52 protein-coding genes and 2 riboswitches (2 of these 54 running past the window's edge) are annotated in these 57,671 nt (G+C 37.7%); of the genes, 13 read left to right on the plus strand and 39 right to left on the minus strand.

Annotated features, from left to right (window positions below):
• The 4 genes from MUN88_RS02485 to MUN88_RS02500 form a co-directional block, all read right to left on the minus strand.
• A protein-coding gene (locus MUN88_RS02485; protein ID WP_244720449.1) for an NCS2 family permease crosses the window boundary here: on the minus strand, nt 1-57 show its beginning. It extends 1,245 nt beyond the left edge of the window; 57 of the gene's 1,302 nt are visible here — the first part of the coding sequence; it begins with the start codon at nt 55-57; the stop codon falls past the left edge of the window.
• A gap of 103 nt (nt 58-160) precedes the next feature.
• A riboswitch (purine riboswitch) is annotated at nt 161-263 on the minus strand.
• A 327-nt stretch (nt 264-590) separates the two neighbouring features.
• Nucleotides 591-923, minus strand: coding sequence for a hypothetical protein (locus MUN88_RS02490; protein WP_244720451.1), 333 nt, complete (start codon nt 921-923; stop codon nt 591-593).
• 65 nt (nt 924-988) lie between these two features.
• Nucleotides 989-1,495: a DNA/RNA helicase domain-containing protein gene (locus tag MUN88_RS02495; RefSeq protein WP_244724294.1), complete on the minus strand. Its 507-nt coding sequence runs from the start codon at nt 1,493-1,495 to the stop codon at nt 989-991.
• A complete protein-coding gene (locus tag MUN88_RS02500; RefSeq protein WP_244720454.1) occupies nt 1,471-2,109 on the minus strand; it encodes a hypothetical protein in 639 nt (212 codons plus the stop codon). Before MUN88_RS02500 ends, MUN88_RS02495 begins: the two co-directional genes overlap by 25 nt.
• Nucleotides 2,110-2,318: 209 nt before the next feature.
• Here MUN88_RS02500 and MUN88_RS02505 point away from each other — a divergent pair, with 209 nt between their 5' ends.
• The 4 genes from MUN88_RS02505 to MUN88_RS02520 all read left to right on the plus strand — a co-directional run bounded on the left by MUN88_RS02505 (nt 2,319) and on the right by MUN88_RS02520 (nt 7,649).
• The gene (locus tag MUN88_RS02505) at nt 2,319-4,382 is read left to right on the plus strand and encodes an ATP-dependent nuclease (RefSeq protein WP_244720457.1); all 2,064 of its coding nucleotides are present in this window, start codon (nt 2,319-2,321) and stop codon (nt 4,380-4,382) included.
• 1 nt (nt 4,383) lies between these two features.
• Complete coding sequence (locus tag MUN88_RS02510) at nt 4,384-6,138, plus strand: UvrD-helicase domain-containing protein (RefSeq protein ID WP_244720460.1); 1,755 nt, start codon at nt 4,384-4,386, stop codon at nt 6,136-6,138.
• A gap of 410 nt (nt 6,139-6,548) precedes the next feature.
• Nucleotides 6,549-7,388, plus strand: a complete 840-nt coding sequence (locus MUN88_RS02515; RefSeq protein WP_244720462.1) for a hypothetical protein — start codon at nt 6,549-6,551, stop codon at nt 7,386-7,388.
• 111 nt (nt 7,389-7,499) lie between these two features.
• A complete protein-coding gene (locus tag MUN88_RS02520; protein ID WP_244720464.1) occupies nt 7,500-7,649 on the plus strand; it encodes a hypothetical protein in 150 nt (49 codons plus the stop codon).
• Between the two features lie 79 nt (nt 7,650-7,728).
• Here MUN88_RS02520 and guaA read toward each other — a convergent pair whose 3' ends face one another.
• The 6 genes from guaA to MUN88_RS02550 form a co-directional block, all read right to left on the minus strand.
• Complete coding sequence (gene guaA, locus MUN88_RS02525) at nt 7,729-9,249, minus strand: glutamine-hydrolyzing GMP synthase (RefSeq protein ID WP_305852503.1); 1,521 nt, start codon at nt 9,247-9,249, stop codon at nt 7,729-7,731.
• A gap of 184 nt (nt 9,250-9,433) precedes the next feature.
• A riboswitch (purine riboswitch) is annotated at nt 9,434-9,536 on the minus strand.
• 85 nt (nt 9,537-9,621) lie between these two features.
• Nucleotides 9,622-11,835 carry a DUF4129 domain-containing transglutaminase family protein gene (locus MUN88_RS02530; protein ID WP_244720468.1) on the minus strand — a complete coding sequence of 738 codons (2,214 nt, stop codon included), beginning with the start codon at nt 11,833-11,835 and terminating at the stop codon, nt 9,622-9,624.
• Entirely contained in the window at nt 11,832-13,103 is a 1,272-nt protein-coding gene (locus MUN88_RS02535; RefSeq protein ID WP_244720470.1) for a DUF58 domain-containing protein, read from the minus strand. Before MUN88_RS02535 ends, MUN88_RS02530 begins: the two co-directional genes overlap by 4 nt.
• The gene (locus tag MUN88_RS02540; protein WP_244720472.1) at nt 13,100-14,050 is read right to left on the minus strand and encodes an AAA family ATPase; all 951 of its coding nucleotides are present in this window, start codon (nt 14,048-14,050) and stop codon (nt 13,100-13,102) included. Before MUN88_RS02540 ends, MUN88_RS02535 begins: the two co-directional genes overlap by 4 nt.
• Nucleotides 14,051-14,921: 871 nt before the next feature.
• Nucleotides 14,922-16,289 (minus strand): TrkH family potassium uptake protein, encoded by a 1,368-nt coding sequence (locus MUN88_RS02545; protein WP_244720475.1) that lies wholly within the window; start codon nt 16,287-16,289, stop codon nt 14,922-14,924.
• A 50-nt stretch (nt 16,290-16,339) separates the two neighbouring features.
• On the minus strand, nt 16,340-17,710 hold the full coding sequence (locus MUN88_RS02550) for a TrkH family potassium uptake protein (RefSeq protein WP_244720478.1): 1,371 nt from the start codon (nt 17,708-17,710) through the stop codon (nt 16,340-16,342).
• A gap of 189 nt (nt 17,711-17,899) precedes the next feature.
• Between MUN88_RS02550 and MUN88_RS02555 the strand changes: the two genes are divergently transcribed.
• Nucleotides 17,900-18,556 carry a DUF4396 domain-containing protein gene (locus tag MUN88_RS02555; protein ID WP_244720481.1) on the plus strand — a complete coding sequence of 219 codons (657 nt, stop codon included), beginning with the start codon at nt 17,900-17,902 and terminating at the stop codon, nt 18,554-18,556.
• Between the two features lie 976 nt (nt 18,557-19,532).
• Here the strand turns inward: MUN88_RS02555 and MUN88_RS02560 are convergent.
• The 6 genes from MUN88_RS02560 to MUN88_RS02585 form a co-directional block, all read right to left on the minus strand.
• Nucleotides 19,533-20,585 carry an ABC transporter ATP-binding protein gene (locus MUN88_RS02560; protein ID WP_244720483.1) on the minus strand — a complete coding sequence of 351 codons (1,053 nt, stop codon included), beginning with the start codon at nt 20,583-20,585 and terminating at the stop codon, nt 19,533-19,535.
• Nucleotides 20,586-20,605: 20 nt separating this feature from the next.
• Entirely contained in the window at nt 20,606-21,427 is an 822-nt protein-coding gene (locus tag MUN88_RS02565) for a carbohydrate ABC transporter permease (protein ID WP_244720486.1), read from the minus strand.
• Between the two features lie 12 nt (nt 21,428-21,439).
• The gene (locus MUN88_RS02570) at nt 21,440-22,402 is read right to left on the minus strand and encodes a carbohydrate ABC transporter permease (protein WP_244720489.1); all 963 of its coding nucleotides are present in this window, start codon (nt 22,400-22,402) and stop codon (nt 21,440-21,442) included.
• A 90-nt stretch (nt 22,403-22,492) separates the two neighbouring features.
• A complete protein-coding gene (locus MUN88_RS02575; protein WP_244720492.1) occupies nt 22,493-23,824 on the minus strand; it encodes an ABC transporter substrate-binding protein in 1,332 nt (443 codons plus the stop codon).
• Nucleotides 23,825-23,839: 15 nt separating this feature from the next.
• The gene (locus tag MUN88_RS02580) at nt 23,840-24,661 is read right to left on the minus strand and encodes a metallophosphoesterase family protein (protein ID WP_244720495.1); all 822 of its coding nucleotides are present in this window, start codon (nt 24,659-24,661) and stop codon (nt 23,840-23,842) included.
• A 20-nt stretch (nt 24,662-24,681) separates the two neighbouring features.
• Entirely contained in the window at nt 24,682-25,473 is a 792-nt protein-coding gene (locus tag MUN88_RS02585) for a tyrosine-protein phosphatase (protein ID WP_244720498.1), read from the minus strand.
• A 313-nt stretch (nt 25,474-25,786) separates the two neighbouring features.
• Here MUN88_RS02585 and MUN88_RS02590 point away from each other — a divergent pair, with 313 nt between their 5' ends.
• A complete protein-coding gene (locus tag MUN88_RS02590; RefSeq protein ID WP_244720502.1) occupies nt 25,787-26,431 on the plus strand; it encodes a GntR family transcriptional regulator in 645 nt (214 codons plus the stop codon).
• 625 nt (nt 26,432-27,056) lie between these two features.
• On the opposite strand, the gene MUN88_RS02595 is transcribed toward MUN88_RS02590, so the two are convergent.
• The 7 genes from MUN88_RS02595 to MUN88_RS02625 form a co-directional block, all read right to left on the minus strand.
• Nucleotides 27,057-27,734, minus strand: a complete 678-nt coding sequence (locus MUN88_RS02595) for a uracil-DNA glycosylase (RefSeq protein ID WP_244720505.1) — start codon at nt 27,732-27,734, stop codon at nt 27,057-27,059.
• Nucleotides 27,735-27,736: 2 nt separating this feature from the next.
• Nucleotides 27,737-28,615, minus strand: a complete 879-nt coding sequence (gene rbsK / locus MUN88_RS02600) for a ribokinase (RefSeq protein WP_244720507.1) — start codon at nt 28,613-28,615, stop codon at nt 27,737-27,739.
• A 2-nt stretch (nt 28,616-28,617) separates the two neighbouring features.
• Entirely contained in the window at nt 28,618-29,559 is a 942-nt protein-coding gene (locus tag MUN88_RS02605) for a nucleoside hydrolase (protein ID WP_244720509.1), read from the minus strand.
• Nucleotides 29,560-29,994: 435 nt separating this feature from the next.
• Nucleotides 29,995-31,965 carry a hypothetical protein gene (locus MUN88_RS02610; protein ID WP_244720511.1) on the minus strand — a complete coding sequence of 657 codons (1,971 nt, stop codon included), beginning with the start codon at nt 31,963-31,965 and terminating at the stop codon, nt 29,995-29,997.
• A 19-nt stretch (nt 31,966-31,984) separates the two neighbouring features.
• A complete protein-coding gene (locus MUN88_RS02615; protein WP_244720514.1) occupies nt 31,985-33,334 on the minus strand; it encodes an ATP-grasp domain-containing protein in 1,350 nt (449 codons plus the stop codon).
• A 444-nt stretch (nt 33,335-33,778) separates the two neighbouring features.
• Nucleotides 33,779-34,630, minus strand: a complete 852-nt coding sequence (ablB, locus tag MUN88_RS02620; protein WP_244720517.1) for a putative beta-lysine N-acetyltransferase — start codon at nt 34,628-34,630, stop codon at nt 33,779-33,781.
• Nucleotides 34,631-34,869: 239 nt separating this feature from the next.
• Nucleotides 34,870-35,193, minus strand: coding sequence for a winged helix-turn-helix transcriptional regulator (locus tag MUN88_RS02625; RefSeq protein WP_244720519.1), 324 nt, complete (start codon nt 35,191-35,193; stop codon nt 34,870-34,872).
• Between the two features lie 137 nt (nt 35,194-35,330).
• On the opposite strand from MUN88_RS02625, the gene MUN88_RS02630 reads away from it, so the two are divergent.
• Nucleotides 35,331-35,861, plus strand: coding sequence for a YceI family protein (locus MUN88_RS02630; protein ID WP_244720521.1), 531 nt, complete (start codon nt 35,331-35,333; stop codon nt 35,859-35,861).
• Nucleotides 35,862-36,320: 459 nt separating this feature from the next.
• On the opposite strand, the gene MUN88_RS02635 is transcribed toward MUN88_RS02630, so the two are convergent.
• Nucleotides 36,321-37,277: a LacI family DNA-binding transcriptional regulator gene (locus MUN88_RS02635; RefSeq protein WP_244720523.1), complete on the minus strand. Its 957-nt coding sequence runs from the start codon at nt 37,275-37,277 to the stop codon at nt 36,321-36,323.
• Between the two features lie 93 nt (nt 37,278-37,370).
• Between MUN88_RS02635 and MUN88_RS02640 the strand changes: the two genes are divergently transcribed.
• Nucleotides 37,371-37,523 (plus strand): hypothetical protein, encoded by a 153-nt coding sequence (locus MUN88_RS02640; protein ID WP_244720525.1) that lies wholly within the window; start codon nt 37,371-37,373, stop codon nt 37,521-37,523.
• Nucleotides 37,524-37,722: 199 nt separating this feature from the next.
• Here the strand turns inward: MUN88_RS02640 and MUN88_RS02645 are convergent, their stop codons facing one another.
• The 3 genes from MUN88_RS02645 to MUN88_RS02655 all read right to left on the minus strand — a co-directional run bounded on the left by MUN88_RS02645 (nt 37,723) and on the right by MUN88_RS02655 (nt 39,614).
• Nucleotides 37,723-38,478, minus strand: coding sequence for a DUF817 domain-containing protein (locus tag MUN88_RS02645; RefSeq protein ID WP_244720527.1), 756 nt, complete (start codon nt 38,476-38,478; stop codon nt 37,723-37,725).
• A 2-nt stretch (nt 38,479-38,480) separates the two neighbouring features.
• Nucleotides 38,481-38,840 carry a nuclear transport factor 2 family protein gene (locus tag MUN88_RS02650; protein WP_244720529.1) on the minus strand — a complete coding sequence of 120 codons (360 nt, stop codon included), beginning with the start codon at nt 38,838-38,840 and terminating at the stop codon, nt 38,481-38,483.
• Nucleotides 38,841-38,939: 99 nt separating this feature from the next.
• Nucleotides 38,940-39,614, minus strand: coding sequence for a DUF421 domain-containing protein (locus tag MUN88_RS02655; RefSeq protein WP_244720531.1), 675 nt, complete (start codon nt 39,612-39,614; stop codon nt 38,940-38,942).
• 133 nt (nt 39,615-39,747) lie between these two features.
• On the opposite strand from MUN88_RS02655, the gene MUN88_RS02660 reads away from it, so the two are divergent.
• Nucleotides 39,748-41,301, plus strand: coding sequence for a BCCT family transporter (locus MUN88_RS02660; RefSeq protein ID WP_244720534.1), 1,554 nt, complete (start codon nt 39,748-39,750; stop codon nt 41,299-41,301).
• Nucleotides 41,302-41,341: 40 nt separating this feature from the next.
• On the opposite strand, the gene MUN88_RS02665 is transcribed toward MUN88_RS02660, so the two are convergent.
• The 11 genes from MUN88_RS02665 to MUN88_RS02715 all read right to left on the minus strand — a co-directional run bounded on the left by MUN88_RS02665 (nt 41,342) and on the right by MUN88_RS02715 (nt 53,692).
• Nucleotides 41,342-43,399, minus strand: a complete 2,058-nt coding sequence (locus MUN88_RS02665; protein ID WP_244720536.1) for a CocE/NonD family hydrolase — start codon at nt 43,397-43,399, stop codon at nt 41,342-41,344.
• Nucleotides 43,400-43,506: 107 nt separating this feature from the next.
• Nucleotides 43,507-44,154 (minus strand): ABC transporter permease, encoded by a 648-nt coding sequence (locus MUN88_RS02670; protein ID WP_244720539.1) that lies wholly within the window; start codon nt 44,152-44,154, stop codon nt 43,507-43,509.
• A 14-nt stretch (nt 44,155-44,168) separates the two neighbouring features.
• Nucleotides 44,169-45,080, minus strand: a complete 912-nt coding sequence (locus MUN88_RS02675) for an ABC transporter substrate-binding protein (RefSeq protein ID WP_244720542.1) — start codon at nt 45,078-45,080, stop codon at nt 44,169-44,171.
• 14 nt (nt 45,081-45,094) lie between these two features.
• Nucleotides 45,095-45,736: an ABC transporter permease gene (locus MUN88_RS02680; protein ID WP_244720545.1), complete on the minus strand. Its 642-nt coding sequence runs from the start codon at nt 45,734-45,736 to the stop codon at nt 45,095-45,097.
• Nucleotides 45,736-46,854: an ABC transporter ATP-binding protein gene (locus tag MUN88_RS02685; protein ID WP_244720547.1), complete on the minus strand. Its 1,119-nt coding sequence runs from the start codon at nt 46,852-46,854 to the stop codon at nt 45,736-45,738. Before MUN88_RS02685 ends, MUN88_RS02680 begins: the two co-directional genes overlap by 1 nt.
• Nucleotides 46,855-46,928: 74 nt before the next feature.
• Complete coding sequence (locus MUN88_RS02690; protein WP_244720549.1) at nt 46,929-47,636, minus strand: TetR/AcrR family transcriptional regulator; 708 nt, start codon at nt 47,634-47,636, stop codon at nt 46,929-46,931.
• Nucleotides 47,637-47,748: 112 nt separating this feature from the next.
• Nucleotides 47,749-49,188: a HAMP domain-containing sensor histidine kinase gene (locus tag MUN88_RS02695; protein WP_244720551.1), complete on the minus strand. Its 1,440-nt coding sequence runs from the start codon at nt 49,186-49,188 to the stop codon at nt 47,749-47,751.
• The gene (locus tag MUN88_RS02700) at nt 49,172-49,852 is read right to left on the minus strand and encodes a response regulator transcription factor (protein ID WP_244720553.1); all 681 of its coding nucleotides are present in this window, start codon (nt 49,850-49,852) and stop codon (nt 49,172-49,174) included. Before MUN88_RS02700 ends, MUN88_RS02695 begins: the two co-directional genes overlap by 17 nt.
• 132 nt (nt 49,853-49,984) lie before the next feature.
• Nucleotides 49,985-52,228 carry a carbohydrate-binding domain-containing protein gene (locus tag MUN88_RS02705; protein ID WP_244720555.1) on the minus strand — a complete coding sequence of 748 codons (2,244 nt, stop codon included), beginning with the start codon at nt 52,226-52,228 and terminating at the stop codon, nt 49,985-49,987.
• A 15-nt stretch (nt 52,229-52,243) separates the two neighbouring features.
• Nucleotides 52,244-52,972, minus strand: coding sequence for a DUF4956 domain-containing protein (locus tag MUN88_RS02710; RefSeq protein WP_244720557.1), 729 nt, complete (start codon nt 52,970-52,972; stop codon nt 52,244-52,246).
• Nucleotides 52,973-52,990: 18 nt separating this feature from the next.
• Nucleotides 52,991-53,692 (minus strand): polyphosphate polymerase domain-containing protein, encoded by a 702-nt coding sequence (locus MUN88_RS02715; RefSeq protein ID WP_244720558.1) that lies wholly within the window; start codon nt 53,690-53,692, stop codon nt 52,991-52,993.
• 297 nt (nt 53,693-53,989) lie between these two features.
• Here MUN88_RS02715 and MUN88_RS02720 point away from each other — a divergent pair, with 297 nt between their 5' ends.
• Together MUN88_RS02720 and MUN88_RS02725 are read left to right on the plus strand one after the other, a co-directional pair.
• Nucleotides 53,990-54,250, plus strand: coding sequence for a CD3324 family protein (locus MUN88_RS02720; protein ID WP_244720560.1), 261 nt, complete (start codon nt 53,990-53,992; stop codon nt 54,248-54,250).
• Nucleotides 54,251-54,341: 91 nt separating this feature from the next.
• A complete protein-coding gene (locus MUN88_RS02725; protein WP_244720563.1) occupies nt 54,342-54,980 on the plus strand; it encodes a FusB/FusC family EF-G-binding protein in 639 nt (212 codons plus the stop codon).
• Between the two features lie 28 nt (nt 54,981-55,008).
• On the opposite strand, the gene MUN88_RS02730 is transcribed toward MUN88_RS02725, so the two are convergent.
• The gene (locus MUN88_RS02730; protein ID WP_244720565.1) at nt 55,009-55,662 is read right to left on the minus strand and encodes a reverse transcriptase-like protein; all 654 of its coding nucleotides are present in this window, start codon (nt 55,660-55,662) and stop codon (nt 55,009-55,011) included.
• Between the two features lie 75 nt (nt 55,663-55,737).
• Between MUN88_RS02730 and MUN88_RS02735 the strand changes: the two genes are divergently transcribed.
• On the plus strand, nt 55,738-56,364 hold the full coding sequence (locus MUN88_RS02735; RefSeq protein WP_369809935.1) for a LysE family transporter: 627 nt from the start codon (nt 55,738-55,740) through the stop codon (nt 56,362-56,364).
• Nucleotides 56,365-56,410: 46 nt separating this feature from the next.
• Nucleotides 56,411-57,671, plus strand: partial view of an amino acid permease gene (locus tag MUN88_RS02740; protein ID WP_244720571.1) — the 5' portion only. The gene runs 62 nt beyond the window's last position; 1,261 of the gene's 1,323 nt are visible here — the first part of the coding sequence; the start codon lies at nt 56,411-56,413; its stop codon lies beyond the right edge, outside the window.

A 57,671-nucleotide genomic window follows, 5' to 3' on the forward strand; every position in this document is an offset into this window, starting at 1 on the left:
AACCGACTCTGTACGATAATTTGTACCTAAACGGTCAAATTCAAAAAACTTTTTCATCTTATTTATCTCCCCTTTTCATCGGTCGTAAAAAAGAACACTCTTAGTATGTCAAGAGTGTTCGATACAATTCGGAGAAGTCACCTTTCTTGAAAATGGGTCCAGTAACTTACAACCTCCTCGTAGTCAGAGCAATTTGCGGTGCTCTGGTAGAAACTCTTGGGCCATATTCCCAATATTATACGACGGATGTTTTGTTCTTTTAAGAATAAGTTCATTTATATATTACTAGCCCATCTTCAAATAGTCAAGATGAAAGACGAATATTACCAAAATATATTATTGTATTGTTCGTATTTAGATATTATTCCCATTCAGTACTTCGCCAATACAATATAGTGCAATATCGTTGATATCATGGTTTTTTAGAAAATATCAACAACGATAAAAACATTAAATTTGATATAAAGTGTGCCACGACTGTGCCACAGATTTTAATAAATCGAAAAGCTGGAATGAGAAATCATTTCGGCTTTATTGATTATACTCTAACATTTTATTAGACTTCTTAATTGATTTTGACAACATCAATATTATATTTTGTTTAAAACAGAGGATATTTTAATAAAAATATCAGGATTTCCAACAACCATAACAATTAATTTTTCTCTAACTCTTGTAATATTTTGATAGAACATTTTTGTAGAGTGATAGTAACTTCTGTTAGTACCAACTAGTCTATAATTATTCCCTCTTTGGTCATAAAAAAAATTATTGTCTAATAATACAGCAACATTGTCAAATTCCTGACCTATAACATCATGTGCTACATGGTTAGCTATCGGCGTATTATCGAATGGATCCGAATTATAAATGGAAGTAGTGTATCCTAAAGTCACAAAATTTCTCTCTTTTATTTCTTCCATAAATAAATTAGCACAATCATAGTCTTCAAAATATTTAATTTCAATTTTTTATCAGAATTTCCAATTCATTCCTTATCACTTAAAGATAGTGGCAACGTAAGAATCTTTAAAATAAATTGAGCCAAATCAATATTACTTCGAATTTTTGATTTCAATTTAAATTTCTCACCTTGATTTTGACCTTGCTCTATATGGAAAGTGATTTTTTCACATATTTTCTCATTAGCTTCACTTTTATGAAGTGTCTGTTCTCCATCAGCAAAAAATACAAGCTTGACATCAGATCTACCTGAATATTCAATAAAATCATTTAGTTGATGTAATTTTAACCTTTGGCTTTCATCTATAAGAATGTATTTAATCTTTTTATCAGTATCAATTTTCTTATATTGCTTAATGGGGGATATGTTAAAACCTTTTTCAATCAATTTTCGATGCCCATCATTTAATTTTCCTGTATGTATAATTAAAACTTGTTCTCTGTCGATTAATTCTTTAGCAATATCGTACATTAATAATGATTTGCCTGTTCCTGGCTTCCCTTGTACTAAAAAATTTTTCTTTGAGGAGATAAAATTTCTTTTTTTATATTTTCCTGATGGCTAGTGAGAAGATAAGAATTATTAAGAAATCTTTCAGTATCATTAAAAGGGGATACTAAATAATTTTTTATATTAAAACAATCATCGTAATTTAAATGTTTCATATCTAAAAAGCTTTGTTGTTCTAATATAGCAATAAACTCACCAATATCACATTCTGAAAAAGACAAATCACCATTGGTGCCAACTATTCCTCTTATAAATTTTTCTGTATCCGAACAGTAAGAAAAATAATACGTTTTCTGAGGGAGAAATTTAAGAAAATATCTATTTCTTTCTAGTTGTTGCTTAAGTTCACTAGTTGTTGCTTTTTCTTTATATTCAATGTTTATATTAAAGTTTGTGCCCAAACGTAGTAAGTCAAATTCTTTTCCTATTTGAGGAATACTATATCCAAAACGAAAGTTATCACTACAATAGGATAATTTATAGGTATCCTCTGATAAGTTCATTTCTAAAAAATCAATGAAGCTTATATATGTTTTTATTTCATTTACTGATTTAAACTCTAAGCCCAGACTTTCTAAAAAAACTTTATCAATCTCAGTTTCTTTGATAAGTTTTCTCAAACTCAAAAAATCCATTAAAGTATCTTCTCCTTTTTCAAATTATTCTATACTATAAAAAGATGGTGGAATCTAAGTCGATATTTGAAATGTGCTTACAATAGAAAAATATAAATTAAAAAATTTGATTCCAATCTATTTAATTGAATGTCCCTATATATTATATGATAATAGGTCAAAAGAAGGAAGTGATTAGTAACTATATTTTCAGAAAATGGAGGAATCAAATGTATATTTCTAATGTTACAATAAAAAATTTTAGGAGCTTCGATTATACTAGTATTGATTTTCATGAAGGTATTAATGTATTAATTGGCCATAATAACTCAGGTAAGTCTAACTTACTACGTGCTTTAGCTATAATATTTGATAACTCAGTCAGAAAGCAACTTTCAGTAGATGACTTTAACAACTCATTGACAATAGAAGAATTAAAAGCGTCTCCTAAAATAGTAATTTCAGTTTCCCTTACACAGTCAAATAATGAAGATTTGATGGGTGATGAATTAGTAACTGTAAGTAATTGGTTGACAAAGCTTCAAGAACCATATGAAGCAAAAATACAATATGAATTCTTTCTGCCTATCGGTGAAGAAGAAAAATATGTTGCTGCTGTGAAAAATGCAAGTTCTAGAAATGAAATTTGGGATATAATTAAAAATCAATTTATTAGATTATATATTAATAAAACCTGGGTCGGTAACCCAGAAAATCAAATTAGTGTAGATAATGATAGTTTAAGTAAATTTGATTTTCAGTTTTTAGATGCAATACGGGATGTAGAACGAGATATGTTTAGCGGAAAAAATACATTACTAAAAAACGTAATAGATTTTTTTATAGACTATGATATAAAATCTGACAAAAGTATTACAGAAGGAGAACAAAAACAGAAACTCAGAGAAAGAAAGGATAATTTTTCTACTGATTCTCATATTTTAATTAAAAATATTCAACAAAGATTAGAAAGTGGAAATAAAGAAATTCTATCTTATACAGATGGAATTGGAGCATCTTACGATAAATCAGAACCAGATTTTGAAGGCAATATTACTGAAAGTGAAATCTATACCGTATTACAATTAATAGTTAAACAAGAAACGGGAATGACAATACCTATAACTCATAATGGACTTGGATATAATAATTTAATTTTTATGTCTTTATTGCTGGCAAAAATGCAGGTGGATTCTGACGGAAAATATTTGGGTAATAATGCGAAGGTATTCCCTATACTAGCTATTGAAGAGCCAGAAGCACATTTACATCCCACTATGCAGAATGAATTCATTAAATTCTTAAAAAATAATATAGATAATAAAAAAGTAAAACAAATATTTATAACATCTCATTCAACCCATATCTCATCTGCTACAGAACTTGACGATATTATTTGCTTATACACAAATGATGGAAAAAGAAATGTGAGTTATCCTGGGCAAGTGTTTACGGAAGCTAAAAGCAAAAAATATGTGCAGCGTTTCTTAGATGCTACTAAATCAAATATGTTATTTGCTGAAAAAATCATATTTGTTGAAGGAATAGCCGAACAATTATTATTACATGTATTTGCAGAATACCTAGGAATTCCTTTAGAGAAATATCATGTCGCAGTAATCAGTGTAGGCGGAAAATATTTTGAACATTTTTTACATCTATTTGATAGTAATAATGATGGTACCATTAATCGTAGAATAGCTTGTATTACTGATTTAGATCCAATGAGAAAAGAGAAACAAAGTGATGAAGACAAACAAAAAAATAGCTTTAAAGCTTGTTATCCCTTTGAATATGAGGCTAACTTAAAAGAATTTCACTATTCGAGGAATACTTCAATGGATCAATATTTAAATGATAAACACAGTAATATAAAAGCCTTTATTCAACCTGAAAAGTATGGGAAAACATTAGAGTATCAGATTGTACTTGATAATCCATCATTAGAATTATTAATTACAGACTCTATCTCTAATAAAATAGAATTAAATGATTTAATGGAATTATATAAAGATGATAAGCCTTTAACTGAATTATTAAATCGTTTATCTGATTCTAAAGAAAATACTCGAATAAAATCTTCTTTACAAAATGCAAACGAAAGATGGACAGAAGATAATAAAAAGAAAGCATTGATCGCTTCTCGATATTTAAATTCTATCGGTAAAGGGGAAAATGCATTAGAGCTTGCTGCAACATTAAAAGATAATTTAGAACTAAAGGGAAAAGATGAATATAAAAATTTTGTAGTACCAGATTATATAAACAAAGCTATTCAATGGGTGTGTGAATAATATGATTATCAATGCTCAGACAAAACTAGATATAAATCAAGGGTTTAAAGTAGAAGCAGGACCTGGTGCTGGAAAAACCGAATTTTTAGTAAACCATATCAAACATGTAATACAGATATCTGAAAAACTGAATCGTACCAGGAAAATTGCTTGTATCACCTACACTAATACAGCTGTTGAAACAGTTCTGAAAAGACTTGGAAAGAGTGTGTCAAATAGAGTAGATGTATCTACAATACACAGTTTTTTATATAAGAACGTAGTTAAACCATATTGTTACTTTCTACCAAAAGAATACGAAGTTAATATCCAAAAATTCAAAGGACATAATGATCCAATCGTAATTAATGCTTATATGCGAAAATGGTTAGAAAACACTGATTTAAAAGGGCTGAAAAATCCTAATACTAAAAATCAGATTTTGAGAATGCCCGATCAAAGTAAGGCTCTACAAAATTGGCTACTATCTATGAAAACCTTTTATGAAAGTAATAATATTGAATTCCACTGTGATCATAATAAGGCTAAAACAACAGATCCGAATAGTGAAAACATAACAAGAATTAGAAATTCAAACCTAAATATTCTACAAGAAGAATTATTAAACTATAAAAAAATATACTGGAAAAATGGACATATTGATCATGAAGATATTTTGTTCTTTTCATATATTTTAATAAAAAAGTACCCGTTTATCCTTACCATTTTACGAGCTAAGTATCCTTATTTTTTCATAGATGAGTTTCAAGATACCAGTCAAGTACAAGCTTTTATTATAGATGAAATTAAAAAGGAAAAATGTATAGTTGGTGTAATTGGTGATAAAGCTCAATCAATCTATGGATTTCAAGGAGCACAAGTGTCCCTATTTGAAAATTTTAAGGTTGACCAACTCAATTCCCATACTATCCTTGAAAACCATAGAAGTACGTACCAAATAGTTACTTTTTTAAATAATATAAGAAAGGATATCAATCAAAAACACTGTAATGAAGAAGAAAATATTCCTGTTTCAATTTTGGTTGGAGAACGGAACAAAGTTTTTCTAGAAGCAACTAGTATTTGCAATAATGAACTAATAACTTCTCTTTCCAGGGATAATATAATTTCCAATGCAATGAAAAATAGTATAGAGGGAAATAATCTTGATAAAAAATTGCTAGAAAAATTTAAGGAAATTGATAGTAGCAAGCAAAGAAAGAATTTTATATTCCCATTAATTCAAGCTGTTGAGTTAGCTGTAAACACTAAGTATAAAGAAGCACTAAAGAAAATAGAATGGCTTTACAGAGAGAATGAGAATCCTAAAAAACATGCACTCTATACCCTATCAAATATAATAAATAATTATAGTCAATTTAAGCAAGGGGCATTAATGGATTTCTATAACGCTTTGAGTGATGTATTAGATGTAAAACTCCCTGGATTCAGAAAGGGGAAAATTAAAGATTTTTATGAAAATACCATGTATCATGATTTGGCTATATGTGTGAACATTGTAGACGATATAAGTAGTCATATTACAATTCACAAAGCTAAAGGTGATGAATTTGAGAATGTCTTGATAATAGGAAATAAAGATACTGTAAATCTACTCAAACAACCTGATTTAGAGAATAATGAAGAACAAAGAATCTTTTATGTTGCCATGAGTAGAGCAGAAAAAAGATTATTTATACACTTCGACCATCTTAGTGATATAGATGAAAAATCTATTAAAAAGCTTCACGATGTAGATATTATGAGATTACAATGAAGAAGTTTTATAGCCTTACTAGATTTAGGAATATAAGGTCAAAAAAACATCTTTAATTGGTGATGCTCACAGTTAATACGTAAATTCTGACAAGATATTAACTAAAAATTTTTGAGTTACTTGAAAGATATATTAGCCAACAGAGTTTTTTCTATTAACAAAAAGTAACAACTTGATTTGAATTTAGTAACGAAAATTCTCTAAAGATATATTGCTCATGATTACCAAACGAAAAATAACTAAGAAGTACACTTAAAAGTATTAGATTATCATTGTTCGCGGAGAGACTTACAACATCTCATTTCATTAGAATCTTCATCATTATTTATATATTCTTAAGAAGATAAGTAATAAACCTTTTCTATTAACTGAAGTGTTTTAGACAAAAGCCAAGTATTGGGAGGAGTAACATGTCAGAAAGAGCTTTAAGTTTAGAATTAAATAAAAATATTCACGCTAAAAAAGCAAGTGAGCTTTCTAGGAATGGTATATTAAAGAACAAACGAGCTTTTCAATGTAGTGATACAAATTGTAGAATTGATCTCACATGCACAAACTGGAATAAAAGTGGAAAGAAATACTTTTTCACTCCCTCATCTAAAGAAGAATTGCATATCTTAGGGTGTACTGCAATTTCAACTAATGAAGCAAGCGAACAGTACAAAAAAGAAGCAGATGGAGCCAAAAGCACAATTAAGAAAAATGGTTTAATAAAAATGACTGAATCTATAAATAAAAATACAACCGACATCAAAGCAAAAACAGAGGATTTATCTGCAAATGATAACTTTATAAACACCAACTCTAGTACAACTAATAAAATAAGGTCTGAATCGAGACAATTATATTCAATTCCAAGTTTTGTCGAATTATATAAAGATACTGCTATTAATAATGAATCTCAATTCATATTAATTGATAAATCAAAAATTTCATTAAATGAGTTATTTGTAAAATCAAAATCCACTCATTTTACTAATAATAAAATAAGAATATTCTTTGGAAATGCTTTGATAAAAACTGCTTCGTTTGGGGAGAACATGCTTCAAATCGAATTCCTTAACAGTAAACTACCGAAAATTTATTCAAATATAAATAAGCTTTCAGCAAGGCCCCTTACTTCGAAAGTCCTTTCATACCTTGACAAAAACAAATATGCTTTTGTCTACTATCGTGGAAAGTTAATTGGCAATGGTACTAAATTCAATTCCTATAATGATAAGGTATATAAGGATATTTTTATAAAGTAGATTTTCTACATTTAAGCGATACACACTGATTCTAGCATTCATAAATTAAGGATTGAATCTTGCCAGATATTATGGTATATAACCTTAAATTATAAATAAGGGATACATGAATTGACAGAGGAAGAATGTATTAAATATTTTCCTGTATTACAAGCAGGGATTTTAATGATTTTAGATGATATGTTAGAAATGCTTCAAAGAGAAAAAGACGAAAAAAACTATAGAGATGAACTGGCTAGCATTTTGAGAGAAATTAAGTAGAGAATTATTGTTTGCAAAATATTAGCAATATAGAATATTAAGAGCTTAGAACCCTAAAATAAGGATTCCAAGCTCTTTTTTATTCCCACTCAATCGTTGCAGGCGGCTTACTTGTCACATCATACAGCACACGATTAATATGGTCTACTTCGTTTACTAATCGTACTGAGATTTTCTCTAATACATCCCACGGAATACGTGCCCAGTCAGATGTCATCCCATCGATCGATGTTACGGCACGGATACCGATCGCATAATCATACGTACGGGCATCACCCATAACACCTACACTACGAATGTCCGGTAATACCGTGAAATATTGCCAAATATCACGATCTAATCCTGCTTTTTTAATTTCTTCACGGAGGATCGCATCTGATTCACGAACAATCTCGACTTTTTCCGGTGTAATTTCACCGAGCACTCGAATACCTAGTCCGGGACCAGGGAATGGCTGACGCCAAACGATTTCATCTGGAACACCTAATTCTGTACCTAATGCACGTACTTCATCTTTGAACAACGTGTTTAACGGTTCAATTAATTCAAACTGCATATCTTCCGGTAACCCACCAACATTATGGTGTGATTTGATTGTTTGAGCTGTTTCTGTTCCACTTTCCACGATATCCGTATAAAGCGTACCTTGCGCTAAGAAATCCATATTTTCCAATTTCGCTGCTTCATCATCGAACACATAAATAAATTCGTTACCGATAATTTTACGCTTTTGTTCCGGATCAGAAACACCTTTTAATTTAGAAAGAAAACGATCCTGTGCGTCTACTCTGATAATGTTCATATGAAAATCATCTCGGAACGTATGCATCACGGTATCTCCTTCATTCTTACGCAGTAAACCATGATCTACAAAGATACACGTTAACTGGTCACCAATTGCTTTATGAATTAAAGCAGCTACTACAGAAGAGTCGACTCCACCGCTCAATGCACATAATACATTACGGTCGCCTACTTTGTCTCTGATCTTGTCAACTTCCATGTCAATGAAATTCGCCATTGTCCAGTCACCTGTACATTGACAAGCTTGGAATACGAATGTTTTTAACAGGTCATTTCCATATTCTGTATTACGCACTTCCGGGTGGAACTGCACGCCATATAATTGCTTTTCTTTATTACTCATCGCAGCTACTGGTGTGGAAGAACTGGTTGCTTCAATATCAAAATCTTTCGGTGCTTCAATAATTTTATCGCTATGGCTCATCCATACGACTTGCTCCATTGGCGTACCTTCAAATAAAAGAGATCCTTCTTTTACATGAATATCTGCTTTACCGTATTCTCGCTGGTTCGCACGTTCCACTACACCACCAAAATGATGTGTCATTAATTGCATACCATAGCAAATACCTAATACAGGAATACCAAGATCGAAAATTCGCTCATCACAACGGAAGCTATTTTCTCCATATACACTGTGAGGGCCACCAGACAAAATAATCCCTTTTGGATTTATATCTTTGATCTCTTCTATCGTTAATCGATGAGAATGTAACTCACTGTAGACTCCAAATTCACGAATACGTCGTGTGATTAACTGGTTATACTGACTACCAAAATCTAAAACCAAAATCATCTCATTGTTTACTTCCAAGTTGTCCACTCCTTCTATTATCAGTTCAACTCACCACACAGAAAGCGTGCGAAAGGAACTCGATTAGTGCCGAGCCTTAAGTCGATTACTTTCGTTTCATCCTATCGTTACCATTTTATAGAAATAAAAATCTGCCTTTCATCAAAAATCAGAAAGGCAGAAATCCCGACAAGACCTCCGCCTTCATAGTCCTGAACATTCACGGTGTTCTGGTAGAAACATTCGAGCCTTATTCTCGAACCTATATGAAGGTGAATGATGCATGGAAATGCTGCATCGATTTCTATGCGCACAGCTAGTACGTCAGTGGCACGCTTTAATTTTTATCTATTCTATCAATCGATATTAGCCTGGTCAAGCGAATATTTGATCACTCAACTCATCAAATAGTTCCTGTAACCGTTTTTCATCCTTGTCTATGGACGTTTGGTTACGATATAAATATTCTTCATAAGCAGTAGTAAGTGTTGACATTGCGGTAGTACCGAAGTGTTCATCTACTTCACTTGCATACTGTCTCAATGTTTGACCCGTTTTCCGTTTCAACCCTTGTTTACCAAGGATCTCTAATAGATATACATAGGCAGCTTCTACTTCCGACTTCTCTCTTAACCTTCTCCACTTACGCAGAATATACCAATTTCTTATTTCGTACCGCTTCAGATAAGCTAATACTGTTGCTGCTATGATGATTACCGCTGCTATGATCCATATATATAGCATATTGCCATCTGCATTATCCTGTCCAGCTGCAGCAGTTTCACTACTTCCATCATCTTCTGTTAACTGCTGTTTTTGCTCTTGTTCTTCTGCAGCCTCTTCTTGCTCTGTCTCTTCTGTTTCTGCTTGCTCTTCCTCTGCATTACCTACATCTACATCACTGGTTACCTCTTGATAGAAATCAGTCGGATTATTAAATCCACTGGTAGGCTCAAAAGGAACCCAGCCTGTACCTGGAAAATAAACTTCGACCCAGGAATGGGCATTATTGTTCGTCACTTCATACGTCGTATATCCTTCAGGAAGGTTTCGTTGGTCCATAATCTCTGAACCACCTGTGAAACCTTTTACCCATCTGGCCGGAATGTCTAACGAACGTAATAACACGACCATTGAGGTAGAGAAATTATCACAATAGCCAATTTGTGTCTCAAATAAAAATTGATCGACATAATCTTCCCCACGTTCTGGAACAGATACGTCTTCAATCTGATATCGATAGCCATTCGCGGCGAAATACCCTTCAATTGCCCGCGCTTTTTCATATCGGGTTTCTACTCCCTCGGTAATATCGCTGGCCAGCTCTCGCACTCTGTCAGGTAAACTATTCGGCAACTGCAAATACTGGTCACGGATAGAAGCTGGATCATCTGTTGGTAAATCTTTTAACTGATTTACGGAAAAAGATGGTGCCTCATACTGAACGGAATAAGCTTGCGCAATATTCTCTTCTGCTGATTCTGATTTTATCAAACCAGACTGTGCATCCATATAAAATTGACTTTGGCGGGAAGCAGCTATCATTTGAATACCATATGGATAGACTGCTTTCGTCAGCGCATTGCTATCCACTGGTTGTACTTGCCCCTGATACGCTGTTGTCTCCACCTGATCCACAAAAAACGTATTATTTCCAATCATACCATTGGTCAGCGGTTGATAATTTAATTCTTCGGAGCGCTCCCAGCCCTTACCGGTATAGACATCCTTCGTTTCGATACGCCAATAGATATCATCATGAGCAATCGCTTGAAATACAGGTGTATCGTCCTGCACAAATGATCCACCTAAGCGTGAATCATCTTCCCCATAACCCACTTTTTGGACGGCACCATTACTAAAACCAACATGACCAGCAGTACTTTCGATAAAAGGTACTGGATCTGGCCATTGCGGATCAGGTTTTGGTGAATAAATCCCCAATACGGTTGCCAGACCAACAATCAGCATAATCGGCAGCATCCATCCTACTACTTGTTGCTTGTAGTTACGCTTATCTACTTGTTTCATCAGATGGACATAACGACTTAGACCAAATACGATAAAAGAAATCACAAATGTTCGCACAATAGCAAGACGTGCATCATACACCGTGAATGTATCGAGGACAGCTAAATAGAAAAAGGTCAAGACAACAAATAAGAAAAATTTATTCGCAACTGTAAACCAATAATGAAGCAAATAACTCATCAGCCATAACACGATGAGAAACAGCATACTTCTGAAAAAGGAAGACATTGCGGCCAAATTATTTTCAAAGATAATCTCTAGATTGAATTGCCATTCCAGTTGCATGAACTGGACCCATTCCGAGGATAGCAAACGAGCATCAACAAACAAATAATCGAGTACAAATAACATCGAAAGAAGTTTCACCGCAAACCGGGCAATTTTATTTTCAGTAAAAAAAGAAACCGCAAAACAAATCGCTGTAAAGATAACGAACAAGTAAGAATTACCTGTATCTGTTATTTGCTCTAATGGCCTTAGCCACTCCCAAAACAACAGAAACCCTGCACATAACAGGATAAACGTAGAGACTGTTTCCAACGAAATCTGTTTTTTCATCTGGATGGATGCACCTCCCAGTGATCTTGTCTTAGTTGTTGTTCACTGACAACTTGAACTGCAATTTGTTTTGCCCGGAGAAGCTGGACGTATTTCGTTTCTGTTGTACGCAGGTCTTTCTCTGAGATGATATAACAAACAAAAATTCGGTAATCCTGATTTCTCCAGTGCGCAAAACGTTCAATTAATAATTCGTCTAACTCATGTATAACAAACAAAACGATACTGCCTTTCGCAATTTCACTTAGTGGTGCAGAGATTTGTTCTGCTAAGGAAATTTCTTTTTCTTGCTCCACTGTTGTAAGGTAATGCTGAATGGCAGGAAACTCAAATTGTAATTGTTGATGTGAAAAGAACCTTTCTTGTTTACCAAAGGTATAGAAGGAGATATTTTGCCCCTTTTTCCGAAGCGCCTCCAGAACTGAAGCCGTCCATTCTATGGCTGCTTCAAATCGCAATGGCTGTTGATCTGAAAAACCGCCAATATCCAGCACGACGGCGATATTGGAATCTTTTTCTTGCTCAAATTCTTTCGTCATTACGGTATTTTTACGTGCAGTCGTCTTCCAATCAATCCACGAAAAACGATCACCAGGAATATATTCTCGAACACCGGACACGATATTTGTAATTTTATCGTCATGTACCGTAGAAGATGCCGCTCCTTCCTCTAAGCTCATAGACGTGTGACGCCATTTCATATCCTGAACAGCTGGATAGACAATTAACTCATCTATTACGTCAAAACGATGATCAGCTTCGACAAATCCAAATGGATCCCCAATTTTTAACATAATGGTCTGCAAGCGATGCATCCCTCTAGGCAAATGATCCAACGTATACGTAATCACGACATTCTTTTTAAAACCTGGGTAAACCACTTGCTTCCCCATACGCTTTCGATGCAGCAATGCCGGATTACTTAAGTCGCGATATTTCTTTTTGCCGGGATCCTGGAAAGCTAAGCTATCTGGTAAGGGATCTTCTATTACAAGAAAGAAAATAGGAAATCGAAAGCTTCTCTTGATGGTGATGGTAACATCGACCATTCCACCCGTTTCGGTATAGCGTGCCGACAATTGTCTTGCCACCTTCCAGTTATGAACGGGATAAAAAGGAATGATGATCATATAAATGACAATCGGAAGCATACTGTAGAAGAGAAACCAACTGACGAAGCCTCCTTGAAACATGGCAAAAACAAATAAAACGCCTAATAACAGTACTAATTGTAACGATTTTACGATCTTCCGGAAGACAAACTTCATCCATGCAGTTCCTTTCGTACCGGTACATCAATCTCTTCCAGAATTTGATGAATCAGCTTCATTTGCGTAATTCCTTCGTATTTCGCTTCCGGTCTTAAAATCACTCGGTGTGCCAATACAAATGGTGCCAGGAAGACAACATCATCAGGGATGACATAATCACGATTCTGAATATACGCGTATGCCTTGGCAGCTTTCATTAATGCTATCGAACCACGAGGACTAACACCTAATTGGACATATGGACTGCTCCGAGTAGCAGATACCAGCTTGACAATATAATGCTTCACAGTCTGATCCATATATAGACCTTCTGCCTGTTCTTGTATTTTCAACAATTGTGCTTTATCAATAACCGGCGAAATCGTCTCTATAGGGTGAACCCGATCGGTTCTGTTTAACATCTCTAATTCATCATTTTCATTAGGATATCCCATGTTCAGCTTGATTAAGAAACGGTCCAGCTGTGCCTCAGGCAACGGATAGGTCCCTTCATAATCTACTGGATTTTGTGTTGCCATTACGAAGAAAGGCTTTTCTAATGATTTCGTCATTCCATCTACAGTCACGTTCATTTCTTCCATTGCTTCTAGTAGTGCGGACTGTGTCTTTGGTGACGTTCTATTAATCTCATCCGCTAAAATGATATCCCCAAAGATGGGCCCACTTCGGAATTCAAATACCATATCTTTTGGATTATATATAGAAACACCTGTTACATCAGAGGGTAATAAATCAGGAGTAAACTGGATACGCTTAAACTGACAATCTAGTGATTTGGAGAGTGCACGCACCATCATTGTTTTACCGACGCCTGGCACATCCTCCAATAATACATGCCCATCAGCTAATAGTGCAACAAGACTTAGGGTGACTTCTCGTTCTTTTCCTATCAGTACTTTTTCGATATTTTCCAAAATCTGCGCTACTTCTTTCTGATATTCCATCTTTTCCGCCTCCGTTCTACTCAATGACTGCAATTTAACAATAGTACTTAACTATTACTATACTATACTAGCAGGGTACAATCCTACTGATTAATCTAACTAATGAATGAAAATTTTGGGATTTTGTCAAAAAAGCGTGTTTGGCATGAAACACGTTCTGCTTTCTAGTGACAGCGAAGTGATGAATGAAGCCGATCGCGTTAACTTCCTATAATGCGGATTATGTAAAGTGGATCTGTATGACAATGCGGTCATTTTGAAATGTTTTATGTGCGTAGCAAAGCTCCGGAAATATGCTCCGCGTCCTGTGGGCACGGCTTCAGCTAACTTTGGAAAGAAAATTCTTTTCTTTCCAAAGTGGATCTTCAGCTCGCGCTGATTCCACGGGAGTCTCCGCATATTTCCTACGCTTAAGAAAGTGCTACAACGTATGGAACAGTTAAAAGCAGTGGTTCTAGGCATTCAATCAAATGCTATTATTTATGGACAATTAGGGATGCCGATCAAAATCCTAGCTCTTACAAAAGTTGTAGAGTACCTATCCTAGCGTAGGCCAACCACGTAGACTCCCGCGGGACATGCAGGTGCTGAAGATCCACTACGTTTTTGCCTGCGTCTTCAAGTATCGCTTCGAAGTGAGCTTCCTCGGCACAAGGCAGCAAAGGAGAAGTTCAAGTAGTAGCCTAGCTTCAGCCGTGCCCCACAGGACGCGAAGTGATTGGCTGGAGCGGTCTCCTAGCACATGAACAATTTCAAAATTGCCACTAAGCTAGTGAACATAATCCGCATTATAAGAACCCATTTGCAATTTACCCTGATTTACACACTCTCTGCTTGCAATAGAAAAACCTCAAGCAACTGCTGCTTGAGGTTAGCCGATGATAATTCGTTCTGTTGGGTAGTGGAATCTGTCTTTTGTATCGTCTCCGCGGATAATGAACAGGAATGTAAAAATCCCGATTCTTCCGATAAACATTAGACACATGATCAGACATTTGCCGAAGATCGATAAGTCTGGTGTAATTCCCATCGATAGACCTGTCGTACCGAAAGCAGATGCAACTTCAAAAATGATCTCCATTAAAGAAAAAGGTTCTGTTTTGTTTAATAGTACAACCGATCCGGCACATAACATTAGGGACGTCGCAATAACGATAAAGGAACGCAACATGTCCTCCTGATGAATTTCACGATCAAATACTTTAATACTGGAATTCCCTTTTGCGTAATTCCAAATCGTCAAAAGCATAATCGCGAAGGTGGTCGTTCGAATCCCGCCACCAACACTGCTTGGCGACGCACCAATAAACATTAACACACTCATAAAAAACAAGGTCTCTGTCGAGAATTGTGTAACATCCATGGTTGCTAATCCACCACTTCGACTTGTCACCGATTGGAAGAGGCTGTAGAAAAAGGTTTCATGCCATGATTTGTCCACAAAAAAGGCATCCCGCTCTAATAAATAAATACAAATCGCACCAATGACAACGAGCCAAAAGAAGGTCACTGTGGTGATTTTGGTAAAAAGTGAGAATTTATGTCTGTCGTTTAAAGCTTTGGAACGGCCTTTTAATACTTCCTGTACTTCTACCAGTACCGGAAACCCAATGGCGCCGAGAATAATTAGAATCATATTGATAAATTGCACAAAATAATCATCAGCATATGGGATCAAGGAAGCCCCTGTAATATCAAGTCCACCATTAGTCGTAGCACTTACAGATGCAAAAATACCATGTCTGATCGCTTCTCCGACACCATCAAAATAACTGAGAAAATGAATCGATAAGATAGCCGCACCAACTACTTCAATTAATAAGATTAATTTAAATATGGCTAATAACAGTTTCACTAGTCCTGCAAGCGTCTTACTATTTTGATCAACCATAATCATTTTCCGGCTTCTTAAACCAATTTTCCTACCTAAAATAACCCATATAAAGGTCCCCATCGTCATAATACCAATTCCGCCAAGGTGTAAAATGACGGTGATAGCAATCTGACCAGCCGGGTTAAAGGTATCCGGTATGGAAACAACTGTCAGACCCGTAACACTGATCGCTGTAACAGCTGTAAACATCGCATCAATAAAAGGTAGATCGATCCCAGGATTATGAAAAAAAGGTAAGCTCACAATGATCGTTGAAATAACTACCGCCAGTAGGTAATACGTCACAATATGATGGATGGCGGACCATTGTTTGGTTTTCTTTTTAATTGTATCTCTAATTCCCATTCTTTGTACTCCTTACCCTTTTCGAAACTAGAGGATAGTTTACCATAATTCTAACCGATTATCATCTTTTCTTTTGGATAATGATAGCGATCTTTCACATCCTGTCCTCTTAAAAGGAAAAGGAATGAAAAAATACCGATGCGGCCGATAAACATTAAGACAATAATGATCAATTTTCCAGCGATAGATAAGTCAGGGGTAATGCCCATCGATAAGCCCGTTGTTCCAAATGCTGAGAATGCCTCAAATACGAGAGCCATATTGTTTAAAGGTTCAATCCAAATCAACAGGGTAATGGCTCCCCCACATAACATTAAGGCCGTGGTAGCGACGATAAATGAGCGTGAAACATCATCTGGATCAACTTCCCGTCTAAATACCTTGATCGTGTCATGCCCTTTCGCATAATGAAAAATTGCCAGCATCATAATTGCAAATGTTGTCGTCCTGATTCCGCCACCTACACTGCTTGGAGAGGCACCAATGAACATAAGCGCACAAAGTAAAAGTAAGGTGGGTGTACTAAATTCCGACACATCCATTGTAGCTAAACCGCCATTCCGTGTTGTAACTGATTGGAAGAGGCTGTAAAACAATGATTCATGCCACGCTTTCCCCTGCAAAAAGTGGTGATATTCAAACATATAAATACCAAGAGCCCCTACGATAATAAGAATAAAAAAAGTAATGGTTGTTACTTTTGTATACAACGAAAATTGATACTTCCATTCCAAATTTTTGTATCTGCCCCATAGTAATTCCTGCACCTCTAATAACACAGGAAAACCGATTGCACCCAAAATCAGCAACAGCATATTAATGAATTGTACATAATAGTCGTCCGCAAACGGGACTAACGAAGCACCTGTTATATCAAACCCCGCATTGGTCGTAGCACTAATCGATGCAAAAAAACCTTGCATAAATGCCTCCTGCCACGAATCGAAGTAACTTAAGAAATAAATGGCAAGTACAATACCACCAATAAATTCTATAACCAATACTGTCCGAAGAATCCGGACCATTAATTTCACAAGTCCTGCTAACGTGTTGCGGTTCTGATCAATCTGGATTAATTGTCTCGTACGAAAACCTACTTTTTTTCCGAGTAATATGTAGACAAAGGTTCCTAGCGTCATAATTCCAATTCCACCGAACTGGAGAACAAATGCTAATGCAATATACCCTGCATAATTAAAAGTATCAGCTGTAGAAAAAACCGTTAAGCCCGTAACACTAATCGCACTGACCGCTGTAAAAAAACTATCCAGCCATGATACGTGCATCCCTTCTTGATGAAAAAAAGGCATGCGTAGCAGAACGGTGGAAAAAATTGCCGCAGATAAGTAAAATAACACAATTAGTTGTATCCCTGATAGGTTTCCCAGTTTCTCATAAAGGGGTTTTATTTTAGCAAACACCTTATTCCCTTCTTTCTTTATTCATAGCTACAAAGGTCATTATAGCAAAAAATAACCAGAAAGCTCTATTATACGAAAAAATCATCAATATTTTTATCAATTCTTTCAACAGACCTCCAATAGGACATGTTTTATTAAAATAGCATCGGGAAAATAATTATAGTAGTGAAAAATGGACGAGGTGATGACATGCTTACGATTATTTCATGGATTGCGCTTAGTGTCGGCATCGCAAGTGCGCTTATTATACTGATCGATATTATTCGACACCCGCAAATGATGACAATTATGAACGTCGTTTGGCCAATAAATGGCTGGTTCTTTGGACCATTTGCCATATGGAGTTATTATAAATGGGGCCGGTTAAAAGCGAAAAATCTTGATATCGAAGACAAGCGTGGCGAAGCGGCAAAAGTGTTTATGTCTACAAGTCACTGCTCTTCAGGTTGTACGTTAGGAGACGCAGTAGGTGTTCCTTTTGTTGCCATTACCGGTTTAACGATTGCAGGGTCTACATTATTTACCCATTATACTGTACAATTTATATTGGCTTATTTATTTGGTATCATTTTTCAATTTTATGCGATCTATCCGATGCATAAGGATAAAGGTGTAGCACACGCTATCAGATCTGCCATTAAAGCCGATTCCTTATCTTTAATAGCATTTGAAATTGGCATGTTTGGCTGGATGGCGATTGTTCACTTTCTGTTATTTACACAGCCACCCGAGCCAACGACGCCAACCTACTGGTTTATAATGCAAATTGCAATGATTTTAGGTTTTCTTACCAGTTATCCTGCCAATTGGCTACTTGTTAAACAAGGAATCAAAGAAGCTATGTAAATAGTGAAAAAAAAAAACGGGCATAACCCGGTCTTAACTACAAAATAATATACAACTACCTGTAATATGGATTATGTTAAGTGGCACATATCGGTCATTTTGAAATGATTCACCTTTACCAGCCACTTTTTGCCCTGTGGGAGTCTATGTGCCGCCTGCGCTATGGTATGGTACAGACTTTTTAAGGAGACAAAACCAGCCGGGAAACACCAGCATTTGTCTTCTTTCTTTTTAAACACTACAAATCTTGTTGCACTGCTACCCACTTTTGTCTTCTTTCTTCCTAAACGATACAAATCTCTGGCTACTGCTTCCCACTTTTGGTCCCTTTCTCGCTAAACAATACAAATCTCTGATGACTGCTACCCACTTTTGGTCCCTTTCTCGCTAAACGATACAGGGCGTTTTTGATCGAATGCTCCCCTCTTTCGACCATTAACCGCATCTCACATACAGCTATGAAATAATTTACACATTTTACCACAATTCGTACTATAGTCTGTTTTATTCCAAATAATTACACAATTAAAATATGCCTTCTTGGCGTAGATGTCTAACATACTCTATCAATAGCTTCGTTTCTTCTTTTCTATAAAAAAGTAGACACTTCACTCCAACAACTATTGACGTGCGCCCACTGGAAACGAAGCAATTTTTAGGAGCTTTGGGGGAGTGCTACAGCATTTGTAACAGCTAAAAGTAAGGATTTTAAGCATTGTTACAGTGAATGATGAAATCGGTGGAGACTGCCCAAAATGCTACCTCTTGCGTCAGTTGTAAAACCAATACTAGGACGTAGACCAACCACGGAGACTCCCGCGCGCGGGACATGCAGGACGCGGAGTGGTTGGCCGGATCGGTCTCCCACTGAAACATTTCAAAGTTACCACTGTGTTAGTTGACATAATCCATATTATATAAGCACCCATCAATCATGTTTAGCATGTTTACTTCTATGACTTTACTTTTATATTTTCTAAGATCCCATCATTACCTCTTGCTTCATTTCCAAATCCTCCAATAAATGATATTGCGGTGGTACTCGATCCCCATCAGTATTAAAGAAAAACAAATTCCTTTTTGCGAAATGGAGTTTTATAGTGCCGTTAATCGCTTCCCATTCACTCGGAGTCTTTACATTTAATTTTCCGTAATCGGTTTGCACACGATAAATGGTTTCACCACCAAGCTGTTCAGTAGAAAGAAGCTCTCCTTCTAAGCAATAATCAAAGCTATCATTTACTACTTCTGTCGTCATACTGATTTTTTCAGGACGAATCCCTATCTTGTATTCTCCCATTTCCATGATATTCACTGGCGGTGAACCGATAAATTGTGCGACGAACAGATTCTGCGGGTTGGTATAAATATCTTTCGGTGTACCCTGCTGCATGACTTTGCCCTGGTTTAAAATAATAATGTACGATCCCATCGACATCGCCTCTATCTGGTCATGGGTGACATATAAGAATGTCGTTTTTAATTGTTGATGCAGTTCGATCAGTTCCTGACGCATGTGATTACGCAATTTGGCATCGAGATTGGATAATGGTTCATCCATAAAAAATGCGCCAGGCCGTTTCACAATCGCTCTCGCCAGTGCCACACGCTGTCTTTGCCCTCCGGATAACTGTTTTGGCCGCTTTTGTGCATGTTCTTTTAGTTCTACCATTTGCAGGACGTTGTCAATTATCGATTTCCTTTCCTCTTTCGTAACTTTTTTAATTTTTAAACCATACTCGATATTTTGATATACTGTCATATGCGGATAAAGTGCATAATTCTGGAAAACCATCGCAATATTGCGATCTTTTGGTTCCTTTTCCGTAATATCATCGGTGTCCATTAAAATTCTGCCGGATGACTCCTCTTCCAGACCAGCCAAAATTCTCAACAATGTCGATTTACCACAGCCAGAAGGACCTAGCAGGATCGTGAAGGAACCATCTTCGATCTCCAAATTAATATCATTTAGCACATTTGACTTTCCAAAAGATTTATTCAGGTTTTCTAATGTTATATTCGCCACTGTTCTCCCTCTTTTCTGTTTTATTTAATACCATAACGGACAAACGACTCAATAATATGTTTTCTTAGTAAGAAATAAATCAGTAAAATCGGTAAACATGAAATAGTTGTCGCAGCCATCAAGGAGCCCCACATGTTGACATCGGAATTGACAAAGGAACGTAAACCAATTTGAATTGGTGAATTCTCCATTTCCGTTGTAATCAACATCGGCCAGAGATATTCATTCCATCCACTGATAAATAATAAGATTCCTAAAGAAGCTACCGTTGACTTAATATTAGGTAATATAATTTTGACTAGAATAAAGAAATCCTTCTCCCCATCCAACCTCGCCGATTCAATTAATGCCTGCGGGAAGGAACGAAAACTTTGATACAGTGACAAAATGGCAAAAGTCGAAACAGATAAAGGAATAACAATACCAATCAATGTTTCATTTAAACCTAGCTGATTGATCAGTACGTAGTTTGGAATCATAATGACCTGCATCGGTATTAGCCATGACAGACTTAATATTGTATAAATAATGGTGGCACCTTTTACTTGCCACCTCACTAAAGCATAGCTCGTTAAGATACTGGTAACCAATTGCAATGCCGTTAACAGAATGGCGACAACAAATGAGTTAAGCATCATTCGTAAAATCGGCATTTCCTGAAAGGCATATATGTAGTTTTGAAACGTAGGAACCATCGGTATTAAGGAAGATGTGAATATTTCACTTTCGTTTTTAAACGATGAAATGATCATCCAATACAACGGAAACATCGCCAGCAGACTGAACACAATCATAATAAAATGCTGAAATACAGTCACGAATGTGAATCGTTTATGCTTCATCAGTGAGCCTCCCTAGTTATCATAAAAAGCATATTTTTTTGAAAACAGATTAAAAACAAATGCGATGATTCCGAACACGACAAAGAACATCAGGGCTGCGGCAGCACTAAGACCAACATCCATATTGGCAAAACCATATTTGTACATCTCATAATATATATTGGTCGATGTACCAAAAGGTCCCCCACGAGTTAACATATCGATATAAGCAAATGTCCATTGGCTCGAAAATAGTAAGCTCATCATTAGAATCAACAGAATCATCGGAGACAATAACGGTAATGTCAAATCCTTAAATTGCTGAAAACGACTCGCGCCATCAAGTGAGATTGCCTCATAATAATCCTTGCTAATCCCCGTCAATGCAGCGGAAAATAAGATTGTTCCAAAGCCCATCATCTTCCATCCCGTAATAAACAAAATCAACCACTTGGCAAATAACGGATCGGAAAAGAATGCGATGTTTGTATTAATAATACCTAGATCTAATAAAACGGTATTAACTAAACCATTTGTCGGGTGAAACATCCAGCGCCATATCGCTCCATCCGAGACAGGGGCTAAAATTAACGGAATAAAAAACATCGTCCGATATACGTTCTTCATTTTTCCTTCCATATTATGCGTCGCCACAGCAAGGATTAACGGAATGATAATCGAAAAGGGTATGATCCCAACCGTATAAAAAACAGTATTCAAAATGGACACACCAAAATCCTTGCTTGTTAAGAGCCGAACAAAATTTTCAAATCCTACCGGACTGGGCACTGTCCCCGGAACCATCCCCCACTTTTGAAATGCTAGAGAAAAAGTAGAAAACAACGGATAATACATCCAAATCCACAACAACAGAAAGGTAGGCAATAGATACAAGTACGGCTTGGCAAATAATCGTAATTTCTTGGCAGTGAATTTTTTCGATGGAACAGACTCCAATGTCGAAATCCCGATCGAATTTCCTTGATTATTTCGCATATCCTTCCATCCCTTATTCTTTAGAATTTGTATATCACTCGGCTTGCAAAAAGGGAAACCTCCCCCCCTTTTTCACAAGCAAGTATGCCATTATTTTAATAAACCATTAATTTCTTCTTGTGCATTGTTTAACGTATCTGCAACATCTGCATCTGTTGTAATTGCCTCCACAATCGCATCTGTGAAAATGGCTGATGTCTCTGCAGCGTTTTCTCCTGGCCAAATCGTAGTTGGTTGAATCTCTTCTAGTTGTTCTAAATTGATTTTATAAAGAGGATTTTCCTCAACAAATGGCTTTAAATATTCCTCTTGATCTGCCAGTTCTGTTCTTAACGGTAAATATCCAATTTCCTGTGTAATCGTTGTATATCCTTCAGCACCCGTCACATATTTAATGAATTCCCATGTCGCTGCTCGTTTTTCATCTGTATCGGGACGGACAGTAAGTGCACTTCCTGAATTGACAGGCACGCTTGGCTGATCACCGAATTGCGGTAACGGTCCGCCATACAACTCCCACCCGCCTGCTTCTGCAGCTGCTTTCATCCCACTATGCAAGGCCGTTGATGTAATATACATACCTAAATTACCAGCAAGAAACTGTTCAGGGACTTCTGTCGTGGAGCCAACTGCATGGGCACCGCTTTGGTAAATGTCCTTCCATATTTCCACTGCTTCGATGCCTTCTTCACTTGCAAACATTGCCTCAGATCGGTCTTCCGAAAGAATCTGTGCACCATTACTGAAGAAGACGCCATCTGTTACCCAGCCATTATCAGGCTCAAGTGCAAATCCGTCTTTTCCGGTCTCTTCTTTGATTTGCACGGCATATTCCTTCACTTCTGCCCATGTTTCAGGAGGATCATTAGGATCTAATCCTGCTTCTTCAAAGATCGAACCATTAATAAACACAATCGGTGTACTGAAGGTAAATGCTAATCCGTACATTTTGCCATCGATCACACCTAATTGTCGTGCATTTTCAGAGATTCCTTGTAAATGTTCTTCTAACTCATCTTCTGGAAAAACATCTTCATACGCTTGAAAACCAAGTGATAACCTGGATGCGTCCAACATCGGGAAGACGTTCTGTACGATATCTACTTCTTTCCCCGCTACAATATCTGCACGATACTGTTGGAAGTTCGGATCGGCTACCCCCTCTACTACGACACCTTTTTCTTTTCCGACAGTTTCATTAAAATCATTAATCAGCTTCTTCATCCCTTCTTTCATTGTCGGATATGCCAGGCTGTATGAATAGAAGGTAATCTTCGTCGGATTTTCTGGATCTAATTCAGGCAAAGTCGTTGTCGCTTCCCCTTCGCTTGCATTGGCATCCTGCACAGAACCAATTCCACAAGCCGACAAAAGTAATAGCACTACAGTAAAAACAATCAGGTTTTTGAGATATTTAGCCATTTGTTTGCCTCCTCTTTAAGCGTGTGTCATTTCGTCAATGCTATAACTGAATAGCACTTTATTTGTTTCTGGTACACGATTGACTTGTATTTTCAACTGTTTGTTTTGGATTGTGCAAACGTTAAATGCACTATTATTTGTAAAATGAGCTTGGACACCATCAAATTCTACGCCGAAGCAAGAACCTTCTGCAGCAGACGAAATAAAACCCGGGTATTGCTCGATTAGATTTTGATGAATATGTCCACTTAACACAGCGAACACTTCATCTTGATTTTGGACAACATTTAGTAATTCTTTTGAATTTTTCAAACTGTGTTCACCGAATGTTTGCTCCTCATCAATTGGATGATGGACGACAACGATAGAGCCATTTTCCGTTGTTTCTGCTAACTGTGCTTTTAACCATGTCAATTGCTCTTCACTTACAAGGCCAGTTCCACTCTTATCGTAGCTGGAATCTAATACGATTAAACGATAGCCATTGATCGCTTCTGTATAGAATAGCTCATCATTGCAATCTGTTTTCCCGTGGAATGTTTCCCAGTAAGCAGCAGTAACATCATGGTTACCTAAGCTAAGATATACAGGTAATGTGGTGTGTTCTTCCAGTAAAGCTTTATAATACTGGTAATCTCCCACACCACCTTCATGTACCAGATCACCTGATATCAGTATAAAATCAAGTTGTTCTTTATTATTTTCAGCAAATTGCAAGATTTTTGTTAATTGAGAGCTTGGGTTTGTGTTGATTTTGTCCAACCCTTCTAAAAAGCTTCCTTCATACTCTCTTAAAACATGGGTATCTGTTAAATGGATAAATTTTAATTCACTCATTATGAACACCTCTCCCTTTTTTATTCTAAGCAATAATCTTGTATTGCCTTGCGATCTTCAGCAGTTATGCCGTATTCTTGTTCGAGAAAAGCTTCAAAGCTATCATAGTTTTGCAAGATATTTTGATAAGACATGTCAATATAGCGTTCTTGTAATAAAAATTGCTCTTTGAATTTAGCTGCCTGTTCTTCTGAAACCATTCCATTTAACTTTTGAAAAATTTCACTATGGTACCCGTCTAATAGCACATTGGATAATAAGAAATCTTCTACTATTACTTCCCAATCGACCCCTAGTGTTAATAGAATCAGCATGCTTCCTACACCCGTTCTGTCTCTCCCTCCCGCACAATGCTGTACTAATGGGAGATTTAATCCCGGATTCTTTAATAGTGACATTAAATGATAATAGGAAGGGTTTCCAACTGGAATACTTTTGTACAGCTCCATTAAAAGGTCATTAGCGAAATATTCAAACTTCTCTGATTGCATGAATTCTTCGAGCGAATTATATGCTGGTTTTCCTGTTTCCTGATTGACCGATACTCTTATATAATTGACTCTTTCTAAATGAGGATCAGGTCTCTTGGTTGCCTCATCTGCAGTTCTGTAATCAAAAATCGTTCGGATGGCGATTTTTTGAATGTACGCTTTATCTTCTGCCGTCATATCTGTCAGGTCAGCTGCTCGAAATAGTAACCCTTTCTTGATAAAACGGCCATCCTTTGTTTTGATTCCACCCAAATCGCGGAAATTCATTACACCTTCTAGGTTAATCGGTTGACTGCTGTTTGCTTGTACATCGACACTCACGATTCATTTCTCCTTTATTTGTTTGGTAGGTACTATCATGAAAGTTATCATCACTCCCTTTCTTTGATTCTAATCCTTTATATTAAGTAGCATACTACTAGAATGTTAATTAAGTTTGAAGGAAATGTAAAAGTTTCATAAAGTGAGACGTATCAATGGGTTAACGTACGTTATGTCCTGCTTGAGTCTTTATATGATTGAGCGAATTAGTAGATTTTCATAAAATGAAACTAATGCTTTTCAGTCCTGTAAGTTTGATGTATTCTTATTACAATGAGTCATTAAGATTTGTCATATGAAGGGACTTTTGTATATGGAAGGAAATTCACTACTAGAAGATGCCTATCAAATTATTCGCAAAAAAATACTGACCTGTGCTTTACCGCCAGGCAGCTTACTATCCATTTATAAATTAGCCGAAGAACTGGAAATGAGCCGGACACCGATTTCAAATGCGATTGCACGATTAGAACGGGAAGGTTTAGTAACACCATTAAAAAATAGAGGAGTACTAGTCAAACAGCATTCTCCACGTGAGTTGATCGAAATGTTTCAGATCAATTACTCCTATCAGCTTTTTGTCTTGCATGTGGTAGAGAGAAAAGGTCATCAGTCCTTTGATTTAGAAGAATTAAGGAAGATTGTAGAAGAGCAGCAGCAGGCAAAAACAGAGCAGGATTATATCACTTATGTTCAGCTTTCATTAAAATTCATTCGAACATTTATTAGTACCATTGAAAATGAGGCAATACTTGCCCACGTTGATGCGAACAGTGACAAAATCATGATCAGTTCTGTCGCAGCCTATCATGCTTATCCAAATAAACGGATATACTCCGGATTGAGCTACAACCAAAAAATGCTCGAAGCGCTGGAGAACAATGACTTTGACCAGGCACGCCTTCACGCAGACCAATATTTTGATAAGGTAAAAGAGAGGATTATATTAAAAGTGTAATAAGAAGAAACTAATATCCGTGCTGACCACATTCACTATAGGTATCATGAAGGGACTCTATGTTTTTACGGAATAATAAAAACCGGGAAAGCCTACCCGATGCTGACTAACAAAATAATATGGATTATGTAAAGTGGAACTGTCTGATATTGTAGTAATTTTGATAGATTTCATCTGCTTAGCAAAGCTCCGGAAATATGCTCCGCGTCCTGTGGGCACGGCTTCAGCTAACTTTGGAAAGAAAATTCTTTTCTTTCCAAAGTGGATCTTCAGCTCGCGCTGATTCCACGGGAGTCTTCGCATATTTCCTACGCTTAAGTGAAGTGCTGCAATGTATGGAACAGCTGAAAGCAGTCGTGCTCGGCATTATAAATCATCAAATTAAGGTGTAAATCTCGCAGATAGTGCTCCATATCCTACCTGTTGCATTATTTGTGGAGCTATACATGAGCTTAGGCCAACCACGGAGCCTCAGCCGTGCCCCGCAGGACGCGAAGTGGTTGGCCCGAGCGATAGTCCAGCAGATAATATATTTCAAAATACCACTAAGCAGCTAGTTGACATCATCCATATTATAAGAACCCAATGTATAAAGAAAAAGGAACCGAAGCATCGGTTTCTTTTTTTATGAACGAATCTCCCAATCTATCGGCTCCAATCCATTCTCTTCTAATAATTGATTCGTCTTGGAGAATGGTTTGCTGCCGAAAAAGCCGCGATGTGCGGATAATGGGCTCGGATGGGGCGACTTGATCACATAATGCTTTGATAGATCAATAAGTGCTTGTTTCTTTTGAGCCGCAGCGCCCCATAAGATATAGACAACCGGAGTTTGTTTTTGATTTAGCGTTTGAATCACCTGATCCGTAAACTGCTCCCATCCTTTTCCTCTATGGGAGTGCGCCTGGCCTTGTCTGACTGTCAACACGTTATTCAGCAATAATACCCCCTGCTTGGCCCAATCCACTAGATAACCATGACTTGGGATTGGATGACCTAGGTCTGCATGCAGTTCCTTATAAATATTGCGCAATGAAGGCGGAAGACTGACCTCAGGTTTAACTGAAAAACTTAACCCATGCGCCTGGTCAGGGCCATGATAAGGGTCTTGTCCAAGAATAACGACTTTTACCTTTTCAAATGAAGTATAGTGTAATGCATTAAAAATATCATACATATTTGGATAAATGGTTTGATGCTGATATTCTTCTTTCAAAAATGCACGTAGTTGCTGGTAATAATCTTTCTGAAATTCTGGCTCGAGCCAATTTGCCCAATCATTGTGTAAAATATATTCTGTCATGATCATCGACCTCTACTTTGTGTTAAAAATGCTTCTACTTCCTGTTTTGTCGGTATACCGGCTTGAGCACCGATTTTACCGACTGAGATGGCAGCCGCTGCATTCGCAAATGTAACAGCCTCTGTTAAACTACATTTCTCTGCTAATGCAACAGCAAGCGCGCCATTAAACGTATCTCCTGCACCCGTCGTATCGACCACTTGTACTGGGTGCGATGCAGCCGCCCGCTCGATACCATCTTCCCAGTAGCTGACTCCTGCTTTTCCCTTAGTAATAATCAACTTTTCATCGTTTTGCTCTTGGAATAGCTGACTCCATTCTGTTTCATTAGGTGTGATATAGGTAGCCGCATCCCAAGCCGATGCAGCCAATGCCATCGCAGGAGCAGGATTAACAATCACCGGAATGCTATGTTGCTTACAAAGCTGCATACAGTATTCAATCGTTTCTTTCGGTATTTCAAATTGTAACAAAACATAGTCACTATTCAATATGGCTTCTTGTCTTTCTTTTATATAGTCTGGTGTCACTCGCTGATTTGCACCAGCTACAATCATAATGCGATTGTCTTGCTCTGATAAAATAATATTTGCCAAACCACTTGGCGTCTTTTGGATGCGATCCACATACTGTGCCGAAACCTGTTCATCTTGTAAATTGGTTAATAAGCTGTCCGCAAATGGATCATCACCAACACAGCCAATCATCGTCACATCAGCTCCGAGTCGCGCAGCTGCAACAGCCTGATTCGCACCTTTTCCTCCGGGCACCGTATGAAAATTTTTCGCTCTGACCGTTTCACCTTGTGACGGGACAGCGTCGGTTTCCGTAACCATATCCGTATTAATACTGCCCACTACTGTAATTCTTGGTTTTGTCACACTTACTCACTCCTCTCGCCATAGGAAACTATCGCTTTTTTAAAAACGGACCAAAATTTCACCTGATCAAGTCCTGTTGCTAAATAGGTGTTTGGTTCTTTTCCTGTCACTCCCAAATGATCTACAACTGTCATTCCGTATGTATGTTCACCTTTCGTTTCTATTGCAACATGTACATGCTCAAAGTTGAAAATATCCGGTTCTATTAAATGAACAATCGTACACGCATCATGAATCGGCCCTCCCGGGAAGTCAAAATGATCACGATACGCTTGAATAAAGAAAGTCAGCAGATCCGAGACAAATTCACTGACCGGGTTCTCCATTTTACGCAGTTCATCTACTGTCTCCGTCGTTGCTAATGCTTGGTGGGTTACGTCTAAGCCAAACATTCGCACAGGTATCCCACTTTCCAAAACAATCTTTGCTGCCTCTGCATCTACATATATATTAAATTCAGCTGCTGGCGTCCAGTTTCCAAAGGTTCCACCGCCCATTAAAACAATTTCCTGTATGTTTTGTTTTATTTTGGGCTCTTTCACTAGAGCAAGTGCAATATTGGTTAACGGTCCAGTTGGCACTATCGTAATTGGCTCATCGGCATCGAGCAGTTTTTCGATGATAAAATCTACCGCATGCTGATCGATCGCTTGTCGACTCGGCTCATCCGGTAATAACGGCCCATCCAGCCCAGTCTCACCATGAATTTCTTCCGCAATCTCTGCTTCTTTTACCAATGGTCTTGTCGCACCTTGTGCTACCTGAACATGATCTAATCCAATAATATCGCACACCTTTAACGCGTTTAATGTATTTTTTTCGACTTGTACATTTCCTGCTACCGTTGTTATCCCGATAATCTCGAGAGGACTGATGCTAGAAGCAGCAAGTATAATCGCAATAGCATCATCATGCCCCGGGTCACAGTCAAGGATCACTTTCATGTCATTTCCTCCTCTATGTAGATAAGTGGGTTTCTATAACAACATTGTAATCGTTTTGTACATGCTTACACAATGAAGACGATGTTTAGGATTTTACTTAGGATAAGCAACTTAGTTTTTTCTTTTTAACCTTACAGTAAATGTGGGGTTTAATTATCCTAGTAATGGTTAAAAAAAGAGGATGTACTTCGTTATATATCAAATGTTCAGATATTAAATATTAAACAGGGGGGTTTTCTTATATAGACGATGCAAAAACATACGAAGTAATGGAAGGTCAATTAGATTATAAAATAAAAAATAAAAGGTTAAAGTCCTGCCATATAAGTAGTTGCCTAATGTTGCACTTGGAATACTAAACAACAGAAGCCCATTTACCGTGTATAAGTATATAATAAAGAGCAGTGTTATCTATGTACACTGCTCTTTATTATATTATAGCTCAACCCATGTATATTTAATTCCCCAACTCTCTCTTGAAAGGGCCTCGATTTTCTTAACAATTTCATCCTCTATCGCAAAAGCGTCACCTTTTTCGTAAGGGTTGTAATGAAACGCATACAGCCTAGATGTAAATTCATGAAATGGTAAAGATGATTCTCCTGGTATCTCCCCATTTCCAGTAACCTTAGGTTCAATACCCTGTCCCCAATTTTGAGCACCATCATTATTTGGATTATAGAAATATATACGATACTGACCGCTTGGGTCCTGTGCAATACGTTGAACCGACACGGCATGCAATCCAAGTAGGTCACTGAACGAATTTGTAATAAAAATTCCAACTGGATTTGGATAAATAAGTTCATAACCTTCGTTATATTCTGGATGATGAGTCGAATAAAACAAGCGTACAAAGCCCGAATAATCAGCAACTGATCCAGTCATAGGATCAATCACACTACAAAAGCCACGAGATACCCAATTCCCGTAAAATGCAGGGTTCACCCACTTATGTACGTCATCACCTCTAAACTTAACAAGACGGACTAATTCACCGTAAATTTTATCCAAATGAGGGACTAAAACCAGGGAAACGGGACCAAGTTCTTCATGTAAATCTTCTACTAATCCTTTCCCTAAATCCTTAGAGTGGATTGCCTTGCCTTCAAACATAATATCTATATCCCCGTCACGTGCTGCTCTAGGAATTAATTCAAGTAGATATCCTGGGGCATGGACAGACCATAAGCTAATACCACGTGCTGTCTGACAAGTAGGATTCATGCCTTGCCCTACACCCAATGGCTGCCCTAACACACTAAGCGTACCTGCCACTAAGATGTCGTTCGCCGTAATACCTTCATTTCCATTAATTGTACTTAATAAAACCTTTCGAACATCAGGCAATATATCAAGCTCAATCAAACGGCGTAAACCAGGAATCACTGGTGTTGAAGACAAAATGCCTCGCTCAAGCATCCGTGTCAATCCATATAGCGCCTGCTTTAAGGGTGGATGAATAGCTATTTTAATTAAATCACTTACAATAGAAAAATGTTCTTCTAAATTTGCTTTTCCTTTGCTACTTAGATCCAAAGCAATTGGAATAAGCTTGGGGTGATTTCGATTTAAAAACCGAACTAAAATAGTATGGTGACAAGAAACAAGCCCTGTATCTCGCATATATTTTGCAAATTCTTTTGCCTCCTGCTTTAACTCTTTATCCTCTAGTTTTTGTAAAGCCTTACGATATTCTTTAAGGTCATTCTCTTGACTAAGCTTTGTTGGACCATCAATCGCTTTTAAATAATACTCAATTGCTTTTTGCTCTTTCTTGTTTATATCGGACTTTAATAATTGTTTGGCATTTTCAATCATTTTCACTGTCCGATTTACCATAATAGGGCGTTGCGTAATGAGATCGTCAATTTCCTGTATTAATACACTGGAAATAGCTTTAAGTGACAACTCCTCAGCCAAAAATTCAAATAAACGTTCCGCTCTTTTTTTCTCCTTCTCATTCCCTTCGATCCGAGCAGCTTCTGTTTCCTCAGGAAAGATCGTATCTACATTTAATGCCATGATTTCATGCAAGAAATCTTGAGCTTGCTTTTTTGAAACTTTCTCGTGCGTGTGCTTTTCTTTCGCAAGTGAAACCATTCTTATATCGCTAAGGATTTCTACAATTGGTGTCATACCACCTGACATGAGGGATCCTTTTACTAAATTAGGTAGTAATTTAGACGGTTCCGCCCATGGACCGTTTAAAAAAATACCAGCTTCCTCAAATCGATCTGCAAATTCATACAAAATTCTCATACCGTCTTTCTCATCCATCAATCTTGCTGCGGCTTGCAAAGCATCTGCTTGATACATTTCTTTTGCATAAGGAACGGCAGATTCTAATATTTCCAGTGCTTCTTGAAACTGCTCTTTTTTATTATTTTCTACTTGTTTTTCCATTTTGGTTCACCCTCTTTTCCTACATATAAAAATGATGATCCACATAGTCAGATAAGAGTTGTTTCACTTGATATCCATCATCACCATAGAAGAAGATCGTACCTAAGTGATTTCCGTATCCTTCTTGATTGCTTTGAATTTTACTAACAGCTGGTTTAAACAAAGTATGCTTATCAAAATAGTCATGTTCCTCTAATTCCTTCGGCATATTCACTTGATGGATATGATTCTTTTTTGGATAAACTAAAAAACTTCCTGCATGTCCATTCGCTTCTGTTTCATCTGGAAAAATATCTTTTATTTCTTCTTCTGTCGTATTAGGATCACAGCATAATAGATGTGCTTCATATGGATTAAAATTATAGGTTTTTCTCATTAAATCAAAAATATGTCCCCCCGGAATTCGATAAGCCATTTCACCAAAATAGAGCTCTTCTTCATCTGATATAAAAAATTCCGGATGAATTAATCCACACTGAATGTTAAATACATCTACAATCTTTTCAACTTCCTTACGAATTTGAGGACGAAGCTTTTCAATTTCTTTTGTCGGAGGTACCATCATCGAGTATCCGAATACAACATATTCCGTTACGTTTAAAAACTGTACCTTTCCATTATGAATGAAAGCTTCACATGAAATCTCTAAACCCTGTAAATGACTTTCTAATAAAGATGGAAAGTTTTCCTCTGATAACTTAGACTCTATGTCTTCCTCTGACATAATCATACGATGACCGGAAGCACCTGCTTTATTAAAAGCTTTAACATGAATAGGGGCCGGTTCTTCTCCCCTTGTACGAAGTAAAGCACCATTTACACGGTTAAAAAAGCGACGAACATCCTCTTTATCTTTTGCCTCTTCAAAAATACCGACACGTAAGCCACCAATATGTGCTCTGCGCTTCATCATTGCTTTATCCCGAAATAAAATAGCATGATCAAATAATCTTGGTTCATTTCGAAAACGAGAATTTAAGGCCCCCGCCCATTCAACCGTTTCTTCAAAAATAGGAACGGTATGATCGACATCTAAATCTTTCAAAATTTGATAAAGTTCTTCCGACTGCTTATATACATCATTGTAGGGTACATCCTTTCCAAAATCCCAAGCTACAAAAGGGATATTATGCTTATCAGCAAAAGTTTTAAATTCAGGCAAGCTGACGACAATAAAATCCCGATCTAACCGTTGCATCGCTTCAATAGATGGGATTCCCCAACCAATTAATGCGATTTTTTTACCTTTCACACGCTTTTGATGATCTAAATGGATAGGTCCTGTTTTGCGATTATAAATTTCCCCCCTATCTTTTTGATCATTTTCTTTAAAAAGATATTGCTCCTCATGTCTATTAGCAAATGGCAACTTGTCCTCATCCTTTCAATGTAATTAGCAAAAAACGCAATACCTAGGATGCCACTATTTAATAAAATTATAAGTATATTCTTCTAAACACATGAAACGAAAAAAGTACCCAACGATTCGTTAGGTACAGAGAGACTTTTAGAAAGATAAGCTATTTTTCCGTAGACGTAAGGAAAAAAAGATTGTTCAATACTTCCCTGATTAAGCTTGTTATCAAATTTCATCTTCCCCTTACCGAGGGCCTATTGTTTTTGACTTGGACATCAATATCATTTAAATCAAACCGAGGTAAATAATAAGAAGCTATAATTTCTTGTTCCGTATCCATGACTTGAACATTTGAACCTAAGGCAGGGCTCATTAGTACACTTGATGTGATCCTTCACAAAATCCTCCTTACATAATTACTCACTTAAATCTTTCCGTACTTTCAAATCTTTATTATTAAGATAGGTTGCGAAACCAAATATTCATGTTCTCCAGTCGGCCTGCAATATTACTGTTTCTCATCATTCTACCTCCATAAGTAAAGCCAAGCTTTGCATTAATTAAATTCATTCCTATGGATACAGAACGAGAGTATGAGAATACAGTTTTTATCTTTTTCTCTTTCAGCAAATTTATAATTTTAATTGCTTGATGTAACAAAAGCCCCTTTTCTCGGTGTTCTTCCAATGTGGCACAATCAGTAAACTCAGCAGCGTTAAAAGCAGGCATAACATCACCTGAACAAGCACTTACAATATCTCCTCTATGCTCTGCAACCGAAAAATAGACATCATTCTTCATCATTTGTAATATAAAATCAGGATCATTCATAGGTGTTGGATAAGATTCAAATACCTCTCCATAGAGTTTAGCCATTTTAAAACGATCAATTGGTTTTGCCCAACGAATTTTGTACTCCTCTTGACAAATATTTTTTTCAGTTAAAACAGAAGCTCGGGTAGTTGCTTCAATAATATTCTTTTCTAATCCCGCCTCCTCTTTTACACTTTGGTTATCATCTAAGAATAATGCATAAATATAGGCATCTTTTCCATTAAAAAATCCTTTTATTATTCCCTCAAATTCAAAGAAACGATCTTCCATTAATGTTGTCTGTTCTCTCTTTGCGAAGAAAATTAATTTATCACACCTATTTTCCAAGCCCTTTTTTATTAGGTATTCTATAAGATAATCGACATATTGACTTTTAGGAAGGTCATACACTTTAACCCTTTGATTAACCGGTTCAATATGGAGATTCTCCTTACTTAAACTAATGCCATTATTCAACCTAAGAAGTGATTTCATCGATTCACTCTCCCATTTTAATTTAGCTATTAATCAAACTATTAGAAAAATGAAGTGAATATGAATAAAAGAGAGAGCATTTCAGAACACTCAAGTTAGACGGTAGGTAAAAGGATATTTGAATGGAACAAAAAAATAATGATAATATTCATGTATTTGGAAAAAAACAGAGTAATAAATAGAAAAAAACTGTGAAGAAACGACTTCACAGTTTTAATAAAGAATATATTGGGAATAATTCATACCAAGGATTGGTTGTTCATCCATCCGTCTGCCCATGTTTGGATACTTTCCAGAACTGGTTTTAATGCCTGACCTTTTTCAGTTAAATCATATTCGATTCGGACTGGTGTCTCATTGTAAACGTGGCGAATCACAATGCCTTCTTTTTCAAGGTCCTTCAAACGTTCAGAAAGTACACGACCGCTAATACCAATCGCTGACTCAATCGTAGTAAAACGTTGGGCGCCTTCAAGTAATTGGAAAATAATTAATCCGGTCCAGCGTTTATTTAATATATTCAATGCCGATTCAAACTTAGGGCAAATTGCTTTATCAGCCATGAAACTCACCTCTTTAATTATAGTATAGCAAATTTTGTTACAGAAATAAAATTAATTAATTACTTGACGTAACTAAATAATTTTTGTACACTTAGTTACATAAAGTAAGTTATTAATTTTTTGGGAGGAATTTTCAAATGACTAACGTAAATTTAGACAAAGTACACAGTGCTTTAAACTTTGAAGTAAAACATATGATGGTATCTAAAGCAAAAGGAGAATTCCAGAGCTTTGACGTAGATATCAACGGCAGTTTCGACGACTTATCCAATGCAAGTCTGAAAGCAACCATTGATGTAGCATCCATCGAAACAAACAATAACGACCGTAACGGACACTTAAAATCAGAGGATTTCTTCAATGTGGAACAACATCCACACATTACTTTCGTCAGCAAAAACATCGAAAAAGTTAGTGATGAAGAATACAAAATCACTGGTGACTTAACCATTAAAGGTGTAACAAATCAAGAAACATTCACTGCTACTTATAATGGTAAAGCCAAAGATCCTATGCAAGGTAATACGATCGCAGGTGCGGATGTAGAAGGAAAAATCAACCGTGAAGACTACGGTTTAACCTGGAATGCACCACTTGAAACTGGTGGCGTATTAATTGGTAAAGAGGTTAAATTCTCAGGTGGATTTGAGTTTGTCGTAGAAGAATAAGATATAGAAACATAAAGATTTTAGGCACAATAAAAGCCGACTATTACACGAATCCTCTGCAACTAATTTTCGTGCGATGGTCGGCCTTTCTCTTATATCGTAAAAATATGCTGTGACGTATAGCTTTCTACCAATCTTCTATGATTTTTCTTGAAGTGATTTAGCAAGGTAATATTGAAATTGCTGCCCTCTGCCCCACTGCATACGAGTTTGCCTCTTGCTTGCTCGTCATTTCAGCTTCTGTTCCGATGGATTTTGTCCGGTTGAACGCTCCTATCGGATAATTCCTACTCTGCTCCGGCGTTTTTTGTCCGGTTGAACGCTCCTATCGGACAATTCCAACTCTACTCCGGCGTTTTTTGTCCGGTTAAACAATTCTATCGGAGACTTGTGCACTCATCCATATAAAATGGAGGAAAAACTGCCAGTGAATGCCTCATTATCTCTCTGCCTCCTTTTTTAAACGGTATTTCGCTCAATTAATTTAATTGGCAATTGTTCATGTTGCGCGGCTGATTGATTACTTACATGTTGAAACAGCTTCATTCCCATTGTTGTGTGAGGAATTTCAAAAGAAGTTAATCCCATCATTTTAGCGATCGGTTGATTATCAAAACCGATAATTGCCAAATCATCGGGCACCTTAATACCGGCCTGGTTACACGCAGTCAGAATGCCTGCCGCCACTACATCACTTGTGACCAGCAATGCATCAGGTTTACTTTTCAAATCAATTATTTCTTCCACGATGGTTTGGCCATCTTCAAAATAATAATAGTTATCAAAAACAAAGGATTGCTGAGGATGCTGCTCTAAAAAATCCTGATATGCCCTATGACGAAAATAACTATTTGAACCAGAATTTCTGCCGATACAATAGCCGATACGCTGATAATTTTTTTGATGCAAATAATTCAATGCATTGTTAAAACTTTGATAATGATCAACAAAGACAGAATCGACATTTTGGTTGCCTGCCGCATTTTCGCAAACCACGATTTTCCCGTAACGACTATAGGACTCGATAACCGAAAGATCCATTTTATGTGAGCAAATGATCAGACCGTCAATCTGTTTGTGCTTCAGCATATCCAACGCTTCTTGTTCACGTTCAAGATTATACTTTGTCTGGATTAATAAGACATGATACTGGTGTTCTGCAGCTTGATCCGTTATCCCCTCTATCAATAAGCCGAAATAGGGATGTTTTGCAAATGGTACTACTACCCCAATTAACTTAGATGATCCTTGGCTAAGATTAACAGCTGTACGATTCACTTGATAATCAACGCTGTTCATCACTTCTTGGACCGCTTTCCTTTTTTCTTCCGTTACATAAGGATGATTATTAATGACACGGGAGACGGTGGTCACCGATACCCCTGCCATCTTTGCAATATCGCGAATATTTGCCATTGCCTGCTCTCACCTTTTTCAAGATTTTTTAAAAAAGTTCTTGCTCTGAAACGCGTTTCATCCCCTACCTTATAGATAAGGAGGGTGATACCATTGTTTATTGTATTGGGCATCGCAGTCTGGGTAGCAATGTGTAGCCTAATCCTAATTGGTGCTTCTTATGCGGCACACTTTGAGGACGATTACATGGATCGGGATGCACGATATATCGAACATGTTTATACCCGTAACATCTCTGATCTATAGAAAAGCTCGGCATTCGCCTCTTTTAGCGAGTGCCGTAGTTTTTTCTTTTACTTTGACCCTAAAAATTCTTACCACGTCGATAACAACTTGATAAAACTTTATGCTTTCCTAACGTGAAAATTTAAAGTGTACCAAGTATATGGAAAACTTTGGCACTCGCTAAAAGACGAGGCGAATGCCTAGTTTTTCTTATATGCGGTTATTTCCTTTTTTCTTTTATATGCTTCAACATCGCCACAATTAAAAAGCTGACAATGACTAAAAGCAGCCAGGAACTGATTTTTCCGAGGTGGACAATCTGCCATTCCACTTCCTGCCCCGGGTACTGCCATGCCCCAAAGAAAGTGGCAATATTTTCTGCGATCCAGATAAAGAAACTGATTAATACAAAAGCAATAACCATAGGCATCCGGTATTGCTTATGGTTGACCCGAAAATAGACAATAGTCTTAAAGAATAAGAGAATGGTTGCCACTTTCAGCACCCAGCGAAAATCAAATATGTAATGATGAGTAAAAAAATTGAAATAGATCGCGGCGCTTAAGGCTGCTACTGCCCATGTCGATGGCCATTTTACCAGATTCACATCGAGTCGTCGCCAAGCCTGACATAAATAACTGGCCACGCTGGCATACATAAAACCACTATACAACGGTACGCCAAACACTTTGGACCATGCTTGTTCCGGATAACTCCACGAGCCCATATGTACTTTGTAGATCTCTAATGCTAAACCAATTAAGTGAAAGACGCAGACAACTTTTAGTTCATCCCATGTTTCTAGTTTCGTCACAAGCATGAGAACTTGTGTGACAAGACAAATCATCAGCATAAGGTCATATCTTGACATAAAGGAAATATCGATGACCTGTGTTATCGCTAGCGCAGAAAAAATCACTACAGCAAATACGCATGATTTCGCCTGCTCGATACCGAATGTCCATAATTGGCGCATGGCTAAATCTCCAATACGTAGCTGATGATTTCTTTTATTTTGCCGTCCTTATGTTTGTTTAATTTGTAAATATCACAGAAGCTGTAATGACGCTGATCACCATTTTTGTCAGTAGAATGAATGAGACCATTTACTGCGGCTTCCTTGCCATGTGTAATCATATGCTCGATTTCCTGTTCAAAATCATTGCCATTATTCATTCCTTCCAGCGCCTGAGCGAGCGTGTCGATTCCTTTAATCGTATCATTGCCAACCATCCGCCAGACTATATCGTCCGTTACACTGGCAAGGATTTTTTCTGATTCCCCTCTTACTAATGCCTCATTAAATTCGCGAAAAAATAGCTGATTTTTTGTTTCCATTTCCTTGCACACACCTTTTTTGGTATTAGTATACCATATGATGCTCGTTTGTTATATTGCAGATGATGAAAAACAGTAGAACTGTCTGTAGTGATACCGTTAGTCGCAATTATCGACCATTAACCCGTCTGTTTCGGACCATTCTGCATAATAGATAACAGAAATATTGTCATAGCCGTTTTCTTTTAATAATGTCCTAAGCCACTCTTCATCTTTGCCAATCCAGTCCAGCGTTCGCTTCTGGATGGCTCCTTCATCGACGACCAGGTGGGAGAGTGATGTTTCTTTCGGTTGAATGTTCATCATCTCGGCAGTCACTGTCTCAGCGGATTCTTTGCGCATAACGCTGAGGTCTCCGCTTGGTTCGAGAATGGCATATTTCACTTCTGTAATGGAGAAAATACCTTGCAATCGAAGCATGGAACGAAGCTGTTCTGATTCGAGTTTGTTTTTCTTTAAATTCTTTATATTTAAGATGCCATCTTTTATGATAATGTTCGGTTCGCCTTTCAGGACAGGACGGAGCCACTCAAAATGTCGTACCAGGAGCTCCAGAACATAAATGAGAACAGACCAGAGAGCCAGAGAATATAACACTTCCCAGAATGTAACAGTGCTATTATAGACAGCATTCTCCAGCAGTCCTCCCAGTACGAGGAGATAGACGAAATCGACGGGAGTAATCTGTGTTAACTCCTTCTTTCCCATCACCCGCATGACGATGATCAGTGCAATGAATCCAATTACTATTTTTGCTGTGATTGTTGTGGCCATAGTTAGTTCCTCTCTATTGTTTGTTTATCTCCTTTTCCCTTTTGTTAAAGAAAGAAAACTAGTTGTTTAATAATTAACATACGTGGTATCTGACAATTGTATACAGAAAAATAGAAACAGGAGAGTGAATGTCATGAAACAACCTTCCAGTTGGAGTGGACGCCTAATTGATTACAAGATTTTTCTTCCCTCCTTATTTATTATTATTGGAATCAGCATTCCTTTCTCAATGTATGAATCCAAATCACTAGAACTGTTAAATAGTATATTTGATAAAATTGTAGAAGTATTTAGTTGGGGATATGTCTGGTATGCATTGATTCTTGTCGCAGCTGGGTTATATTTATCCTTTTCTAAATACGGAAAAGTGGTGCTCGGCAATCCAGCTGAAAAACCAAAATTCAATATGTTTGAATATGCGTCAATATTGATTGCAATGGGTGTTGGGTCTACGATTATGCGGACCGGTATGATTCAGTGGACACAGGTGGCTTTGGATCCACCATTTGGTGCATCGCCTGAATCACAGGATGCCTTGTTATGGGGAAATGCTTATAGCATGTTCTTGTGGAGCTTTCAGGTTTTCGCCATTTTCGTTATGGCAGCACCCGCAATGGCTTACATCATTCATGTCAAAAAGCGGCCATTGATGCGTATATCAGAAGCTTGCCGGTGTATTTTCGGTGATAAATTCACGGATGGTATTGGTGGAAAAATCTTAGATATTTTATTTTTAGTTAGTATATTATCAGGTGCAGCCGTCACACTAGGCCTCGGTACACCTATTATTACGTATAATGTATCGGCATTACTGGATATGGAAGTTACGTTCGGATTAACCTTGATTGTTACGATCATTTGGGTATTACTTTTCTCTGTCAGTGCCTACTTAGGAATTGAAAAAGGGATTAAGCGACTCAGTACGTTTAATATGTATTTAGCTGCTGCGCTTGGCGTATTTATATTGATCGCAGGACCGGGTATTTTTATTTTAGACTATTTCACTGATTCAGTTGGCCATCTGATGCAAAATTATTTACAATTATCTTTTTATACAGATTCGTTAAACACGGGGTCCGCCACTCACGTGCAGAGTCATATGGTTTTCTGGTTTGCCTATAGTGCGACATGGGCGATGCTTCACAGTATATTTGCTGCCAAAATATCAAAAGGGCGTACCGTGAAAGAAATGATTCTCACCTATCTATTGGCACCTACCATGCTATCCTGGATAGCGACTGGCATTCTTGGCGGACTTGGTGTCGACCGTTATCTTAGTGGCGATGTAAAAGTGCTGGATATGGTGCAAAATCAAGAGTCGATGACCGTTATCCCGGAAATACTGATGACCTTGCCTTGGGGAAGCATTGCAATTATTGTGTTTGTGATCGTATCGATGATTTTCTTAACAACGACATTAGATTCTACCACGTATACAATCGCAGCATACACAAGCAAGCGAGATATGAGTAAAATGGAACCATCAAGAAACTTACGAATTATCGTAGCTGCCATTATTACCACTGTTGCCTTGATTTTAATGCAAATTGGGGGACTTGCACCTCTTGAGGTAGTATCCGGTTTAATGGGATTACCCATCATCCTCATTCAATTCTTAACGATTTATGCGGCGAAGAGAATGATGGATCAAGATAAGGCTTGGATTCATAATGTTAGAGACAAATAACGAGCGAGGCTATGAAGCCCCGCTCGTTATTTGTCATCAATTACTGAAAGTCTCTTTTGATAGTTTTAGTCCATTCTTTTTGAAAAAATTCTTGGTCATTTTCAAAAGCTACTAGTCTATTCACTAGATAGAAATGGTCTTGATCACTCGTCATTTCACTAAATGTTTCTAGTTTTGTTTGCCAATCGTCACGACCTACTACTAATTCCCATTCACATGTTACCTTTGCAGATAAGGGATCATTCTCTTTAATCATAAATGTGTTCTTATTAATACTGCCGTGCTCGACTCCGTTTGTCAGTAATTTACGTTCTCCTTCATCAGAGAAATCTTCCAATTTCCAAATGCCGTTAATAAGGTCATGCTTTACTTCGCGTGTACGCTTTTCCTTACGTAGTATTTCTTTTTCAATGACTTCTGCTGTTTCGGGTACTTGGAAATGTGTGCCGACATCCTTATCCTCTGGTTGTGGAGTACGCTCTGGTAAAGCAAGATACGTATTTTCATTTTGATAGACAGTCAGATTCACAGTTTTTGGCGAAGGCCAAGCTTGTGGCCAATAAGTTGGTGACAACACTAACTCAATGGAATGACCTGCTGGAATTTGTTGACCTAACACATTTAAATCTACCTTCACTTGATATTTTTCCCTTGGTTCCAATGGCTGAGGATATTCCTGAGAATCAAAATGGTTGAGATTCAGCATGCCCCATGAAATCATCGTTGATTCGCCGGAAGGTGCTTTATCATTGATTTTGGCAACGATTAAAGCATCTTGTTGATCGACAGATAGTTCAGCATGAAATTCAGGCTTTCCTAATAATTCTATATCATCTACTAATGGAGCAGACGTAAAAACGACGGCTTTGCCATTTTCGAGACGTTGATCTGCTGGTAAGTCACCTGGTTGACCAAATGGACAAAAAACACCATTGTAGAAGCCATATTCTTGTACACTTGGAATCAGTACTTCACCTGTTTGATCATTAAGATTTGTCTCAATTGTTTGGTTATTGATCCACCATTTCGTCATTTGTACATTTGGCGATGGCCATTCATTATCTCCGACCCATTTTCCGGGGCGTTTTTCATACGTAACTTGCGGCAATTCACTATCCTGGATCCACGAAATCAGCTTCGGTTCATCCATTATGCCAGTATCAATCCCTTTTAACCAGTGGTCCCACCAGCGCAGACATTCCTGTAGAAAGCCGATATTCGGTTCTGGTGTAGCCACTTCTGGATATTCATGTGCCCAAGGTCCGACTAATCCTTTACTTTCTTCCGGTAAATGTTCTAACAAACGAAATACAGCATTGGTGTAACCATCCTGCCAACCACTAACTGCAAAAACAGGAATATCTACCTTAGAGAAATCTTCACATATGGAACCGTGTTTCCAATACTCATCCCGACGCTGGTGGCTTAACCATTCTTCCACAAAAGGTGGCGTGTTTTTTAAACGATCGAGCCAGTTCTCTTTCCATGCTTCTCCTACGACTGCTGGATCTTGGGGTCTGGCATTGTAAGCAAACATAGTGGATGCCCACCACAACATATCAGATGCCAGCACATTTCCACCTTTATAATGGACATCGTCTGCAAAACGGTCATCTGTCGAACACAGAGTTATAATTGTTTTTAATGCGGAATGCTGACGTGCCGCTACTTGTAAACTGTTAAATCCTCCCCAAGACTTCCCGATCATACCGACAGCACCAGTTGACCAGTCTTGTTCACAAATCCAATCCAACACATCTAACGCATCATCATGCTCTTGTTTTAAATATTCGTCCATTAAAACGCCATCAGAATTTCCTGATCCTCGAATATCAACACGAATACTTGCATAACCATGCCCCGCAAAATACGGGTGTCGAACCGAATCACGGATAGCCGTGAAGTCATTTTGACGATACGGAATATATTCTAAAATTGCAGGTACCGGTTTTTCCACAGCGTCATCAGGTAACCAAATTGTTGCAGCCAGTTTGACACCATCAGACATCGGAATCCAGACGTTTTCTATTTTTTTGACTTGTCGAGGGAATTCTTTTATCACTCGACGTTCTTGTGAGTCTTTTATGTTAAATACCAATGTTGTCCACCTTTCTTAGAGGCTGTTCAAATAGTCTGGTAACCATCGCGGAATTTCTTCTCTTTGCGCTTTTTACCCTTCTATGCTTGAACAAGCACTTATATCTATTATGCTAACGCCATTCTTTTCTTCGCTTTCTTTTCTAATAAGCCCAATGCTAAATCTGCAATAATTGCTAATAATGTGGCAGGAATCGCACCAGCATAGATTTTTACATCAGATTGCAGACTGATTCCCGAAATAATCTCTTTTCCTAAACCTTCCGCTCCAATATACGGTCCAATACATGCAACTGCAATCGCAATTACTGATGCGACACGTAATCCTGCCAACAGGAATGGAACAGATAACGGGAATTGAACTTTGGCAAGCAATTGTAAAGGTGTCATTCCAGAGCCTTTACCTGCTTCTAAAATACTGTCATCGACTTCTCTAATTCCCACATAGGTATTGCGAACAATCGGCATCAAGGAATAAAGGAATAGTCCAATTACCATTGTTTGAAATCCTAATCCAAAGTAAAGCATCAATATAGCTAACATTGCTAAGCTTGGAATCAATTGCAAAATATTAGTTAACGAGATAATAATCGGTGCCAGCTTTTCATAGCGAGCTGCAATAATTCCTAACGGTATACCTATGACAAGTGCTAATGCCAAGCCATAAACAACCATTAATATATGCTCTATCGTCAAATCTAAGAGTAAACTACTATTCTCAAGCATGTACTTACTTAGTTCTTGGAGAAAGCTCATTTTATCACCTTTCCCTATTCAAGCATTCCTTTTTCTTGTAAAAATCCTTTGGCTACTTTCTCAGTACTCTGTTCTTCCATATCTACTAGACGAATCATTTCTGTCATCTCTTCTGTACTGATTAATCCAACGATTGAATCTAAAACTTCTGCTACCTCTGGATACTCATCGATTACCGCATTACGTGCAACTAAGGATGCATCATATGGAGGAAAGAAGTTTTGGTCATCTTCTAAAAGCTTTAAATCATATTCAAGAATTTGCGGATCAACTGTATAGGCTGTAACAGCTTCTACGTCCCCATTTTCAATTGCTTTGTACATAAGGGCAACATCCATACCTCTTGCATCTGCAAATTCGTATCCATATGCTTTTTGGTATCCCTCATAGCCATCATTTTCTCGTTCAATCCACGAATTATCTGTTGCAAGAGTTACTTGACCCGCAACCTCACCTAAATCAGACATAGTTGTAATGCCATTTTCTTCTGCGAAAGCTTGTTTAATTGCGATGCTGTATTGATTACTAAATCCAATCGAGTCATACCATTTCATATCATATTTTTCACCGAACAGATTCTGTGCTTGCTCCAAAGTTTTTGCTGGATCTGTCGTATACTCTACCTGATCTTCATCAAAATGATTGTTGTATACTTCACCAGAATATAGTGTGGCAATGTCAAAATCTTCTTTATCAATCGCACTCATAATTTGTGGACTTGCCGGGATATCTTCTGTAATATTTACTTCATGATCTGTTTGGTCTTCAACTAGAAGCTTTACAATTTGACCCATGATTTTTGGATCTGTGTTTTTTTGTGCCCCATATTCAAACACTTGTCCGCCATCTGCAGAAGTGTTATTTCCACATGCGGTGATAACCAATAATAAAGCAGTTAAAATACTTGCTACAAATACTTTTCTCATCTTGTGTCTCTCCTTCAAGCTTTTGTATATTTTTTCTCGAATTTATTGAAAACTAAATCAAGTAATAACGCGATCACTATTGCTAGAATTGTTCCGGTAAGAATCATATTCGTGTCGTTATAGCCAATACCAGCTAAAATTAAGTCACCTAAGCCACCTGCTCCTATTAAAGCAGCAAGTGTGGTCCAGCTAATGATATAGACAGTTGTCACTCGAATACCGGACATTACATACGGCATTGCTGCGGGTAATTCAACTTTAAACAAGCGGCCAAAAGTACTAAAACCCATCCCCTTTGCAGCTTCTGATATACTGGGATCTATTGATTTAATTCCGGTATACGTATTGCGTAATAACGGCAATAATGAATATAAAAACAATGCCGCTACCGCTGGTTTAAAGCCAATGCCAAGTAGTGGTATCATAATCGCTAATAATGCTACAGTCGGAATCGTTTGGAAAACGTTAGCGATATTGAAGATAACTGATTTCACTTTTTCATTTTGCATTTTTGTCATATAAATTGCTAATGGAATCGTAACAACAATCGACAGCACCATTACCACAAAAGCAATCACTAAATGCTCAATCGTGTAAGTAAAAACAGACGCATACTTTTCCTGCCAAAACTCGATGTACTCTGTAATGAATTCCACTATTGTCCACCACACTTCAATTGATAGAAGCTTTGTAATGTGTGTAGCAATTGCTCACGTTCGATAACGCCTATCAATTTATTGTCTTTTGAAACAACAGCTAATGTCTCATATTTTTCAAAAAGGTTATCCGCGATCAGTTGTTCACTACCCGTTCTATCAACAATTGATTGGCGATTAGAATCAAGCAGTTCGTTAATCGTTTTATCCTGCTGATTGATTGCAGAAAATAGACCGAGCATCCCAACATATTGCTGGTCTTCATTAATAACAGCAACTTCTGTCAAATACTGCTTCATCATTTGATCGATCGCTTCCTTTAATGAATCCGTTTGATTAACGGTAAAATACTGTTTGGTCATTAACTGTTCAATAGAAGGTAACGCACTTCCCAGTCGTTCTGCACCAATAAATTCTTCTACGAAATCATTAGCAGGATTCGACAAAATTTCTTGTGGTGATCCCTTTTGTACGACATGTCCGCTTTTCATTATAATAATTTGATCAGCTATCTTAATCGCTTCATCCATATCGTGTGTAACAAAAATGATTGTTTTATTAATTTCTTTTTGCAAACGAACTAATTCTTCTTGTAATTGTTCACGACTGATTGGATCTAATGCACTAAATGGCTCATCCATTAGAATCGTGGAAGGTTCTGCAGCTAACGCTCTAATAACACCAATACGTTGTTGCTGTCCACCACTTAACTCTGCAGGATAACGATCACGATAAACTTCAGGTTCTAAATTAACCATCCTTAGTAAATCATCGACTTTTTGCTTGATCTTTTGCTTATCCCATTTTAAAAGCTTTGGCACTGTTGCCACATTGTCATAGATCGTCATATGCGGAAATAAGCCAATGTTTTGAATGACATAGCCCATTTGACGGCGCAGTTCTATCGGATTAATTTGCTTAATATCCTTTCCATCTATTAATATTTGACCATCCGTGTAATCTGTCAGCCGATTTAATAATTTCATTGTCGTAGTTTTTCCACAACCGCTTGGGCCGATCAATACGTTGATTTTTCCCTCTTCAAAAGTCAGGTTAATGTCTTTTAAAGCTTGAAACCCATCATCATAAACTTTATGAATTCGATTTAGTTGTATCACATAAGCTCTCCTTTCAAAACTTGCATGATCAAATTCATTAGATGAACATGTTCATCTAATGAGCAAAAAAATAATCATGTATCAATTTTGCTATAGGACACATTGATTTCGTTGCGCTTCTCTGGTTTTATCACTTTCATAACACTTTCATAGACGTAGTACAGTGTCATTTGCATTGCTTCTTCTTGAGAATAATTTCGACGTTTATTAATAATAGTATTCATCATACCTTTCCAAATTAATAAAGTCATATCTGAAATCATTTCAATATCGTCCTCTTCAATAAATTTCTCTTCCACTGCTGGCTGAATAAAAAGTGCACTCCGCTTAGCAAAATTATGCTCCATGATGATATCTTTCACTTCATCTTGCAAGCCAATCAAATCATTTTGATAAATTTGATAATAATGCTCTAATAATTCCTCTGGTATAGAACCTAAATTATCCATAAAGATTACGGAGTAAATTTTTGGTTGAGCAAATGAATGCTTACAGAAACATTCCCAACTAAACAGCCACTTCTCTACCGTATTATTGCCTTTGTCTAAATAGGTTGGAAGTTCTTCTAAATAATCAGACATGAATCGCATTGCAGCAAAAAACTTTAAATGTGATAAGTCTTTAAAATAATTGTAAGCAGTTGAACTAGTAAAACCGGCCTTATTAGCAATTTTCCGAATCGTGAAATGGTCAATTCCGTCTTCTTCAATTACTTCTGTTGCAGCATCTAAGAAATAACGCCACATACGAGCACGTTGGATTTCTTTCCGATTGTCAACCATCCCTTCACTCCCTTTACATACCTGATCTAAGCATCAATTAATGAACAAGTTCTTTTCATGAACATGTTCATATTATCATACTAATTTACAAAAGTAAAACCCAGCTAACCAATTAATTAGCTGGGTCCTGCTTTGAAACCGGTAATATCATTCGAAACGTTGTACTTGTATTATTACTCTCAACAAGCTGCAGATCACCATTCAATACGTTTGCGATCATTTTACTAAAAGGTAATCCAAGTCCCAATCCACCGACTTTAAATTTTTTGTTAGTACCTCTATAGAATCGCTCAAATATATAGGACTGTTCTTCACTTTGAATACCTACACCACTATCTGTTACATCGATCAGCACTTTATTCTCCTCAATATGAAGCTTCACTTTAATAGTTCCTGTTGCCACCATCGCTTGTGATGCATTATTCAATAAGTTAGTTAAAATCTGTTGCACACGGACCGGATCAGCTTCCACCATCCAATCATCTGCCAACCATTCTGTTTCAACTGTAAGACTCTCTGACTTTTGCGTCTTCGTCCACAAATCCAATGCATCTTTCACTATATCATTGATTAAATACGTTTCCAATGTTACTGGTACAGCATTAGCAGCGAATTTATTAAATGCCAGCAAATCCTCTACCATTGTTTTCATTTTATCCGTTTCTTTAATTGACATTTTCAAAAACTCTTTCGCTTCTTGCTCATCCACTACCCCATCATCAATTGCCCGCAGCAAACCACTTATCGACGTAACCGGCGTTTTTAATTCATGCGATACACCAGCTAATAATTCTGTTCGAAGTGCTTCTAAATGCTCTAGCTTCTGGGTCATTTCTTGGAATGATTGAATCAGGTCAGCTATTTCTTCTTCTTTTGCCTGATTAGAAAAATGTACTTGATAATTGCCATTTTCAACCTGTTTTGCAGCTTTTGCCACTTCTTTGATCGGTTTGGATAATCTGCCTGACAAGAAATAGATAGCCCCCCAGCCCAATAATAACAGGCTGATAATCATAATGGTTAATTGACCGTATTCCTGATTTACTTGTGACAAATTCGATTTTGTCTCCACGTAAATGACCCAGCCAATCTGTGATTCATCTCTCTCAATTGGTTTTTTTACAATATATACATCGCCAAGATCTTCACTATCAGAAGAAATCAGCTGAATCGTTTCTTCATCATCTATGATGGACTGACTAATCGTCTGACCGTTGGAGTTTGGTGGTAAATTGCTGTTTTCAATCCCACCATCATTATCTGTTACGTATATAGTAGGGTTACTCTCAATGTTCATAAATCGACCAGGATCATCGAGCAGACGATGCATTTCAAATTCCGGAGGCAGCGTGCCACTATCGCTCATATTCGCAATTCGGCTTGCTGTTTCTTCTGCCATAAATTCCATTATATTTAACCGGTTATCTAATGTTGTATGACGAATCCACATCGCCGAAATAATCGCAATAACAGCAAGACCAATCACAAGTGTGACCAGGTAACGTGTTGTCCAGTAACGCTGAAGTGATACTTTCTTATGTTTGGTAAACACTGAATTGATAACCTACCCCTCTTAATGTTTTGATTTCTCCTTCTGCTGTTGACCAATCCTGTAACAATTTCCTAATTCGTTTGATCGACAAATCGACGGCACGATCACTGCCTTCATAATCCCATCCCCATACTTGTTCAATCAATTGATCTCGTGTAAAGGTTTTGTTCGGATTTCCAGATAAAAATAAAAATAAGGCAAGATCCCGTGGTGTCAACTCCACTTCCTTGTCATGAAGTAAAATTCGGTGTGCTTCATGATCGATATGCAAATGACCGAATTTTTTAATAGAAGATGTTTCACCATCTGTCCGTCGTAATACAGCTTTCACTCTGGCAATGACTTCATCGCCGATAAACGGCTTGGCAATATAGTCATCAGCCCCTCCGTTCAGACCGTCTAATCGGTAATTGACATCACCAAGTGCTGTTAACATGATGACAGGGCATTTGCTAATTTCCCTGATTTCGTTTAATATTTGCCAGCCATCCTTACCAGGAAGCATCACATCGAGAAGCACTAAATCTGGCCGCCAACTATCAAATTCATCCATTGCTACTGAGCCATCCATTACTATTTTTGTTTGAAAATCAACCTTCTGCAAATAAGCATTGAGCACTTTACTTATCGCTAGTTCATCTTCGACAATTAGAATTTTACTCATGCGTACTCAACTCCGCTTTTTTCTAGATCTTTCCTTTATCATATCACATTCCATCTATCTGTTTGTAACAAGAAATGAGAGCTATCCCACCCGTAGTGAGATAGCTCTGACTGATGGAACCCCTTTAGAAGGTTATTGTGTCGATTCACTCTGTTCCTGCTGTTGCTGTGTTCCTTGTGTTCCATTCTGATTTTGTCCCCATTCTTTGCCTTGACCCTGACCTTGTCCACCTCCAGGTCCAAACATTTCACCAGTCTGTTCTGTTTCACCAGATTCATTTAAATACATCATCGCACTGTTTAAGGTGAATTCAACGATTTTGGTTCCACCTTCAGCCGTTGCCTCTTCCGCATAACCATCTGTTACGTCACCTGTTAACTCCCCACCGGTATAGATGGTATAAGCTTCATCTTGCTTGAGGTCTGGTGAACTGATCACTACTGTTTGGAACTGTTTTTCAGGAGTGACCGCTGTGACAACATCACCATTACTGTCTGTCACATATACCGTTGTATTGGCTTCCAACATTTCAGGGAATGTCATTAAGATGCTGTTCTGTGGAGAGTCTTCTGACACACCTTGAGCCATACCACTGCTTCCTGTTGCAATTAGCGTTCCACCTTCTACTGTAAAGGCAGAGTTATAATCTAATGCACCATTACCAGAATTTGTCGGACCATAAACGAGTACGGTACCGCCCGTCATTGTTGCAGAAGTGTTGGAATCAAGACCATCTCCATCTGCATTGACATAAATGTAGCCACCTTCAATCAATAATTGTCCTTCTTCCTCTGTTTCATCGGTTTGCTCGGTATCCGTGGTCTGCTCTGTAGTTTGACCTTGATTTTTTCCAAACATACCCATTTCATCTGTTCCACCATTTACATTAAAGCCATCATCGGCTGTTGTCAGATGAATGGTACCATCTGAAATGATAATATCCTGCGATTCAATACCTTCATAACTTTTGTCAACTTGGACATTTCCGCCATTAATAGCTAATGATTCATCCGCATGCACTGCATCATCACCTGTATTGATTGAGATATCTCCATTAATAATGGTCAACTCTTTATCACTGTGAAGGGCATCATCATTCGAATCAATCGAAATCGTACCACCAGCAATCATTACGCTATTGACAGCTTTTATCCCTTTTGTACTCGGTATGTCTTCTTCAGATTCTGTGCTTTCTGTACTTTCCGCATTGGTTCCTTGTTGTTGTTCTTCGGTATTCTGAGCTTGTTCTGGCGTTTGTTGTGCGGAATCCTGCGTCTGTGTCTGTGAATCTCCACTTTGTTGTGATTCAGTATTTGTTGCTTGCTCAGGTGGTGCCACTTGGCCGTTATCAGATGGTGCTTGTCCTTCTTCAAACTGCGGCACCTCACCTTCTTGAGCACCTTCCGGAGGTGTTAGTGTTTCTCCTGTAACTCCTTCACCACTTGGCATTTGGCCTTGCATACCGCCTTGGCCACCCATTCCACCGCCAAATTCTTCAGTCGCTTCAATCGTTTCTGGACTTCCTCCACCAGCGACAATATTATATTCACCATCTAATACAGTTACGGTATTTTCAGAAGCTATACCATCTCCCTCTGCATCGACAGTTAGTTTACCACTTTCTAATACGATGTTTGCTTTGTCTGCACCTTCATCATTCGATGACTTCACACCATCACCGCCAGCATCCACTGTAATTGACGCGTCTTTCATCGCAAAGAGATCTCTACCTACAATACCATCATCGACAGCTGTAATATGGATCGCTGCTCCAATCACTTTGAGATCATCATTACCGGTGATACCATCATTAAAATTACCATTTACCGTTAGTTGACCTGTACCATTAATGGTTAGGTCATCCTTACTGTAGATCGCTGCCTTAGGCTCATCTGAATCCTCATCTTCATACACATATTCGGATGCGTCCGTTAACGTGTTCTCTGTTCCGTCTTCAACAGAAAACACTGTTTTGTCTGCTTGTTTCACAAAAATTGGCGCAGTCGTTGTCGATGTTAAGGACACACCGTTCAATATAATTCTTACTGTCCCTTGATCCTCCGCATCCACAATCAACTGACTGTCACTAGCATCCCCTTCTAATACATAAGTTCCACTAGTATGGATGTTGACGGTGTTGTCACTCACCACAACACCACTATTGTCATCCTCAACAAATGCACTTTGATCACTGAATTCAATGAATGTAGCATCTGATTCAGACCAATCTGCATATACGTCTTCTGTATCATAATCAACCGTCGTTTCGGCCGATTCTACAATTTCTGTTTTATTCGATTCGTTACTGCATCCAGCAATAACGAATACGAGTGTCAGGATCAATGGAAATACAAGTTTTCTTTTATTGATACCCATACTTATCCTCCTTCTTTATGCTGTGAAATTGCCATCATAGCTTAGCATTACAGCTGAACGAACCCCATTTATCTCAGAAATACTAGATGTAATCTCTGAATCATTTTCTTTCACACGAATCTCGTATGTTACTTCCACTTCATTGTCTTGCATAACAGATTTAGATTTAAGTACATATTTCTTAACATGACTTCCAATTACTTGCTCTACTGTTTTTCCTACTGCATTCTGATTGAACTTGACTACTAATAAATACGGATTTTCTACTTTGATTTTATTAGAGAATAGTGCGATAACCACACCAATTAACACGGAGCCAATAACTGCCAACAAAATGAATCCTGCGCCGCTTAGAATACCGGCAATAACGGACCAGAATAAAAATACTAAATCCATCGGGTCTTTAATCGGTGTACGGAAACGAACGATAGACAATGCACCGACCATACCTAGTGATAATAGTACGTTCTGGCTGATTCCCATGATTACCAGAGAAGTTGCCATCGTCATGACTACTAATGAAATGTTGAATGAGTGCGAATAAATGACACCCTTAAATGTTTTCTTATAGACGAAGTAAATAAACAATCCGACTAAGAAGGAAATACCCATTCCCAGTAACAAATCGACGATCGAAAAGGATGCCGTGTTTTCTAAAAAGCTCGATTTAAATATATCGGAAAAATTCGTTGTTGTAGATGTAGTGGCTGATGTTGCAGTTGCTGTTGCTGTTGTGAAAATCATTTTTTTCTCTCCTATTCTTTAGCTATACATTCTGCTTAATTGATATTTGGAATATGCTTCTTGTCTTGTATCTGACAATTGAAGCAAATGTTTAATGACATCAGGTAAATATTCATCATATTTCACCTCTAAAATGACTGTGTCAGGTTCTAATACATCGACCATTGGTAAATCAGTTCGGAACATGTTCGTATTGTGCATGCTTGTCTGTACCTTTAAATCAAAGGTCACGCGCACATTACCGAAAGGATAAATATAAGGTTCTCTGATATAGTCGACCACCGACATTGGTTTCAGCTGACGATAGTGCATTTCGAAATATAAGTCCCGGATTAAAGGTCTTTCATCTTCCTCCATCCAAGCAATTTCACCTTTACACATTTTTTCATATTCTTGTCTGCTAATTTCACATTTGGATTTATACGTAAGATTGTTTCTCTTACTCTTTCTTTCTAAATTGACAATATGATCGCTTTTCCCATAAATTCTTATACGGTATTTATCTCGATTTAAATAGCCCTCTTTTTTCTCATTTAATACTTTATTATCAAAATTATCGAAATAAGTGGAGCGAATCATATATTTTCCGTCTGCTCCAGCATTCGGATCTCTCCTCATGAAATGTGTTAATTTCAATCTTAGTACTTGGTATTCTGCCACCGCTATAGCATGCTTTAATTCTTGTCTTCCCATCGGATTAAATGATGTATGAATTGGCATGTTGTCGCCCTCCTTCCTGGTACATTCATCATCTTACACGGCGAATATGTCAGGTAGATGTCAAGAAAATGTATTGTAAATTTTTTTGAAAAAAGGTACGCAAAAGGGCCTCCAGTCGGGTATAATTATAATGAGTGGAGGTGTTACGAAATGGCAATAACGTGTATGTTGCCTGGATTCCTGCCAACCCATGCAAAGCTGGACAATTAAGGCGATACTTTGTATGGGTAAGGTTCAATCGCCTTACTTACGCCAGTTTTGCCCTTAGCGACACTATATCTAAGGAGCTGGCTGAAAATGAGAACAAAAGCGCAGGAACTGTTACCTGATGAATTATTACAAGCAATACAGGTATATATTCAAGGAGAAACATTATATATTCCTATGAAAGATCAACGACACAAATGGGGATCACGTTCAGGAAACCGTGCCTATTATGAACAGCGAAATAAACAAATTCGAATGGACTTTACGCGTGGAAAATCCTTGATGCATTTATCGGAATGCTATTGCTTATCAGTAGAGACCATTAAAAAAATTGTATATAAAAAAATGTAAGCAACATGGCAAGAATGAGTGTACATCATTCTTGCCATATTTTTTTGCTTCCTTTTTGTTATACTATTAATTGTTGAAGGAGGGATTGACTTTGGAAAGTTTTCTATATCCAGATCAATATCATCATATCGAACAACAACTCTATCGATCTGTATCTGCTCATGCGATCTCGATTGATCAAGATGTGATCCAGGCCGTTCAGGAGATGGCGCAAGAAGAAATAGAGCGCACGGTTCGATTGGCGTCACCAGAACAAAAACAACTTCTCGCAAACTTATCTGCTATTCAAGATCAAGAAGATATGCAACGTTTTTTACAGCAATTGAAGCAACATGTGATTCCATTTCCTCTTGTTAGTGACAAGCAACTGGAAAAAGCATTCCCTAAAATAAAGAAACTGCACACTCCAGATATCGATCAGCTTGACCGTAAGGAAATGGTATATTGGCGTTGGGTAGATAAAGGATCAGGAAAGACTTGCATGCTGATACCAAAGGAAGGGAAATTTACCGGTATCGAAGGATATCAGGAATTATCACAGCAAAAGGGTGTCTGCTCGATTTGTAACGGCCTCGAGGAAGTATCCTTATTTACCGTCAAGAAGAAAGGACAAATGCGTGGAATGTATTCTAAAAAAGGAAATTACATTTGTAAGGACCCTGACATATGTAACAAAAATATAACCAATATAGAATACTTATATGCATTTGTAGACAAACTAAACGCTTGAATCTTACTTATTCAAGCGTTGTTGTCTATTACACTTCGATTGTACTATTGGTCTCGACACCATCTAAAGCTTTTGCAGCTAACTTGTGTGCTTCATTATTCTCTTTTCGAGGAATACTTTGATAGACTGGATCGATCCCCATTTGGTTAAGTTTCCATTCAATTTTGTCCGCCCAGCGATTCAGCGTTTCTTCCATACAAGGCCATTCGCCTGCCAGCTGATGGATAACTACCTTTGAATCCCCTTTAAACGTGACAGGCAAATCATGTACACCTAACTCCTCCAGCAGTTCAAGACATTGGTATAAGGAAGCGTATTCTGCTTCGTTGTTTGTATTGATTTCCTCTAGGAACTTGCTGAAACGCTGGCGATACGCTTTGCCATTCTGGTGATAATATACCACACAACCTAATCCTGCTTTATACTGAGCAAGTTCAAATCCTCCATCGAAAAAGACCGTAATATCATGAGGTTCGGTCACAATTTCTTCTGTATAGGCAAGTAATTGTTTCTCACTCCAACGATTCCCTCGATAATCAACAAACATGAGCGACTCTATTCGTTGCCATTTCTCCATATCTGCCGCAACCATTAACGCCTCTTTTGCATGAAGCTGTTCCGAATAAAAGCTTGCTTTCGTGCCTTTTGGTGTCCTGTATGTCCATTCCATTGTTACTTGCATTAATTATCTCTCCTTTTCATTCATATATGGGTCCTTACTCCAATAAAATAGTACAAGCTATCTTTTCATATAGGAGTGAACAATTTGAGCCTTTTTTTCAGTTATTTATTGTTAGGTGTATCCTTAGCAGCTCCAATTGGTCCGGTTAATGCGGCACAGTTTAATCAAGGCATAAAAAATGGATTTCTGCATGCCTGGATACTAGGAATCGGATCTATTCTAGCCGAATTATGCTTTATTATTGCCATCTATTTCGGTATGGTTCATTTACTTGAAACCCCATTTGCAAAAACCTTTCTTTGGTTATTTGGTTCCTTTGTTTTATTATACACGGGGCTCGAGAGTATCATGTCCTCTCATCAATTAGATGGACAAGCGGAAAGACATTCCTTGCGGAAAACATTTACCACAGGTTTCCTCTTATCGATTAGTAATCCTTTATCGATTTTGTTTTGGCTCGGTATATACGGTTCAGTACTTGCCGATACGATGGAAAAATACCAGACAGAGCAAATATTGTGGTGCAGCACTGCTATCGTCATTGGTATTATGTCGTGGGATCTCCTGATGGCGATTGTCTCCAGCGGTTCACGTAAAGTACTGCCGGGAAAAACGTTGACCCTTATCTCCATTGTAACAGGATTATCCCTGATAGGATTCGGTATTTATTTTGGTTATCAAGCACTCATCGTTATATTTTAGATCATCTTACCTCATACTAAACATATTTAGTTAAGGGGTATGCAAAATGAAGAATTCAACGAATCAAATTACATGGTGGCAACTAGTATTTACAGGACTGGGCTGTACAATAGGAACTGGTTTCTTTCTCGGATCAGGTATCGGGTTGCAATTAACAGGACCATCGATTGTGTTCTCTTTTCTTATTGCAACCGCTTGTACATATATCGTCTTTCATTGTTTAGCATCGATGTCAGCAGCAGACCCGCAAGCTGGATCCTTTTGTTATTATGCGGAAAAAGCCTTCGGTAAATGGGCTGGCTTCAGTTGTGGTTGGAATTATTGGATATCCAGTATTTTAATAATGGGAAGCCAATTGATTGGGCTAGCGCTATTAACGAAAGAATGGTTTCCCAAGATAGAGTTATGGATATTTGCTGCCGGTTATGCTGTGTTAGCAATTGCCGTTATTCTTCTTGGCACAAGGGGTTTTGATCGCATAGAAGATATACTGGCAGTAATAAAAACAGCCGCAATCGTGATCTTTATTATTTTGGCTATCTTTGTAATTGCCGGCGGATTTTCGGAAGTCAATTCGACTGTTGCTATCCCTGCTGAAAATTGGTTTTCCAATGGCATGATCGGTTTCTGGAGCTCCTTAATCTATGCGCTCTACGCATTTGGCGGAATCGAAGTGATTGGATTGATGACAATCCGCTTAAAGAAGCAAGAAGATGCTCCAAAAACAGGACAAGTGATGCTTGGTATTCTTGCTGTTCTTTATCCGCTATCACTTTTACTTGCTGTCTGGCTCCTTCCCGTCAGCCAATTTCGAATAGATGAAAGTCCGTTTGTTACCGTATTATCAGCGTACGTATGGAGTATTTTCCCTACACTTTTTAATGGAGCAATCATAATAGCAGGCTTCTCGACACTGACAGCTGCTTTATTCGGTGTGGTTACATTGCTCGTAACAATGGCAGAGGATAGCGATGCGCCACGCCTATTCGCAAAAAAGGCAAAAGCATTTAAACAGTTGCCGCTTCCTTCTCTATTACTTGCTACTGTCGGTCTTGTTGCATCCGTGATTACTGCACTCCTGCTTCCCGATCGTATTTACGAGTATATAACCACCGCTGCCGGCATCATGCTATTAGGAAATTGGACATTTATTATTCTGTCTGCCTGGCGTCTGTTACCGAAGACAAACATAACCAAAAAGGGCATCTATTTTGTTGGCCTTCTATTCATATGTTTAGCAGTTACAGGTACATTACTTGATCAATCAATACGACCTGGATTTTGGATCTGCCTCTTGTTCAGTGCCC

Origin of the sequence: Gracilibacillus caseinilyticus, assembly GCF_022919115.1 — a bacterium.
Taxonomy (GTDB): Bacteria; Bacillota; Bacilli; order Bacillales; family Amphibacillaceae; genus Gracilibacillus; species Gracilibacillus caseinilyticus.

What these genes read in the sequence shown, in the direction of transcription:
- MUN88_RS02505 (WP_244720457.1), top strand. Translation starts at nt 2,319, where the DNA reads ATGTATATTTCTAATGTTACAATAAAAAATTTTAGGAGCTTCGATTAT.
- MUN88_RS02510 (WP_244720460.1), top strand. Translation starts at nt 4,384, where the DNA reads ATGATTATCAATGCTCAGACAAAACTAGATATAAATCAAGGGTTTAAA.
- MUN88_RS02530 (WP_244720468.1), bottom strand. Translation starts at nt 11,835, where the DNA reads ATGAAAAAACAGATTTCGTTGGAAACAGTCTCTACGTTTATCCTGTTA.
- MUN88_RS02705 (WP_244720555.1), bottom strand. Translation starts at nt 52,228, where the DNA reads ATGGGTATCAATAAAAGAAAACTTGTATTTCCATTGATCCTGACACTC.
- MUN88_RS02635 (WP_244720523.1), bottom strand. Translation starts at nt 37,277, where the DNA reads ATGGCAAATATTCGCGATATTGCAAAGATGGCAGGGGTATCGGTGACC.
- MUN88_RS02540 (WP_244720472.1), bottom strand. Translation starts at nt 14,050, where the DNA reads ATGGAATATCAGAAAGAAGTAGCGCAGATTTTGGAAAATATCGAAAAA.
- MUN88_RS02595 (WP_244720505.1), bottom strand. Translation starts at nt 27,734, where the DNA reads ATGACAGAATATATTTTACACAATGATTGGGCAAATTGGCTCGAGCCA.
- MUN88_RS02730 (WP_244720565.1), bottom strand. Translation starts at nt 55,662, where the DNA reads ATGCAAGTAACAATGGAATGGACATACAGGACACCAAAAGGCACGAAA.
- MUN88_RS02645 (WP_244720527.1), bottom strand. Translation starts at nt 38,478, where the DNA reads ATGCGCCAATTATGGACATTCGGTATCGAGCAGGCGAAATCATGCGTA.
- MUN88_RS02515 (WP_244720462.1), top strand. Translation starts at nt 6,549, where the DNA reads ATGTCAGAAAGAGCTTTAAGTTTAGAATTAAATAAAAATATTCACGCT.
- MUN88_RS02500 (WP_244720454.1), bottom strand. Translation starts at nt 2,109, where the DNA reads ATGGATTTTTTGAGTTTGAGAAAACTTATCAAAGAAACTGAGATTGAT.
- MUN88_RS02720 (WP_244720560.1), top strand. Translation starts at nt 53,990, where the DNA reads ATGAGAACAAAAGCGCAGGAACTGTTACCTGATGAATTATTACAAGCA.
- MUN88_RS02590 (WP_244720502.1), top strand. Translation starts at nt 25,787, where the DNA reads ATGGAAGGAAATTCACTACTAGAAGATGCCTATCAAATTATTCGCAAA.
- MUN88_RS02545 (WP_244720475.1), bottom strand. Translation starts at nt 16,289, where the DNA reads ATGGGAATTAGAGATACAATTAAAAAGAAAACCAAACAATGGTCCGCC.
- MUN88_RS02675 (WP_244720542.1), bottom strand. Translation starts at nt 45,080, where the DNA reads ATGAGAAAAGTATTTGTAGCAAGTATTTTAACTGCTTTATTATTGGTT.
- guaA (WP_305852503.1), bottom strand. Translation starts at nt 9,249, where the DNA reads ATGATTTTGGTTTTAGATTTTGGTAGTCAGTATAACCAGTTAATCACA.
- MUN88_RS02570 (WP_244720489.1), bottom strand. Translation starts at nt 22,402, where the DNA reads ATGCGAAATAATCAAGGAAATTCGATCGGGATTTCGACATTGGAGTCT.
- MUN88_RS02660 (WP_244720534.1), top strand. Translation starts at nt 39,748, where the DNA reads ATGAAACAACCTTCCAGTTGGAGTGGACGCCTAATTGATTACAAGATT.
- MUN88_RS02555 (WP_244720481.1), top strand. Translation starts at nt 17,900, where the DNA reads ATGCTTACGATTATTTCATGGATTGCGCTTAGTGTCGGCATCGCAAGT.
- MUN88_RS02565 (WP_244720486.1), bottom strand. Translation starts at nt 21,427, where the DNA reads ATGAAGCATAAACGATTCACATTCGTGACTGTATTTCAGCATTTTATT.
- MUN88_RS02535 (WP_244720470.1), bottom strand. Translation starts at nt 13,103, where the DNA reads ATGAAGTTTGTCTTCCGGAAGATCGTAAAATCGTTACAATTAGTACTG.
- MUN88_RS02710 (WP_244720557.1), bottom strand. Translation starts at nt 52,972, where the DNA reads ATGATTTTCACAACAGCAACAGCAACTGCAACATCAGCCACTACATCT.
- MUN88_RS02580 (WP_244720495.1), bottom strand. Translation starts at nt 24,661, where the DNA reads ATGAGTGAATTAAAATTTATCCATTTAACAGATACCCATGTTTTAAGA.
- MUN88_RS02670 (WP_244720539.1), bottom strand. Translation starts at nt 44,154, where the DNA reads ATGAGCTTTCTCCAAGAACTAAGTAAGTACATGCTTGAGAATAGTAGT.
- MUN88_RS02630 (WP_244720521.1), top strand. Translation starts at nt 35,331, where the DNA reads ATGACTAACGTAAATTTAGACAAAGTACACAGTGCTTTAAACTTTGAA.
- MUN88_RS02690 (WP_244720549.1), bottom strand. Translation starts at nt 47,636, where the DNA reads ATGGTTGACAATCGGAAAGAAATCCAACGTGCTCGTATGTGGCGTTAT.
- MUN88_RS02715 (WP_244720558.1), bottom strand. Translation starts at nt 53,692, where the DNA reads ATGCCAATTCATACATCATTTAATCCGATGGGAAGACAAGAATTAAAG.
- MUN88_RS02625 (WP_244720519.1), bottom strand. Translation starts at nt 35,193, where the DNA reads ATGGCTGATAAAGCAATTTGCCCTAAGTTTGAATCGGCATTGAATATA.
- MUN88_RS02650 (WP_244720529.1), bottom strand. Translation starts at nt 38,840, where the DNA reads ATGGAAACAAAAAATCAGCTATTTTTTCGCGAATTTAATGAGGCATTA.
- MUN88_RS02610 (WP_244720511.1), bottom strand. Translation starts at nt 31,965, where the DNA reads ATGGAAAAACAAGTAGAAAATAATAAAAAAGAGCAGTTTCAAGAAGCA.
- ablB (WP_244720517.1), bottom strand. Translation starts at nt 34,630, where the DNA reads ATGAAATCACTTCTTAGGTTGAATAATGGCATTAGTTTAAGTAAGGAG.
- MUN88_RS02575 (WP_244720492.1), bottom strand. Translation starts at nt 23,824, where the DNA reads ATGGCTAAATATCTCAAAAACCTGATTGTTTTTACTGTAGTGCTATTA.
- MUN88_RS02605 (WP_244720509.1), bottom strand. Translation starts at nt 29,559, where the DNA reads ATGAAAGTGATCCTTGACTGTGACCCGGGGCATGATGATGCTATTGCG.
- MUN88_RS02490 (WP_244720451.1), bottom strand. Translation starts at nt 923, where the DNA reads ATGGAAGAAATAAAAGAGAGAAATTTTGTGACTTTAGGATACACTACT.
- MUN88_RS02655 (WP_244720531.1), bottom strand. Translation starts at nt 39,614, where the DNA reads ATGGCCACAACAATCACAGCAAAAATAGTAATTGGATTCATTGCACTG.
- MUN88_RS02700 (WP_244720553.1), bottom strand. Translation starts at nt 49,852, where the DNA reads ATGAGTAAAATTCTAATTGTCGAAGATGAACTAGCGATAAGTAAAGTG.